This window comes from Streptomyces californicus (assembly GCF_000717645.1).
Classification (GTDB): domain Bacteria; phylum Actinomycetota; class Actinomycetes; order Streptomycetales; family Streptomycetaceae; genus Streptomyces; species Streptomyces californicus.
In genome coordinates this window covers 57,672-115,130 of the sequence record NZ_JNZZ01000014.1, presented here as the reverse complement: position 1 = coordinate 115,130, position 57,459 = coordinate 57,672, and the positions used below count along the sequence as shown (strand labels likewise).

Genomic DNA, 57,459 nt, shown 5'->3' with positions numbered 1-57,459 from the left:
ACATGGCCGAACAGGATGTCGCCGTGTCCGGTCATGCCCTTGGTGTCGCTGGCGACCGAGAAGTCGGCGCCCAGCTCCAGCGGGCGCTGTCCGATCGGGGTCGCCAGGGTGTTGTCGACCGCCACCAGCACGCCCGCCGCGTGCGCGGCCTCCACCAGGCGACGGATGTCGCAGACGTCGAGGCCGGGATTGGACGGGCTCTCGATCCACAGCACCTTCGCGCCCTCCAGCAGGGCGAGCCGCGCGTCACCGCCGGTCGGCGCGGTGCGCACCTCGACCCCGTACGCCTCCAGCTGCTCCCGTACCAGGGGGAGCGCCTGGTAGCCGTCGTCGGGCAGGACGACGGCGTCGCCCGAGCGGACCTGGGAGAGCAGTACGGAGGTGATCGCCGCCATGCCCGAAGCGAACACCGTGGTCTCCACCTCCTCGCCGGGGGCCTCCAGCTCGCCGATGGCCCGCTCCAGGTGGGTCCAGGTCGGGTTGGTGTCCCTGCCGTAGGTGTAGGGGCCCGTCGGGTCGCCGGAGAGGTGGAAGTGGGCCGCGAAGACCGGCCCGGGCAGGGGCGGTTCGAACTGTTCCGGGACCGGAAGTCCGGCCCGTACCGCACGAGTGCCGTCGCCCATGGTGCTCATGCCTGCTCCTTCGCTGTGCACGCCGGTCACGGAGCCGGCGTTCATCCGCACTCTTCCGGGAGCCCCTGGCGGGGGCTCCACCGGTCGCTGTCAGTCGTCTTCGGGCAGCGCGACGTTGAGCGCCCAGGACACGATCGAGATGATCAGGCCGCCGAGCACCGCTGTCCAGAACCCCTCGACGTGGAAGCTGAGGTCGAGCACCCCCGCCAGCCAGGAGGTGAGCAGCAGCATCAGGGCGTTGACGACCAGGGTGATCAGCCCCAGGGTGAGGATGAACAGGGGGAAGGTCAGCAGCTGGACGACCGGCTTCACCACGAAGTTCACCAAGCCGAAGAGCAGCGCGACCAGGATCAGGGTGAGGGCCTTGCGGCCCGTGCTGCCGCCCTCCAGCGTGATGTCACCGATCAGCCAGATGGCGACGGCCAGCGCCCCCGCGTTGGCGATCGTCTTGACTACGAAATTCTTCATGTGTCTGATCGTGGCAGACATGATCGGTGGCGAACACCGGCAGCACAGGGACAGCCGACAGCGCGGGTACAAGGGGCGGGACGGGCCATGAAGGCATTCAGACTGGACGAGCTGGAGGCGGAGCGGGCCGCCAACGACGGCGCGTACCTGCAGTTCCTGCGGGAGCGCAACATGTCCGTCGGCCTCTACGCCCTGGACGCGGGGGAACTCGACCCGCAGCAGCCGCATCAGCAGGACGAGGTCTACTTCGTCGTCAGCGGCCGGGCGTCGATCACGGTGGGGACGGAGACCACCCAGGTCGGCAGGGGCAGCGTCGTCTACGTGCCCGCGGGCGTCGCGCACAAGTTCCACCACATCACCGAGGACCTGCGGGTGATGGTCGTCTTCTCGCCTCCCGAGGGCTGACCACCGCGCCCGGACGCCTAGCCGACCGCCCTCCGGCCGGGGATCGCCGGCCGACCGCCCGACCCGGGATCGGACGCCGCCCGGCCCGGGGGTCCCTAGGGGATCGATCAGGGGTCTTCAAGGGCTGCCCGGCCCCCGTGGGGGCCTCGGACGCCTTTAGCATCGAGGCAAGGACTCAGAGAGACGAGGTAGAGGCGATGGCCGTGCGGGAGATATTCGCGGGAATGCCCTGGTGGGTGAAGTGGATCGCGGTGCCCGTCATTGCGATCTTCGTGTTCGGCGGCCTGATCGCCAGCGTGGTCGGCTTCGTGATCGGCCTGCTCTTCAAGGTGCTGGTCTTCGTCGTCCTGGTCGGCGGTCTGATCTTCGTCATCCGCAAGTTCATGTCGTCATCGTCCTCGCGCGGCGACTGGTAGCGCGCGGACCGTGGGCCGGCGCGGGGGCCGGCCCGTCCCGCCGCGGAGGCCCTCGGCCGTGCCGCGGTCAGCACCGACGGGGTCGTTAGCCCAGCAGAGCTAAGTCCCCGGAGAAAACACCCGTCTGCCACAGGCGGCCGATACAGTGGCGTACCACTGCCGCCATCCGGAATGTGACCTTCCGTCACCACATCGATCACCTGATCGTCCTGGGTACGACAGTCCGGTCGTTGGCCCCCGATCGTCGGCGCCCGGACCGGTCCTCGCCGGTCACGGGCCACCTGTACTCCGGCCCCTCCGGTCCTCGGGATCGCGGCAGGCCCGTGGGGGTGGCCCCCTCGGGAGGGCCGACGGCCCGTCACCATGCCTGGGGGTGACCTGTGACCACGGCATCGAGCACCGCTGTCCCGACGTTGATCGGTTCGGTTCAGCGGGCGTTGAGGCTGCTGGAAGCGGTGGGAAATCATCGGGACGGGGCTCCCGCGAAGCAACTGGCCCGGGAGGCGGGGCTACCGCTGCCGACCGCGTACCACCTGCTGCGCACCCTGACCCACGAGGGCTACCTCCGTCGCGAGAACGGGGTCTTCCATTTCGGCGCCGCCGCCGAGAACCTCACGTCGGCTCCCGGGGTCAGGAGCCGCCTGCGCCGGGCCCCCTCCGTCACCGACTCTCTCGGCCACTGGCGGGACATCATCGGGGCGCCCGTGTACTGCGCCGTCTACTGCGACGGCGAGATCGAACTCATCGCGGTCGCGGACGCGCCCGACACCCCGGCGGTGGAGGAGTGGGCCTCGTTCCGGGAGAACGCCCACGCCCACGCCATCGGGCAGTGCCTGCTCGCCCAGCTCGACGAGCGGGCCCGCGAGGACCACCTCGACCGTTACCCCGTACGGCCCCTCACCCGTTACTCAGTGCGAGATCGCGCCACACTTCTGGAACGGCTGCGCACCCTCCGACGAGGTGAACCGGTCATCGAACGCCAGGAGTACGCACTGGGAACCGTCTGCGCCGCGATTCCGGTCATAACCGGTGCCACCATTGCGGCGATGGCCATTTCTGTACCCCTCGAACGGGAAGACCGGTTGCTGCCCGCAGTCGAACAGTTACGTGGCGAAGTCTCCAGCCTCTTGCGTTCGTTCGTGTTCTCTATCAGTATCTGAAAAATCACTCCTTGTGATCTGCTATCGCGTGCACCACGATGGCGTCAATAGGGCCATGAGGGATCATTCCTGGCCAGTTTCATCTACTGCGGGGTTGAACGATGCGCGAGTCGGTTCAAGCAGAGGTCATGATGAGCTTCCTCGTCTCCGAGGAACTCTCGTTCCGTATTCCGGTGGAGCTCCGGTACGAGGTCGGCGACCCGTACGCGATCCGGATGACGTTCCACCTGCCCGGCGATGCCCCTGTGACCTGGGCTTTCGGCCGTGAACTGCTGCTGGACGGGCTCAACAGCCCGAGCGGCGACGGAGATGTGCACATCGGCCCGACCGAGCCCGAGGGCCTCGGCGACGTCCACATCCGGCTCCAGGTCGGTGAGGACCGTGCGCTGTTCAGAGCGGGAACAGCACCGCTGGTGGCGTTCCTCGACCGGACGGACAAGCTCGTGCCGCTCGGCCAGGAACACACGCTGGGTGACTTCGACGGCAACCTGGAGGAAGCGCTCGGACGCATCCTCGCCGAGGAGCAGAACGCCGGGTGACCGAGCGCACCCGACGCCCCGTCACCCCTTCTTACGACGACGGCCGCGGCCGGTCCGTACGGGCACGGCCGTAGCCGCCGGTGCGCCACCGGTCCCCGGCCGGTCCGCGGAGACGACCAGCGCGGCGAGCGCCGTGGTCACCGGCACCGAGGCCACCAGACCGATCGACCCGACCAGGGTGCGGACGATCTCCTCGGCCACCAGCTCGCTGTTGGCCACCGTCCCCACACTGCTCTGGGCGATGGAGAAGAGCAGCAACAGGGGCAGCGCGGCGCCCGCGTACGCCAGCACCAGGGTGTTGACCACCGAGGCGATGTGGTCCCTTCCGATCCGGATACCTGCCCGGTACAGCCCCTTCCAACCCATGTCCGGGTCGGCCTGGTGCAGTTCCCAGACCGCGGAGGTTTGGGTGACCGTCACGTCGTCGAGCACCCCGAGCGAACCGATGATGACACCGGCCAGCAGCAGACCGCTCATGTCGATGTCCGGATAGAGACCGTGGATGAGGCCGGTGTTGTCGTCGGTGTTGCCGCTCAGGTTCGCCCAGCCGATGAACAGCGAGCCCAGCAGCCCGATCAGCAGCAGGGAGATCAGGGTGCCGATGACCGCGACGGACGTCCGGGCCGTCACCCCGTGGCACATGTAGAGCGCCGCCAGCATGATCGCGCTGGCTCCGATCACCGCCACCACCAGCGGGTTCGAACCCTGCAGGATCGCCGGCAGGATGAACAGGGTGAGCACGGCGAACGACACGACCAGCGCCACCAGGGCCATCACCCCGCGCAGCCGGCCCACCACGACCACCGCCAGGGCGAAGATGCCGGCCAGCAGCGCCATCGGAACCTTCCGGTCCACGTCGGTCACGGAGTACTGGAGGTCGCGCGGCGCGTCGGGAGCGTAGGCCACGACCACGCCCTGGCCCTCCTTCAGCTGGCGGGGGGCGTCCGGTTGGACCACCTCGACGAACCTGCGGCCCTTGTCGTCGCCGCTGGTCACCTCGACGGTCGCCTTCGCGCACTCCCCCTTCTGCTCGTTGACGGCCTCCCGCCCCGAAGGCGTGGAGGTGTCGCCGGTCGGGGGCACCTGCGCGGCGTTGACGTCGGCGCAGTCCACCTTGTCGACCTGGACGACCGTGCCGTCCTGGGTCTGCCGGTCGAAACCGACGCCGGTGCGCTCGTGGTCGGGCACGCCGCCGGGCCAGAACGCGATCAGGCCGACGACGACCGCCGTCGCGAACGGGATCAGCACGGCGGCGATGACCTTGCGCAGATGCCGGGAGACCGGGGCGGCGGGGCCGTGGCGGTGCGTGTGGCCGTGGGAGTGGCCCTGGGGCGGCTGGGAAGCGGAGTCGCTCTGGGGAGAGGTCACCGGGCGATCATCGCAAGAACGCGGGGGCCCTCTGGTCAGCTCGCCGGAAGGGACGCTAGCGTGGAGGCACCTTTGCACACGCGGGAGCTCGGAGCACCGGGCTGAGAGGGCGCTGACCGCCGTACGTCCGTACGTACGCGAAACGCTGCGCCGACCGCCGAACCTGTTACCGGGTAATGCCGGCGTAGGGAGTAGGTCTCATGACCACATCGGACGCACGCACGCCTGCCTCGAAACAGAACGACGAGGCCGGGAAGTCCATCGGTTGGCACAAGGGGTACGTCCAGGGCTCGCGCCCGGACCTCCGGGTGCCGGTCCGACAGGTGCACCTCACCAGCGGCGAGGACGTGACGCTGTACGACACGTCGGGGCCGTACACCGATCCGGGCGTCGAAACCGACGTCCGCCGCGGGCTCGCGCCCCTGCGGGAGAACTGGATCATCGCCCGCGGCGACACCGAGGAGTACGCGGGCCGCCCCGCCCGCCCGGAGGACGACGGGATCAAGCACACCTCGCCACGCGGCGGCCTGCGCAACCTCGACGCGGTCTTCCCCGGCCGTCCGCGCCAGCCGCGTCGCAGCCGCGACGGACGGCCCGTCACCCAGCTCGCGTACGCCCGCCGGGGGGAGATCACCCCGGAGATGGAGTACGTGGCGATCCGGGAGAACGTCGAGCCCGAGGTGGTACGGGAGGAGATCGCGGCGGGCCGGGCGGTGCTGCCGGCCAACGTCAACCACCCCGAGATCGAGCCGATGATCATCGGCAAGCGGTTCCTGGTGAAGGTCAACGCCAACATCGGCAACTCGGCCGTGACGTCCTCCATCGAGGAGGAGGTGGACAAGATGACCTGGGCGACCCAGTGGGGCGCGGACACGGTCATGGACCTGTCCACCGGCCGCAACATCCACACCACCCGCGAGTGGGTGCTGCGCAACTCCCCCGTGCCGATCGGCACCGTCCCGCTCTACCAGGCCCTGGAGAAGGTGGACGGCCGGGCCGAGGAGCTCACCTGGGAGATCTACAAGGACACCGTCATCGAACAGGCCGAACAGGGCGTGGACTACATGACGGTGCACGCCGGAGTGCGCCTGCCGTACGTCCCGCTGACGGCCCGTCGCAAGACCGGGATCGTTTCGCGCGGCGGCTCGATCATGGCGGCCTGGTGCCTCGCGCACCACAAGGAGTCGTTCCTCTACGAGCACTTCGAGGAGCTCTGCGAGATCCTCGCGACCTACGACGTCACCTACTCGCTCGGCGACGGGCTGCGTCCCGGCTCGATCGCGGACGCCAACGACGAGGCGCAGTTCGCCGAGCTGCGCACCCTGGGCGAGCTGAACTCGGTCGCCAAGCGGTATGGCGTCCAGACCATGATCGAAGGCCCGGGGCACGTCCCGATGCACAAGATCAAGGAGAACATCGACCTCCAGCAGGAGATCTGCGAGGAGGCGCCGTTCTACACCCTCGGCCCGCTGACCACGGACGTCGCGCCCGCCTACGACCACATCACCTCGGGCATCGGCGCCGCGATGATCGCCTGGTGGGGCACGGCGATGCTCTGCTACGTCACGCCCAAGGAGCACCTGGGGCTGCCGAACCGGGACGACGTGAAGACCGGGGTGATCACCTACAAGATCGCCGCCCACGCGGCCGACCTCGCCAAGGGCCACCCCGGCGCGCAGGAGTGGGACGACGCGCTCTCCGACGCGCGGTTCGAGTTCCGCTGGGAGGACCAGTTCAACCTGGCCCTCGACCCGGACACGGCCCGCGAGTTCCACGACGAGACGCTGCCCGCCGAACCGGCGAAGACGGCGCACTTCTGCTCGATGTGCGGGCCGAAGTTCTGCTCGATGAAGATCTCCCAGGACATCCGGCGCCAGCACGGCGGTTCGCAGGAGGAGATCGAGGAGGGCATGGCCGAGAAGTCGAAGGAGTTCGCGGCCGCCGGCAACCGGGTCTACCTGCCGATCGCGGACTGATCCGCTCCGGCCGCCGGGGTCTGCCCGGCGGCCGGATTCGCCCCCTCCGCAGTGCGTCCGGGCCCGGCAGCGGCAGAGAGCCGGCCGGTGGCCGGACGGCCCGCAGAAATCAGTCCGGCTGGTGCTCGGGGCCGCCGAAGTCCGGGCTGGAGAAGTCGGGGCTGGTGAACGTCGGACGGGGGCCGGCCGCCGGGCCGTCCTCCGGCCCGGAGAAGTCCGGCCTGCTGTACCCGATCTTCGGGATGCGGTCGGGCGAACGGTGCGGGACGCGCGCGGCCGGCCCCGCGGTGGGGTCGGCCAGGGCGTCCCGGAGGAACGGCAGAATGCCCCGCTCCAGCAGGGCGTGGCGCCACGCCTCCCTGGCCCGGGCGACCTCCTCCGGAAGCTCCTGTTCCTCGTCCTCGGCGGTCCGGGACGTCGCGCCGTTGCGGAGCGCGGTGATCAGCAGCCCCACGGCGGCGACCAGGATCGCCGCTGCGGCGACGCAGGCGAAGAACCATCCGGCCGTGACCAGCGAGCGGCCGAACGTCAGCGACGGGTTGACCGCCCGCAGCAGATAGCCGACGAGCAGGAAGATGACCGCTGCCGCTCCGGCCAGCAGCGGTGTGAGGACGGTGACGACCGCGCCCACTCCGGCGCCGGCCCCCGTCGACCGCGCTCCCTCCAGGACCGCCGTCTCCTCGGCTGCCGCCGCCCGGCGCAGCTCGTCGCGGGCCTTGGTGTAGTGCTCGTACTCGGTGGCGGCGGCCGCGGTGATCAGCGCCGTCGCGCCGAGCGCCATGGTGCGCAGCTGTTCGGTGTTGAGCCGGTCACCGACGCCCTCGAGGTCCGGGCGTTCGTGAGCGTGGCGCAGTGCGTCGCCCAGGATCCGCTCGTACTCGGGTCCGTCCTCGGCCAGCAGGTGCGGAGCGCTTGTCATCTGCATCCCCCGATGCTCCGTCGGTGCCCGGAAGCCCGTGCGGACCGGGCGATCGGGCGGAAACGGAGGAGAGCCTGCCACTGTTAGGCCGATGGTAGAGCGCTCACGGCGAGGGGTGACAGAGGGTTTCCAGAATTGGGTCCGGTGACGGGCCCGGAGATCGGCGGGGTCGGCGCGGGCGGAACCAGAAGCGCCTTCCCCGTCGACGGTCAGTCATGCAGGGGGAGCTGAACCACCAGTAGCTTTCCGGCCATGGTCACTCCGCCGTCCATGGCGATGGCGAGACCGTCCGCGTACACGTGGGGACCGTTGATCACCGGGCCCGAGTCCTCCTCGCCGCCCTCCCCGCCGACCTCGCCGAGCAGGTACGGAATGGGGCTGTGACCATGGACGACGCGCTGTCCGCCGTACGTCGACAGCAGCTCGCGCACCGCCTGGGGACCCCCCTCGTCACGGAAGGCGAACCGCTTGGTGAGCTTGCGGAACAGGTCCCAGCACTCGTCGGCGTCGTTGCGCGTGAGAATGGCCGTGATCGTGTCGTTGACGTCCTCGATGGTGGATCCGTAGTCGAGGTAGGCCGTCGTGTCGGAGTGCAGCAGCAGGTGCCCGTCCTGTTCGACGACGGCGTCGAGTCGGGACATCCACTGGAGGTGGACGTCCTGAAGACGCTCCATGTCGGCCTTCTGGCCGCCGTTGAGCAGCCAGGCGGCCTGGAAGGTGGCGGTGCCGGCCCCCGAGTTGACGGGGGTGTCGGCGAACCGTTTGGCGCCGATCAGCAGCAGCTCGTGGTTGCCCATCAGGGCCTTGCAGTAGCCGCCGGCCGCCGCGGCCTCCGCGGAGAGGCGCATGACGAGGTCGATGACCCCGATGCCGTCCGGTCCGCGGTCGGTGAAGTCGCCGAGGAACCACAGCCGGGCGTTGCCCGCGGCCCACTTCCCGTCGGCGTCGACGAGGCCCTGTTCGGCGAGGGCGGCCAGCAGCTCGTCCAGGTAGCCGTGGACGTCCCCGACGACATAGAGCGGGCCGGGGCTGTCCTCGGAGCCGGGGGCCGGCTCGGTGACCGTCCGGACCTGGACGGTGTCGCCGCGGCGGATGACCGGGAGGTCCCGCTCGGTCGGGGTGTACCCGTCCGGCTGCTCGTCGCCCACGACGGCGTTCCCCGGGTGCGGGGCAGGGGGTGCTGCGGGGGCGGGCGGCGGTACGGCGGCGGGGGGCGCGGCAGCCCCGGCCGGCGGGCCCGGCTCCACCGGTGGCGGCGGCACCGGGGAAGGCGGTGCCGCCTGCGCCTCCGGTGGTACGGGTGTCTGCGCGTACGGCGGAACCCGGAAGTCACGCAACGTCGCCGTCCGCACCACGGGTTCCTGACCGGCCCCCTGAGTCATCGACCCCTCCACCACCGTCGCGCCGCCGTACACCTGACGGGCCCTGCCTGGTAGAGGTGGTCCGCGGTGTCGTGCGCCCATCATAGGAATGCGGATCGATCTGTGTGACGCACCAGGGGTGGTGAATCCGGGCGCACGTACGGTTCACCGGCCGATTGGTCCGGAAAGTGGCGATCAGTCCCGGCTGGGGGAGCGCGGCGCGCTGACCGTGGTACGCGGCGGGCGGCGTTGCGAGGAGGTCCGGACGATCAGTTCCGTGGGTATGACCTGCTCCACCGGTCCGTCGTGCTCGACCCCTTCGATGGCGTCGATGAGGAGCTGGACGACGGCGGTGCCGATGCGGCGGGGCTTCAGCGAGAGCGTGGTGATGGGCGGCTCGGTGGCCGCGTACACGGTCGACTCGCTGCAGCAGACCAGCAGCAGGTCCTCGGGGACGCGCAGCCCGTAGCGGCGTGCCGCTGCGAGGAGGTCGGTCCCGTTGGGGTCGAAGAGCCCGTAGACCGCGTCGGGGCGGTCGGGGCGGGCGAGCAGCCGGTCGGCGGCGACCGCGCCCGCGCACGGGTCGTGGGCCGGGTAGGACTCGTAGACGGGGTCCTGGCCGACCCGCTCGCACCAGTGGAGGTAGGCGGCGGTGGAGAGGCGGGTGTACGTGTCGGTGGTGTTGCCGGTCAGCAGGCCGATGCGGCGGGCGCCGGCGGCGGCGAGGTGGTCGAGGAGGTCGAGCACGGCGGCCCGGTGGTCGTTGTCGACCCAGGCGGTGACGGGGAGCGTCCCGGCCGGCCGGCCGTCCGAGACGACGGGCAGACCCTGGCGGACGAGCTCGGTGACGACCGGGTCCTGGTCGGACGGGTCGATGACGACGGTCCCGTCGAGGGCGACGTTCGACCAGACGTCGTGGCGGGAGGTGGCGGGGAGGATGACGAGGGCGTAGCCGCGGGCGAGCGCGGCCGAGGTCGCGGCTCTCGCCATCTCCGCGAAGTACGCGAATTCGGTGAAGGTGAAAGGTTCATTCCCGTACGTGGTCACGGTCAGGCCGATGAGCCCCGACTTTCCCGTACGGAGGGTTCGGGCCGCGGCGGACGGGCGGTAGCCCAGGCGCTCGGCGACCTCGCGGACATGGCGGCGGGTGGCGTCCGGGAGCCTGCCCTTGCCGTTGAGCGCGTCGGAGACGGTCGTGATGGAGACGCCGGCCGCGGCGGCCACGTCACGGATCCCTGCCCGTCCCGGTCGGCCGCTGCGCCGGGGGGTCTCCGTCCGGCTCACCTGGTGCTTCCCTGCTGCTGTCATGGCGAGCCGATAGTAGGGCTCCGGAGGGTGTCGGGGCCGGTCGCATATGCGCACGTTGACAGGCACGTTTCTGCATGGCGACGGGCCATCAGTTTCCTTGTAAAGCAAGGTGGTTGGGGGTCTGAGCTTATAGGTTTCAGGTTCTGCGGCCTGGTGGCCTGCTGTGTGTTCGATGTTTCGAAGAGGTCTCAACTCACCACTTCGGGGGACGCGCGCCACGGCGCGAGCCACCAGCGCGCGCTGCTGCGGTGCGCGCCCCCTTCGATCGAACCCCGTGGTGGGCCCATGGGCAGGGCCCGTTCCCGGGCCTCACGGCCGATTTCCCGCTCGGCCCATTCGCAGCGCGGCCCAATCCTCATAAGGTGTGCAGTATTGCTGTGAACGGACGGTCGAGGAGGACCTGCGGTGAGCGAGACGAGCCCCAAGCTGCGCGCCGAGCTGGACGGCGTTCCCGCCTATGTACCGGGCAAACCGGCGGCGGCCGGCGGTCCGGTCGCGTACAAGCTGTCCTCCAACGAGAACCCCTACCCGCCGCTGCCGGGCGTCCTGGAGTCCGCGCTCGCCGCCGCGGGGAACTTCAACCGCTACCCGGACATGGCGTGTACCGGTCTGATGAACGAGCTGGCCGAGCGGTTCGGTGTGCCCCTCTCGCACCTCGCCACCGGCACCGGTTCGGTGGGCGTCGCCCAGCAGCTGCTCCAGGCCACCTCCGGCCCCGGTGACGAGGTCATCTACGCCTGGCGGTCCTTCGAGGCGTACCCGATCATCACCCAGGTCAGCGGCGCGACCTCGGTGAAGGTCCCGCTGACCGACGGGGAGGTGCACGACCTCGACGCGATGGCGGAGGCGATCACCGACCGGACCCGGCTGATCTTCGTATGCAACCCCAACAACCCCACCGGCACGGTGGTGCGCCGGGCCGAGCTGGAACGGTTCCTCGACCGGGTGCCGAGCGATGTGCTGGTGGTGCTCGACGAGGCGTACAAGGAGTTCATCCGCGATCCCGAGGTGCCGGACGGCATCGAGATCTACCGGGACCGCCCCAATGTGGCGGTGCTGCGGACCTTCTCCAAGGCGTACGGCCTGGCGGGGCTGCGGGTCGGGTTCGCGGTGGCGCATGAGCCGGTGGCGGCGGCGCTGCGGAAGACGGCGGTCCCCTTCGGCGTGAGCCAGCTCGCCCAGGACGCGGCGGTGGCCTCGCTCCGCGCGGAGGACGAGCTGCTGGGCCGGGTCGGCTCGCTGGTGGCCGAGCGCGCCCGGGTCGGTGCCGAGCTGGGGCGCCAGGGCTGGACGGTGCCGGAGTCGCAGGCGAACTTCGTCTGGCTGCGGCTGGGGGAGCGGACCCTCGACTTCGCCGGGGCGTGCGAGCGGGCCGGGGTGGTCGTGCGGCCGTTCGCCGGGGAGGGCGTACGCGTCACGATCGGCGAGAGCGAGGGCAACGACCTCTTCCTCAAGGCGGCGGAGGCGTTCCGCGCGGAGCTGTAGTCCCCGCTCCCCCGGCCCCCTGGGCCGCGGCGGAGCTCGTACGGGCCCCGGACCTCGTCGATCGAGGTCCGGGGCCCTTCGCGTGGGCGGACGCGGGAGGGACCGGGGCCGGCGGCATCGGGGGCGCTCCGGGGCCGCCTCGGACGCTCGGGACGGCCCCCGGCCGGGCGGTCGGCCGAAAAGGGGTACCCCCGGCGAAGGGTCCGAAAGTGTGTGCGCCATAATTGCTTGTGAATGTGAACGCGTTCACAAGCGTGCCCTGCTTCCTCCCGTAATCGGTGGAATCAAAGGGGCATAGTGCCGGTATGACCACGGCGATGTAAGGAGAATGACGACGTGGACCTCGCTCTGGCGCCGGAGACCCTGGCGCGATGGCAGTTCGGCATCACCACCGTCTACCACTTCCTCTTCGTCCCACTGACGATCTCGCTCGCCGCCCTCACCGCCGGCCTGCAGACCGCCTGGGTGCGGACCGAGAAGGAGAAGTACCTCAGGGCCACCAAGTTCTGGGGCAAGCTGTTCCTGATCAACATCGCCATGGGCGTCGTCACGGGCATCGTCCAGGAGTTCCAGTTCGGCATGAACTGGTCCGACTACTCGCGCTTCGTCGGCGACATCTTCGGCGCTCCGCTCGCCTTCGAGGCGCTGATCGCCTTCTTCTTCGAGTCCACCTTCATCGGGCTGTGGATCTTCGGCTGGGACAAGCTGCCGAAGAAGATCCACCTCGCCTGCATGTGGATGGTCTCCATCGGCACGATCCTCTCCGCCTACTTCATCCTGGCGGCCAACTCCTGGATGCAGCACCCGGTGGGCTACCGGATCAACGAGGAGCGCGGCCGCGCCGAGCTGACCGACTTCTGGCGGGTCCTCACCCAGGACACCGCGGTCACCCAGTTCTTCCACACCATCACGGCGGCGTTCCTGGTCGGCGGCGCCTTCATGGTCGGCATCGCCGCGTTCCACCTGGCCCGCAAGAAGCACATCCCGGTGATGCGGACCTCGCTGCGGCTGGGCCTGGTCACCGTCGTGATCGCCGGACTGCTCACCGCCGTCAGCGGCGACAGCCTCGCCAAGGTCATGTTCCGGCAGCAGCCGATGAAGATGGCCGCCGCCGAGGCCCTGTGGGACGGCCAGGAGCGGGCGCCGTTCTCGATCTTCGCGTACGGGGACGTCAGCAAGGGCCACAACTCCGTGGAGATCTCGCTCCCCGGGATACTGTCCTTCCTCGCCAACAACGACCCGAACTCCTATGTCCCCGGCATCAACGACATCAACAAGGAGTCGCAGGAGAAGTACGGGCCCGGCGACTACCGCCCCAACATCCCGGTCGCGTTCTGGAGCTTCCGGTGGATGATCGGCTTCGGGATGGCCTCCTTCGGACTCGGCCTGCTGGGGCTCTGGCTGACGAGGAAGAAGTTCCTGCTGCCACCCGCGATGCGCACCGGCGAGGACGAGGTGCCGAACCTGGTCCTGTTCCGGAACAAGGCGCTGAGCCCGCGACTCACCAAGCTCTACTGGGTCGTCGCGCTCTGGACCCTGCTCTTCCCGCTGATCGCCAACTCCTGGGGCTGGATCTTCACCGAGATGGGCCGGCAGCCGTGGGTGGTCTATGGGGTGCTGGAGACGAGGTCCGGGGTCTCCCCCGGGGTCTCCCAGGGCGAGGTCCTGACCTCGATGATCCTCTTCACCCTGCTCTACGCGGTGCTCGCCGTGATCGAGGTGAAGCTGCTCGTGAAGTACATCAAGGCCGGGCCCCCGGAACTCACCGAGGACGACCTCAACCCGCCCAAGAAGATCGGCGGGCACGACGAAGAAGACGCCGACCGGCCGATGGCCTTCTCGTACTGAGCACAGGAGCTGAGAGATGGAACTCCACGACGTCTGGTTCGTGCTCATCGCCGTCCTCTGGACCGGCTACTTCTTCCTGGAGGGATTCGACTTCGGCATCGGGGTCCTCACCAAGCTGCTGGCCCGCGACCGCAAGGAGAAGCGGGTCCTGATCAACACGATCGGGCCCGTCTGGGACGGCAACGAGGTCTGGCTGCTCAGCGCGGGCGGCGCGACCTTCGCCGCCTTCCCCGAGTGGTACGCCACCCTCTTCTCCGGCTTCTACCTGCCGCTGCTGATCATCCTGTTCTGCCTGATCGTGCGCGGCGTCGCCTTCGAGTACCGGGCCAAGCGGCCCGAGGAGCGGTGGCAGACGAACTGGGAGACCGCGATCTTCTGGACCTCCCTGATCCCCGCGGTGCTGTGGGGCGTGGCCTTCGGGAACATCGTGCGGGGCGTCAAGATCGACGCCGACATGGAGTACGTCGGAAACTTCTGGGACCTCCTCAACCCGTACGCCATCCTCGGCGGCCTCGTCACGCTCACCCTCTTCACCTTCCACGGGGCGGTGTTCGCCGGTCTCAAGACGGCGGGCGACATCCGGGCCCGGGCCCGTTCCCTGGCGCTCAAGCTGGGGCCGGTCACCGCCGTGCTCGCTCTGGGCTTCCTGCTCTGGACCCAGGCCGACAACGGTGACGGCTGGAGCCTGGGGGCCCTGATCGTGGCGGTGGTGGCGCTGCTGGCCGCGATCGCCGCCATCGCCAAGGGGCGCGAGGGCTGGTCGTTCGCCTTCTCGGGCGTGACGATCGCGGCGGCGGTCGCGATGCTCTTCCTGACGCTGTTCCCGAACGTCATGCCGTCCTCGTTGAACGACGCCTGGAACCTCACCGTCACGAACGCCTCGTCCAGCCCGTACACGCTCAAGATCATGACCTGGTGCGCGGGCATCGCCACGCCCGTCGTGCTGCTCTACCAGAGCTGGACCTACTGGGTTTTCCGCAAGCGCATCGGCACCCAGCACATCGCCGACGCGCACTGATTCCGGTGAGCTGCCGCAGTCCTCGCGAGGACCGCGGCAGCTCTCGATCCCGCAGAGCCCACCGACCCCGCCGGGGGGATGTTTCACGTGAAACCGATCGATCCGCGCCTCCTCCACCACGCACGGGCCACCCGTCTCTTCCTGGCGGCCGTGGTCGCCCTCGGCCTGGTCGGCGCCCTCCTGGTGATCGCCCAGGCGATGCTCATCGCCGAGATCGTGGTGGGCGGATTCGAGGACGGGCTCACGGTCACCGAGCTGCGCACCCCCTTGCTGCTGCTCGCCGCGGTCGCGGTCGGCCGGGCGCTGGTCGCCTGGCTCACCGAGCTGGCGGCCCATCGCGCGAGCGCCGCGGTCAAGTCCGAACTGCGCGGCCGGCTCCTGGAGCGGGCCACGCGGCTGGGTCCCGAATGGCTGAGCGGACTGCGCACCGGTTCGCTGGTCGCCCTGGCGACGCGGGGGATCGACGCGCTCGACGACTACTTCGCGCGCTATCTCCCGCAGCTCGGTCTCGCGGTCGTCGTACCCGTCGCGGTGCTCGCGCGGATCGTCACCGAGGACTGGGTCTCGGCGGCGATCATCGTGGTCACCCTGCCGCTCATCCCGCTCTTCATGATCCTGATCGGCTGGGCCACCCAGTCCCGGATGGACCGCCAGTGGCAGCTGCTGTCCCGGCTCTCCGGGCACTTCCTGGACGTCGTCGCCGGGCTGCCGACCCTCAAGGTCTTCGGGCGGGCCAAGGCGCAGGCCGCCTCGATCCGTGCGATCACCTCCGACTACCGCCGGGCCACCCTGCGTACCCTGCGGATCGCCTTCCTCTCCTCGTTCGCCCTGGAGCTGCTGGCCACCCTGTCGGTGGCCCTGGTCGCCGTGACGATCGGCATGCGGCTGGTCCACGGCGAACTCGACCTGTACACCGGCCTGGTCGTCCTGATCCTGGCCCCGGAGGCGTATCTGCCGATCCGCCAGGTCGGGGCGCAGTACCACGCGGCGGCCGAGGGCCTCTCGGCGGCCGAGGAGATCTTCACGGTCCTGGAGACCGAACCCCGGGCCCCGGGCGGTGAGGACGTCCCGGAATCGCTCCGGCTGGAGCTGGCGGATGTGACCGTACGCTACGCGGGCCGCGCCGAACCGTCGCTGAACGCCGCCTCGCTCACCGTGGAGCCGGGGGAGACCGTCGCGCTGGTCGGCCCGAGCGGCGTCGGCAAGTCCACCCTGCTCAACGTGGTCCTCGGATTCGCCGTACCCGACGAGGGCCGTGTCCGGGTGGGCGGCCGGGACCTCGCGGAGCTGGACACCGAACGCTGGCGGAGCCGTATCGCCTGGGTCCCGCAGCGCCCCCACCTCTTCGCGGGCACCATCGCCGAGAACGTCCGGCTCGCCCGCCCCGACGCCGACGACGAAGCGGTGCTCGCCGCGCTGCGGGACGCCGGCGCCCACGACTTCGTCGCCGCGCTGCCCGACGGGATGCTCACGGTGCTCGGCGAGGACGGCGCCGGGCTCTCCGCCGGCCAGCGGCAGCGCCTCGCCCTGGCCCGCGCGTTCCTCGCCGACCGGCCGGTCCTGCTGCTCGACGAGCCGACCGCGAGCCTGGACGGCGAGAGCGAGGCGGGCATCGTCGACGCGGCACGGAGGCTGTCCGCCGGCCGGACCGTCCTGCTGGTCGTCCACCGCCCGGCGCTGCTGGCGGTCGCCGATCGCGTGGTGACCCTGGAGGCGGGCGGCACCACCGCTGCCGGGGCCGGGGCTACGGTCCAGACCACCGGGCCGGCCGTCCCGCAGCCGCTCGCCGGGGGCGAACTCCTCGACGCCCGGCGGGCCGAGGAACTACGGGCGGCCGACAGCGGCCCGGGGGAGCCGGAGGCCAGCCCCGGGCGGGCGCTCGCCCGCGTCCGGGCGTCGGCCGGGGCGCAGCGCGGACAGCTGACGCTGGCCCTGCTGCTGGGCAGCCTGGCGGTCGGATCGGCCGTGGGGCTCATGGCGGTCTCCGGCTGGCTGATCTCCCGCGCCTCCGAGGAGCCCCCGGTCATGTACTTGATGATGGCGGTCACCGCGACCCGCGCCTTCGGCATCGGACGGGCGGTCTTCCGCTACGCCGAGCGGCTCGTCTCGCACGACGCAGTCCTCAAGCTCCTCGCCGATCTGCGCGTCTCCGTCTACCGGGGTCTCGAACGCATCGCGCCCGCCGGGCTGCGCACCACCCGCCGCGGCGATCTGCTGACCCGGCTCGTCGCCGACGTGGACGCGCTCCAGGACTACTGGCTGCGCTGGCTGCTGCCCGCCGGGACCGCCGTCGTGGTGGGGACCGCGGCCGCCGGATTCACCGGCTGGCTGCTTCCGGAAGCGGGCGTCATCCTCGCGGTCGGCCTGCTGCTGGCCGGGGTGGGCGTCCCGCTCGTCGGCGGCGCCTGCGCCCGCCGTACGGAGCGTCAGCTCGCGCCGGCCCGCGCCGACCTCGCCACCCGCGTCGCCGACCTGCTCGGCGGCACCGCGGAACTGGGCGTCGCCGGGGCGCTGCCCGAGCGGCGGAGGCGGCTGGGCGCGGCCGACGCGCTGCTCACCCGGATTGCCTCGCGCACCGCCGCCGCGACCGCGCTGGGCGGGGGCCTCTCCGCCCTGGTCTGCGGCCTCACCGTGGTGGCCGCCGGGCTCGTCGCCGTGCCCGCCGTGAACGACGGACGGCTGTCCGGGGTCGCGCTCGCCGTGGTGGTGCTGACCCCGCTCGCCGCCTTCGAGGCCGTCGCCGGGCTGCCGCTCGCCCTGCAGTACCGCCGACGTGTCGCCCGGAGCGCGGAGCGGGTGTACGAGGTGCTGGACGCCCCCGTCCCCGTACGCGAGCCGGAGCACCCCGCCGAGGAGCCCGCCGCGCCGTTCCCGCTGGAGGTGCGGGGGCTGAGCGCCCGCTACCCGGGGGCCGGACGGGACGCGCTGACCGCGCTCGACCTGACGCTGACGCCCGGACGGCGCATCGCGGTCGTCGGGCCCTCCGGCTCGGGCAAGACGACGCTCGCCCAGGTCCTCCTGCGCTTCCTGGACGCCTCGTCGGGGACGTACCGGCTCGGCGATGTCCCGGCGTCCGCGCTGGAGTCGGACACCGTCCGGCGCTCGGTCGGGCTCTGCGCCCAGGACGCGCACGTCTTCGACAGCACGATCCGCGAGAACCTGCGCCTGGCCCGCCCCGCGGCGACCGATCCCGAACTGCGCGACGCACTCTCCCGGGCCCGTCTCCTCGACTGGGTGCTGACCCTTCCGCAGGGGCTGGACACCCCGGTGGGCGAGCACGGCGCCCGGCTCTCCGGCGGCCAGCGCCAGCGCCTCGCCCTGGCCCGCGCGCTCCTCGCCGACTTCCCCGTACTCGTCCTGGACGAGCCGGCCGAACACCTCGACCTGCCGACCGCCGACGCGCTCACCGCCGATCTGCTGGACGCGACCCGGGGCTGCGCGACGGTCCTCATCACGCACCGGCTGACCGGCCTGGAGGCGGTCGACGAGGTGCTCGTCCTGGACGGGGGACGGGTCGTGCAGCGTGGTCCGTACGCCGCGCTCGCGGCCGAGGAGGGGCCGCTGCGGCGCATGCTGGAGCGCGAGAGGGAGACGGTCATGGCGGGTGCGTGAGCCGTCGGCCCGCGAGGCGGCCCGGGGCACGGTCGGCGTCTGGGCCGCCGACCGGGGCGGTCTGTCCGTTCGGGCGTGTGAGCCGTCGGCCGCCGCGGCCCCGGAGGTCCCGGCGTGCGTGCGTGTCGCCGACCGCCACCGCCCCGGAGCGATGGTCGATGACCGTCCAGGGCATCACGCGCATTCTCGACTTTCGCCCCCTAACGGCACTAACTAGGCTCGGTCCATGGCAGAGCCCGACCCGAAGGACGCCCTCGACGCCGCCACCCGGGCGGCCCGCAGCCTCCAAGGGCTGTCCACGGAACTGACCGCGCGGGTGCCGCAGCTGCTGGAGGCGATGCGGTCGGTGGGATCGGGGCTGGAACTGCACTCCACGCTGGACCGGATCTGCGAGACGGCCGCCGAACTCGCCCACGCCGAGTACGCCGCGATCGGCGTCGTCGACGAGTCGGGCGAGGGGCTGTCGGACTTCGTCACCCACGGCGTCCCGCAGGAGGTGGCCGAGGAGATCGGGCGGCGGCCCGACGGCCACCGGGGGCTCCTCGGCGCACTGATCCACGACCCGGTCCCGGTGCGCCTGGCCGACCTGACCACCGACCCCCGGTACGCGGGCTTCCCCGCCGGCCACCCCGGGATGCGCACGTTCCTGGGGGTGCCCATCCAGGTCCAGGGGGAGATCTTCGGCAACCTCTATCTCACCGAGAAGCGGAACGGCGCGGAGTTCACCGACTACGACCTCCACATGGTCCGGGTGCTCGCCACCGAGGCCGGGATCGCCATCGGCAACGCCCGGCTGTACGAGGCGGCGCGGCAGCGGGAGCACTGGATCGACGGATCGGTCGCGGTCACCACGGCGCTGCTGTCGGGCGGGGACGCGGACGAGGCGCTCTCCGTGGTCGCCGAGCAGGCTCGGCGGCTCGCCGGCTCCGCCGCCGGGATCGTGCTCCTGCCAACCGAGGAGGGCGGGTTGGAGATCGTCGCCGTGTCGTCCGACGAGCCCTCGTCCTCGCTCGGGGTGACCGTCCCCGCCCGCAGCGCGGTGGCGGCGAAGCTGCTCGCGGGCGAGGCGGTCTTCATCGACGATTCGGCCACCGACAGCCGGATGGTGACCAGCCTGGCGGGCCGGTTCGGCCCGAGCATGATGCTGCCGCTCCACAGTGGCGGGAGGGTGCTCGGGGCGCTCGCCACCCCCCGGTCCCGGGGCGCGCGCCCGTTCACCGAGACCGAGCGGACGCTCGCCACCCAGTTCGCCTCCCAGGCGGCGCTCGCGCTGATGATGGCCGAAGCGCAACGGGACCGGGAGCGGCTGGCGGTGTACGAGGACCGCGACCGGATCGCCCGCGACCTGCACGACCTGGTCATCCAACGGCTGTTCGCCACCGGGATGATGCTGGAGAGTGCCCAGCGCAGAGCTGTCGTGCCCGAGGTGCGGACGGGCGTCGGCCGGGCGGTGGACGAGCTGGACGTGACGATCCAGGAGATCCGGACAGCCATCTTCGCGCTCCAGCAGGAACCGGCCGAGGCGCCGTCACGGTTGCGCACCCGCGTGTTGCGGGAGATCAACATGGCGGCCGTCCCGCTCGGCTTCAAGCCCTCGCACCGCTTCCTGGGCCCCGTGGACTCGCTCGTCGGTGAGCTGACCGGGAAGAACCTGGTCGCCGCGTTGCGCGAGGCCCTGTCCAACGCGTTCCGGCACGCGGGGGCGTCGCTGATCGATGTGGTCGTCGATGCGACAGTGACCCTGCCGGACGGGAGCGGGGCGGTGCGGCTCTCGGTGGCCGACGACGGGGTGGGCATCCCGGAGGGCGGACGCCGCAGCGGACTGCGCAACCTGGCCCGCCGAGCCGAGTCCCTGGGCGGCTCCAGCCGGATCGAGCCGGGCCTCGGGGAGGGCGGCGGCGGGACGACGGTGGTGTGGGAGGCGCCGCTGTGACGGAGCGGGCGGCGCGTGGCCGGGCCTCAGCTCACCCGATGGGGCTGTGCGTCAGAGGGCACGGGCAGCCTCAGGGCGTGTTCGGTGCGGCAGGTCTGCGGCGAGGCGAGGGGTGTGCTGAAAGGTTTCAGCGCTGCTCTGCGCGGGCGGCGAGGATCCGCTCGATGACGACTGCCACGCCGTCCTCCTCATTGGTCGTGGTCCGTCCCGTGGCGGCGGCCACCGCGGCCGGGTGGGCGTTGCCCATGGCGAAGGAGGCGCCGGCCCAGCTGAGCATCTCCACGTCGTTGGGCATGTCGCCGAAGGCGACCACCTCGGCGGCCGCGATACCGCGCTCGGCGCAGCAGGCTTCGAGAGTGGTGGCCTTGGAGACGCCGAGCCCGCTGACCTCCAGGAGCGCGGAGGGGCTGGAGCGGGTGAAGGCGGCCCGGTCCCCGGCTGCCGTACGGGCCAGGGCGAGGAAGGCGTCGGGCGCCAGCTCCGAGTGGTGGGCCAGCAGCTTGAGCACCGGCGCTCCGGAGCCCGGGGCGTCCTCGTGCAGCAGCTTCTCGGCGATCGCGACCGCGGCGCCCGGGTCCAGGTGGAACGGCGGATAGGCGGGTTCGTAGTTGATGCCGGTGGTCAGTTCGACGGCGAAGGAGGTGCCGGGGGCCGCCTCGCGCAGGGTCCGTACGACGTGCAGGGCGGCGTCGCGCTCCAGCGGCCGTACGGAGAGCAGCTCGCCCTCCGTACGCAGATCGGTGACGACGGCTCCGTTGGCGCAGATCGCCGTGCCGTGGCTCTGGACGTGGGCCCGTACGACATCCATCCAGCGGGCCGGCCTGCCGGTCACGAAGAAGACCTCGATACCGGCTTCCTCGGCCGCCGCGAGGGCGGCGACGGTACGCGCGGACAGCGTCTTGTCGTCGCGCAGCAGGGTGCCGTCGAGATCGGTGGCGATCAGCCGGGTCACGGCGGGAAGAGGCGTCTCGGTCGCTGTGGTCACCGGGCCATTCTCGCCCACAGAGGTGCACGTGCGTGCGGAGGTGCGCACATCTGAGTGAATAAACCGCTGACCAGCGCAAATACCTCTGGCATATGTCAAGGCCATGGAGGTGGTTGCTGCGGTCGCGCGCGCCCGTAGGCTCAGGGGCATGAGCGTCCGCCTGAGCACCGTGATCCTGCCCGTCCACCGTTGGAACGAGGGAGGCCGCGCCCGCTGGCAGCGGGCGGAGGAGCTGGGCTTCCACACCGCCTACACCTACGACCACCTGTCCTGGCGGACCTTCCGGGACGGCCCGTGGTTCGGGGCGCTTCCCACCCTCACCGCCGCGGCGGCGGCCACCGATCGGCTGCGGCTGGGGACGCTCGTGACCTCGCCCAACTTCCGCCACCCGGTCACGCTGGCCAAGGAGCTGATCTCCCTGGACGACATCTCGGGCGGCCGGATCACCCTCGGCATCGGCGCGGGCGGCAGCGGCTTCGACGCCACCGCACTGGGGCAGGAGGCGTGGACCCCGCGCGAGCGTGCCGACCGTTTCGCCGAGTTCGTGCCGCTCCTGGACCGGCTGCTCACCGAGGACGCGGTCACCGAGCGCGGGAACTTCTACGCGGCGGAGGAGGCCCGCAACATCCCCGGGTGCGTCCAGCGGCCCCGGCTGCCCTTCGCGGTCGCCGCGACCGGGCCGCGCGGCCTGAAGCTCGCCGCCCGCCACGGACAGGCGTGGGTCACCACCGGCGACCCGAAGCTGTACGAGAACGGCACCCCGGAGGAGTCGCGGGCGGCGCTGCGGGCGCAGAACGAGAGGTTCACGGCGGCCTGCGCGGAGATCGGCCGGGACGCCGCCGATCCGGGCCGGATCCTGCTGACCGGATTCACCCCGGACCGCACGGCCCCGCTGGAGTCGGTCGACGCGTTCGTCGACTTCGCGGGCCGCCACGCGGAGCTGGGCTTCACCGAGATCGTCATCCACGCCCCGATCCCGGACTCGGTCTTCGACGCGGACGAGAAGGTCTTCGAACGCATCGCGACCGAAGCGCCGGCGCAGCTGGCGTAGGGGCTCCGCGCGCGCTCCCGCTGTTGCCGGGCCGATGGACCAGAACAGCTGAGCCTTTGAGTGTGCCCGATGGGGTCCCGGGCCCCTGGAGAGGCCGCGGCGCGTTCGCTCAGGCGCGCAGGCGCAGGAACTCGGGCGGTACGGCGTCGGTGAGCCACACCCCGTTGGCACTGACCCGGAAGACATGGCCGGCGCGGTGCATCGCGCCGGCGTCCACCGCGAGGACGACGGGGCGGCCGCGGCGGGCGCCGACCCGGGTGGCCGTCTCCCGGTCGGGCGAGAGGTGGACGTGGTGACGGGCCATGGGGCGAAGGCCCTCGGTCCGGATCGCGTCCAGGGCGTGGGCGACCGTGCCGTGGTAGAGGTACGCGGGCGGTTCGGCCGGAGGCAGGTCCAGGTCGACGGGGACGGTGTGGCCCTGGTTGGCCCTGATGCGGTCTCCGCCGACGCCGCCCTCGACGGTGAAGCGCTGCTTGTCGTTGACGGCGACGGCGTGGTCGAGCTCGGCGCGGGAGAGCGCGAAGCCGTGCCGGGCCGCGGCGGCGAGCAGCTCGTCCACAGCTACCCAGCCGTTCCGGTCCGGAGTGAGGCCGATGCGCTCGGGCCGGTGCCGCAGATGCTTCGACAGGTATGTGGACACCTTGACCGTGCGACGTTCGTCCATCGCGCCAGCGTGCCCGGAGCGAGCCGGTCGGTGCACTCGTATTTCGGCCCGGGCTTCGTCGCCCCGGGCTCTCGCCGCCATCGGTCGCATGGTCCGACCGGCAGTCCCCGACTACCGCGTGAAGCGGCTCGATCACGCAGTTTCGTCGTCTCGTCGCTTCTTCGTACAGTCAGCCCATCGTTCTTCTGCGATTCCTCAGGTATTTCTCGCTGGCAGGTTTGATCCACAGCCAACTCGACTTATCCACAGGCTATTTGGCAGTTCTGTGGACAACGCACCTTTGTTTTAGGGTATTTAGTCAACTTTGCCTGTTTTGGTGTGAGTTGCGGTGAGCCCGTCCAAGGTCCTCGCCTGCACCTCGCGTTCGGTGGCCGCCGTGACGAACGCGGCCACCGCCTCAGCGCCGACCAGGCTCTCCACGGCCTGTGTTGTCCGCACCGGCAGCAGCACCGGACGCGGCGACTCCTCGTTCAGTGCGCCGCTCTCCGCGCCCAGGTGGCGATGCAGATGCCGCGTGGCGAACGTACGCATAGCGCGGGCCAGTTCGGCCTCGACCGTCTGCTGCGCGAGCGGGCGGAGCCGGCGGACCAGGGACGCCGCCTCGGCCGCGTCGGAGTCGGTGGGCGGCCGATGGCCCAGATAACGCGCGAAGACGTGCTCGGTGGTGAACTCAAGGAAACGGGCGGCGATGTGCTCGACCTGTCCGCGAAGTTCCCGGAGATGACCGGAGATCGCGGGCAGGGGCACCCCTGCCGCATGCAACTCGACGGCCACCGCCAGCTCTTGCGGACTCGGTACGAGGAACTCGTCGTCGCTGTCCGCGACGCGCTCCAGCACGCCGAGCTCCACCGCCTCGGCGATGGCCTCGTCGTCCCGGTGGCCCCCGAACCTCGCTTCCAGCTCGCGGCGGCTGATCCGGTCGGCCTCCTCGTCCGTCCAGGGGCCGTGCACCTCCGCGGCCAGACCGAGCACCCCGCCGAGCCCCCGCCCGGCGTCCCACGCCTCCAGCAACTCCTTGATGCTGGCCAGTGTGTAACCCCGGTCGAGCAGGTCCGCGATCTGCCGCAGCCGGGTCAGATGCGTCTCCCGGTACACGTTGGCCCGGCCGCGCCGCTCGGGCGTCGGCAGCAGCCCCCGGTCCTGGTAGGCGCGGATCGTGCGGACGGTGGCCCCGCTGGCATGGGCCAGGTCCTCGATGCGGTACTCGACGGCCTCCCCGCTCCCGGCCGCCGAGGCACCGGGCCCCGCCGCTCCGCCTTCCGGCCCGTCGGCCCCCGCCCCGGTCACAGCGGCGGCTTCAGGCGGGCGACGGAGCGCAGCGCCCCCGGGCTCAGCCGGGAGAGCAGCCGCGCACCGCGCGCCTCCGGGGTCACCGGCACCACGGCCTGGTTGCGCACGACCGCGCGCAGGATCGCGTCGGCGACCTTCTCCGGCGGGAAGTTCCGCCGTCCGTAGAGCTTGCTCGTCCGCTTGCGCAGCCGGTCCTGCTCCGCCTCGTCGACCCCCGTGAAGCGGGTGGTGCTGGTGATGTTGGTGTTCACGATGCCGGGGCATATCGCGCTCACCCCGATCGACTTCTCCGCCAACTCGGCTCGCAGGCACTCGCTGAGCATCAGCACGGCCGCCTTCGACGTGCTGTACGCCGGAAGCGCGCGCGAGGGCTGGAAGGCCGCGGCCGAGGCGGTGTTGACGATGTGGCCGCCCTGGCCGCGGTCAGCCATCTGCTTGCCGAAGAACCGGCAGCCGTGGATGACGCCCCACAGATTGACGTCGAGGACCTTCTTCCACTCCTCGGCGGAGGTCTCCAGGAAGGAGCCGGAGAGACCGATGCCCGCGTTGTTGACCAGCACGTCGACGATGCCGTACTCGGCGGCGACCCGGGCGGCGAGCTTCTCCATCGCGGCCTCGTCGCTGACGTCGACCGCTTCGCCCCAGGCGGCCGGCGCTCCGATCAGCCGCGCCATCTCCGCCGTCCGGGCGGCCCCGTCCGCATCGCGGTCCACGGCCACGATCCGGGCCCCCGCCTCGGCGAACGCGAACGCCGTGGCCCGCCCGATCCCGGAGGCCGCACCCGTCACCAGGACCAGCCGGCCGCCGAAGCGCTGCGCGTACGGGCCCTGCGGCACCGGCTGCTGGGGGACGCCGTCACCTCCGACGGACTCGTTCGCTTCGACGAAATCGCTGATCCACGAGGACAGTTGGTCCGGCCGGGTGCGCGGCACCCAGTGCTTGGCCGGGAGCGATCGGCGTACCAGCGTGGGAACCCAGCTCTCCAGCCCGTCGTAGAGGCGCTCGGAGAGGAAGGAGTCCCCGGTCGGCGTGATCAGCTGGACCGGCGCGTGGGCGTACGCGTCCGGACGGGGCTTGCTCAGCCGGGCGCGGACGTTGTCGCGGTAGAGCCAGGCCCCGTGCGCCGCGTCGTCGGGCAGGGAGGCGGTGGGGTAGTCGCCCGCGGGCACCTTCTCCAGCCGCTCCAGGATCCGGGGCCAGCGCTTGCCGAGCGGACCGCGCCAGGCGAGCTCCGGGAGGACCGGCGTGTGGAGCATGTACACGTACCAGGACTTGGCGCCCTGCCCGAGCAGCTGGCCCACCCGGCGCGGGGTGGGGCGGGCCATCCGCTGTTTGATCCAGTGCCCGAAGTGGTCCAGGGACGGCCCCGACATCGAGGTGAAGGAGGCGATCCTGCCCTCCGTCCGGCCGACCGTGACGAACTCCCAGGACTGGACGGAGCCCCAGTCGTGGCCGACCACGTGCACCGGACGGTCCGGGCTGACCGTGTCGATCACGGCCAGGAAGTCATCGGTCAGCTTCTCCAGGGTGAAGCCGCCGCGCAGCGGCTTCGGGGCGGTGGACCTGCCGTGCCCCCGTACGTCGTACAGCACCACGTGCCACTGCTCGGCCAGCCGGACGGCCACCTCCGACCAGACCTCCTTGCTGTCCGGGTAGCCGTGGACCAGCACCACGGTCGGCCGGTCCGCGTCGCCCAGCTCCGCGACGCACAGCTCGACGCCTCCCGTGCGGACATACCGTTCACGCGCCTGAGACAGATTCACGCCGCCACCTTCTCCTCGGCCCAGCGCCGCACGTGCGGCAGATCGTCGTCCAGCCAGAAGGCGCTCTGTTCGGGGTCCTTGGAGTCGGTGACGACCAGGATCTCCTCGAACTTCGCGCCCGTACCCCGGAATCCGAGGTGGGGTTCGACCGCCCACAGCCCCGGCTGCGGCGGGTGGTCGGAGAAGCGGTAGGGGCTCCACAGCGGCGACCAGCCGTCCCGGTGGCCGTGCAGGGCGTCGCTGATCAGCCCCTTGAGCGACTGTGTGCCGAAGCCGAACAGCCGGGGGGACCACCGCCGTTCGGCGACGCGGTCGACCTTGTGGGCGATCACGCCGAAGGGGTAGGCCCGGTGTCTGTTCGCGTAGCCCTGGGTGGTCATGAGGCGCTCGACGTCCTCGTAGATCTCGCGCAGCGTCCGGCGTTCGCGCACCTCCCGCAGGATCAGCTCGCGGTGGGCCTCCAGATCGGCCAGCAGCTTGTCGTGCAACGGATTGAGGCCGAGACATCCCGAATAGCCGACATCGGCGGTGAACCCCTTGTAGACCGGGGCCATGTCGAGGATGAACGGCATGCCCGGCTCCAGCCTCCGGTCGGTCGGGAAGAACTGGAGCGGCACCTTGAACCCGGAGAACGCCGTCCGGTCCCCGAACCAGGCGAACGGGAGGTGGAACCAGTCGCGCACCCCGCGCTCGCGCAGCCACACGCGCTGCATCCGGGCCGCCTCGCGCTCGGTCACCCCCGACCGGAGTTGGCCAGCGACCGCCTCCGCGCAGGCGTAGGCCAACTGCTGGACTTCTCTGAACCCCCGGAGCTCCGGGGTGTTTTCGTGCTGCGCTGCCGAGGTCGTGCCGGTCATGCCACCGTCCGTTCCCTGCCGTGTGCGGTACGCGTCCGTAACGTGACACTGATGAATGTGACAATGTCCAGCGGCTACGTCAAGAGGTCTGCGTCCGCTGTGGACAACCCTGCCCGCAGCGAGCGAGGGCCTGTGGACAACTCCGGTCGGCCGCCCCGGTCACGGCCGTCCGGCCCCGGGGTCGCGGCCCGTCTCCCACAGGTCCCCCTACGGGCGCGTACGCCTGGAGTCTGACGCGGATCCAGCCGTCAGGGCTGACGACCGGTGTGGCCCGCGCCACTAACGTCGTCGACGTGACAGCCGTAATCGCTACCGAAGCCCTGAGCATGCGGTTCCCCCGGGTGACCGCGCTTGACCGGCTCACGTTGGACATCGGACCGGGTGTGACCGGTCTGGTGGGGTCCAACGGAGCCGGCAAGTCCACGCTGATCAAGATCCTGCTGGGTCTCTCCCCCGCCACCGAAGGCCGGGCCGCGGTGCTCGGGCTCGACGTCGCGACCAGCGGCGCCGCCATCCGGGAACGGGTGGGGTACATGCCCGAGCACGACTGCCTGCCGCCGGACGTCTCGGCGACCGAGTTCGTCGTGCACATGGCCCGCATGTCGGGGTTGCCGCCCACGGCCGCCCGCGAACGCACGGCCGACACCCTGCGCCACGTCGGCCTCTACGAGGAGCGCTACCGCCCCATCGGCGGCTACTCGACCGGGATGAAGCAGCGGGTGAAGCTGGCCCAGGCCCTCGTCCACGACCCCCAGCTGGTCCTGCTCGACGAGCCGACCAACGGCCTGGACCCGGTCGGCCGGGACGAGATGCTCGGCCTCATCCGCCGCATCCACACCGACTTCGGCATCTCCGTCCTGGTGACCTCGCACCTCCTGGGCGAGCTGGAACGCACCTGCGACCACGTCGTCGTCATCGACGGCGGAACCCTTCTGCGCTCCAGCTCCACCAGCGACTTCACCCAGACCACGGCGACCCTCGCGGTCGAGGTGACCGACAGCGACAACCACCCCGACGGCACAGGCGCCCTGCGCAAGGTGCTCATCGACGCCGGGATCACCCTCGTCGGCCACGACGGGATCGACACGGAGGGGCTGCCGGGCGCGGGCCACATCCTGCTGATCGAGGCGGACGGCGAGGACACCTACGACGTGGTCCGCGACAGCGTCGCCGGTCTCGGGCTCGGCCTGGTCCGCATGGAACAGCGCCGCCACCACATCGCCGAGGTCTTCCGTACCGAACAGGGCGCGGCGCACACCGCCGCGGCCCCGGCCGCCGCCGGAGCCGTCCACCCGGCCGCGCAGCAGGCCGTCCAGCAGAAGGGAAGCGGTCGCGATGAGCGCTGAGACCAGGGCCGCGGCCGGGCGCGACGCCTCCCGGATCCACAACATCGGCTACCGCTCCTACGACGGGCCGCGGCTCGGCCGGGCCTACGCCCGCCGCTCGCTGTTCTCGCAGACCCTGCGGGGCTCCTACGGACTGGGCCGTTCCGCCAAGTCCAAGGTGCTGCCCATGCTGCTGTTCGGCGTGATGGCGCTGGTCGCGGCGATCCTGGTCGCGGTCTCCATGGCCGCGCCGGACGCCAGCAAGCTGGTGGTCAAGTACACCTCGTACGCGATCTACCTCCAGGCAGTCATCGGCCTGTTCATCGCCGCGCAGGCACCCCAGGCGGTCTCCAGGGACCTCCGCTTCAAGACCGTCCCCCTGTACTTCTCGCGGCCGATCGAGCGCACCGACTACGTGCTGGCGAAGCTCGCCGCCACCGCCGCCGCGCTCTTCATCCTCACCGGCACGCCGCTGCTCATCCTCTATGTGGGTTCTCTGCTCGCGAAGTTCGACTTCGCCGACCAGACCAAGTGGTTCGCCCAGGGACTGGTGTCGGTGGCGCTGCTCTCCGTGCTGTTCGCCGGGCTCGGCCTCGTGATGGCCGCCCTCACCCCGCGGCGCGGCTTCGGCGTCGCCGCGGTGATCGCCCTGCTCACCATCACCTACGGCGCCGTCTCCACGGTCCAGGCCATCGCCTGGGAGACCGGGTCGACCGGGGCGGTGCAGTGGCTCGGCCTCTTCTCGCCGATCACGCTGATCGACGGCGTCCAGACCGCGTTCCTGGGCGCCACCTCCGCCTTCCCCGGAGGGGAAGGCCCGGGGGCGGGCGCCGGGGTGGTCTACCTGATCGTTGTTCTCGCGCTCGTCGCCGGCTCGTACGCCGTCCTGATGCGCCGCTACCGGAGGGCCGGGCTGTGACCACCATCGAGATCGACCACACCTCGCGCTGGTTCGGCAATGTGGTCGCCGTCAACGACGTCTCCATGACCGTGGGGCCCGGAGTCACCGGGCTGCTCGGCCCGAACGGAGCCGGGAAGTCCACCCTCATCAACATGATGGGCGGATTCCTCGCACCCTCGACGGGGAAGGTCACGCTCGACGGCCGGCAGATCTGGCGCAACGAGGCCGTCTACAAGGAGATCGGCATCGTCCCCGAGCGGGAGGCGATGTACGACTTCCTCACCGGCAAGGAGTTCGTCGTCGCCAACGCCGAACTCCAGGGTCTGGGCGGGGCGGAGGCGCAGCGGGCGCTCGCCACGGTGCAGATGGAGTACGCGCAGGACCGCAAGATCTCCACGTACAGCAAGGGCATGCGCCAGCGCGTGAAGATGGCGTCCGCCCTGGTCCACGAGCCCTCCGTGCTGCTCCTGGACGAGCCGTTCAACGGGATGGACCCGCGCCAGCGGATGCAGCTCATGGAACTGCTGCGGCGGATGGGGCACGAGGGGCGGACGGTCCTGTTCTCGTCCCACATCCTCGAAGAGGTCGAGCAGTTGGCCTCCCACATCGAGGTGATCGTCGCGGGACGGCACGCCGCGTCCGGCGACTTCCGGAAGATCCGCCGCCTGATGACGGACCGGCCGCACCGCTACCTGGTGCGCTCCAGCGACGACCGGGCCCTGGCGGCCGCGCTCATCGCCGACCCGTCCACGGCGGGCATCGAGGTCGACGTGACCGAGAAGGCGCTGCGCGTCCAGGCCGTCGACTTCGCACGGTTCACCGAACTGCTGCCGAAGGTGGCCCGGGAGCAGGGCATCCGGCTGCTCACCGTCTCCCCCTCCGACGAATCCCTCGAATCGGTCTTTTCCTACCTCGTAGCGGCCTGAGTAGTGGCCTGAAAGGAGCTGTGCACCGTCATGTACGACCCCACAGTCGCCCGGCTCACCTACCGGGCCCTGCTCGGCCGGCGCCGGGCCGCCATCCTGTTCGTCCTGCCCGCGCTGCTGCTGGTCATCGCCGCGGCCGTGCGGATGTTCGCCGGAGCCGACGACCAGATCGCCGCCAACGTTCTCGGCGGTTTCGCCATCGCCACGATGGTGCCGCTGATCGGCGTGATCGCGGGGACCGGGGCGATCGGCCCCGAGATCGACGACGGCTCGATCGTCTACCTGCTCGCCAAGCCGGTGAAGCGGCCCACGATCATCTTCACCAAGCTGATCGTGGCCATCGCGGTGACCATGGTGTTCTCCGCGCTGCCGACGCTCCTCGCGGGCCTGATCCTCAACGGCAACGGCCAGCAGATCGCCGTCGCCTACACGATCGCGGCGCTGGTCGCCTCGATCGCGTACAGCGCCCTGTTCCTGCTGCTCGGCACCGTCAGCCGGCACGCGGTCGTCCTCGGCCTGGTCTACGCGCTGGTCTGGGAGGCCCTGTTCGGCAGCCTGGTGGAGGGCGCGCGCACGCTCAGCGTCCAGCAGTGGGCCTTGGCCGTCGCCCAGAAGGTCGCGGGCGGCGACGCGGTGACCTCGGAGGTCGGTCTGCCGCTCGCCACGGTTCTGCTGGTCGCGGTGACGGCCGCCGCCACCTGGTACGCGGGGCAGAAGCTGCGGACGCTGAAGCTCGCGGGCGAGGAGTGATCCTCCCCGGCGCTGACTGAGACCTCGCTTCGGGGCACGCGTACGACGGCTCCCGCCCTTCCCGGAAGGGCGGGAGCCGTCCGTCGTACGGCGGGGACGCCTCGCACGAGGAGTCGTCCGACGAGGCCGCCCCGCGTGACGTTGTGTTTATCGGGTCGTTGGGCAGGTCGCGTGGAGGCAACTGGAATCCGTGGCGTCGTAGCGATCGTGAAATCGGGGAATGCCGGCACCGGGTGAGGATCAGCCCACCGGACCGGTCATCGAGTGAGTGGCAACCGTGAGCGTCCTCCACCCCTGAAGCCCGGGGTGTGGGCCGTCCTCGTCATTCCCTCGTACGAAAGGCACACCCATGCCCACGGAAGTCGCCCTGCTCGAATCGCGCGCGCTGCGCGGGGAGCAGATGGGGCGCGTCGACGTCCTCGACAAGGTGAAGAGCCTTGTCATGCTCCCGGACGGAATTCACGTTCGCACAGAGGACGTGGCTCGCTACTTCGAAGTATCCACAGGGGCGGTCAGAAGGCTCGCAGACCGGCATCAGCAGGAGTTCGCGGAGAACGGCATGCGTCTGCTGCGCGGCTCTGACCTGCGGTCCTTCCATAGCGACATGATGTCGCTATGGAGCGGCGACGGGCGGGAAAGTTATCCACAGGCCGCCACGCAGCTGCGCCTCTACACCCGTCGCACCGTCCTCAACATCGCCATGCTTCTTCGCGACAGCGACATCGCCCGCTGTGTGCGGACGTACCTCCTCGACGCCGAGGAGTCGCTGCGTGAGCAGTACGCCTCCCTCGATCAGCGCGTCACGCGGATCGAGAGCTGCCTCTCCGGAGTCGGCAGTGCGCTGCAGGAGCTGGGGCCGGTGCTGGTGCGGATGTCGGAGCGGTTCGACAGCCTCGACCGGAAGGTGGAGATGACGCACCAGGTGGTGGGGGCGATGAGTCTGCGGCTGACGGACGTGCAGCAGGACGTCGTACGGCTCGACGGGCGGCTGGACTGCTTCGCCCGGCAGCTGAGGGACCTGCGCCGCCGTACCGGTCCACGGGGGCAGCACGGCCGGAACGGACAGGGTTAGAACAACGGCGGCCCGGCACCGTGGGTACGGTGCCGGGCCGCCGTCGCCCTGCATGCCGGGCTGTACGGAGGGCTACCGCGCGGGTTGCGCGGGCGCCGAGCGGAGCAGCTCCTCCAGCACCACCGCGATGCCGTCGTCCTCGTTGGACGCGGTGATCTCGTGGGCGACGGCCTTCAGGTCGTCGTGGGCGTTGGCCATGGCCACGCCGTGGTGGGCCCAGCCGAACATCGGGATGTCGTTGGGCATGTCGCCGAAGGCGATCGTGTCGGCCGCCTTCACCCCGAGCCGGCGGGCGGCCAGCGAGAGGCCGGTCGCCTTGCTGAGACCCAGCGGGAGGATCTCGACCACGCCGGGCCCGGCCATCACCACGTCGACCAGGCTGCCCACGGCCGCCCTCGCGGCGGTGGCCAGCGCGTCGTCGTCCAGCTCCGGGTGCTGCAGGTAGACCTTGTTGAGCGGGGCCGTCCACATCTCCGCGGAGTCCTCCACGAAGACGTACGGCAGCGGCCCCTCCTGCACCCGGTAGCCGGGGCCCACCAGGACCTCGCCGTCCAGGCCGTCGCGGCCGGCCGCCAGGTACACCGGGCCGACCTCCGCCTCGATCTTGGCCAGCGCGAGGCCGGCGAGCTGGCGGTCCAGCGTCAGCGAGGTCAGCAGCTTGTGCTCGCCCGCGTGGTAGACCTGCGCGCCCTGACCGCAGACGGCGAGGCCGTCATAGCCGAGGTCGTCCAGGATGTGCCGGGTCCAGGGCACCGCCCGTCCGGTGACGACGATGTGCGCGGCGCCGGCCGCCGTGGCGGCGGCCAGGGCCTCGCGGGTGCGCTCGGAGACCGTGTCGTCCCCGCGCAGCAGCGTGCCGTCGAGGTCGGTGGCGACGAGCTTGTAGGGGAAGGTCACTTGGCGACCGGTTCCAGGACCTCGCGCCCGCCCAGGTAGGGGCGGAGCATCTCCGGCACCCGGACCGAACCGTCGGCGAGCTGGTGGTTCTCCAGGATCGCCACGATCGTGCGCGGTACGGCGCAGAGCGTGCCGTTCAGCGTCGCCAGCGGCTGCACCTTCTTGCCCTCGCGCATCCGGACGGAGAGGCGGCGGGCCTGGAAGCCGTCGCAGTTCGACGCGGAGGTCAGCTCGCGGTACTTGCCCTGGGTCGGGATCCACGCCTCGCAGTCGAACTTCCGCGACGCCGAGGCGCCGAGGTCGCCGGTGGCGACGTCGATGACCTGGAAGGGCAGTTCGAGGCCGGTGAGCCACTGCTTCTCCCACTCCAGGAGCCTGCGGTGCTCGGCCTCGGCGTCCGCCGGGTCGACGTACGAGAACATCTCGACCTTGTCGAACTGGTGGACGCGGAAGATGCCGCGGGTGTCCTTGCCGTACGTGCCGGCCTCGCGGCGGAAGCAGGGGGAGAACCCGGCGTACCGCAGGGGCAGCTTGTCGGCCTCGATGATCTCGTCCATGTGGTACGCGGCGAGCGGGACCTCGGAGGTGCCGACCAGGTAGTAGTCGTCCTTCTCCAGGTGGTACACGTTCTCCGCGGCCTGGCCGAGGAAGCCGGTGCCCTCCATGGCGCGGGGGCGGACCAGCGCCGGGGTCAGCATCGGGATGAAGCCGGCCTCGGTGGCCTGGGCGATCGCCGCGTTGACGAGGGCCAGCTCCAGGAGCGCTCCGACGCCGGTGAGGTAGTAGAACCGCGAGCCGGAGACCTTCGCGCCGCGCTCCATGTCGATGGCGCCGAGCGCCTCGCCGAGCTCCAGGTGGTCCTTGGGCTCGAAGCCCTCGGCGCCGAAGTCCCGGATGGTGCCGTGCGTCTCCAGGACGACGAAGTCCTCCTCGCCGCCGACCGGCACGTCCTCGTGGACGACGTTGCCGAGCTGGAGCAGCAGCCGCTTGGCCTCCGCGTCCGCCTCGTCCTGGGCGGCGTCGGCGGCCTTGACGTCGGCCTTGAGCTGTTCGGCCTTCTTGAGGAGTTCGGTGCGCTCCTCGGGGGTGGCCTTGGGGATCAGCTTGCCGAGCGACTTCTGTTCGTTGCGGAGTTCGTCGAAGCGGACGCCGGACGACCTGCGCAGCTCGTCGGCGGAGAGCAGGGCGTCGACGAGGTCGACGTCCTCTCCACGGGCGCGCTGGGAGGCGCGAACACGGTCGGGGTCCTCACGGAGCAGGCGAAGGTCAATCACCCCACCAGGCTACCGGTGCGCGGTTCTCGCGATCGAACCGATAAGGCCGAGCGTGTCTCTATGGGCGAATTGCCTGAATTGATATCTATGAGGGAATTGTGGATGCCGTCGGTTCGGAATCCGGATCCCGCCGATCGCCCCGGCGTGGGGTCCTGTCACGGGGTGGGTCATTAACGGCCGTCAACTCCCCTGAAGCGGGCAGAGGGTGACGGCCGCCTTGACGTACCGGCAGCGCGCGGAGGCAAGTTCGGGGTGCGTCGGGAGTCGTTGTCCACAGAGGAGTCGATGTCGGAATAGTTATCCACAGGCTGTGTGGAAGTTCTGTGGATGCTGGAGGGCTTTGTTCCGGAACTTGGTCGAAGGGGTGCGGAAACCCCGCCAAACCTGTTTTGCGCGCTCGTTCGGGTGGGAATTCGTCGCCTGAAAGGGATGATCGGGCGGATGTGGGCCGTGTGGGCGGCTCGCGCGGACTTAGCTCGCCTCGTGCCTCTGTGGGCGCCTTCGGAGGCGCTGGGGCAATTTGTCGACGTTGTCGCGTTGCGGTGTCGACTTGTCCCCAGGTCGAGAGCCTCACCTGTGGATAAGTTGTTCGCGGGCGTGACTATCTGTAGATCGCACCGCTGCGGAGCGCGCAGGCAGGCCGCCCCGGAGACATCGCTGTGCCCCGGGGCTCCCCGCTCGCGTGTCAGATCCGGCCGTCCTGGCAGCGCGCCAGCCAGTCGGAGGCTTCGGTGAACGCCGCGTCGGATGTGCCCGCCCGGAGCGGTGACACCTCGCCCGGTGAGACGTCGGCCCGCGGGTACGAGCCGAGGAACCGTACGTTGGGGCTGATCCGCTTCAGCCCCATCAGGGCCTCCCCGACCCTCCGGTCCGCGATGTGCCCCTCCGCGTCCACGGCGAAGCAGTAGTTGCCGATGCCCTCGCCGGTCGGGCGCGACTGGATCAGCATCAGGTTGACGCCGCGCACCGAGAACTCCTGCAGCAGCTCCAGCAGGGCGCCGGGGCGGTCGTTCTCCATGCAGATCACCACGGAGGTCTTGTCCGCGCCGGTCGGTGAGGAGGGCCGGGCGGGGCGGCCCACCAGCACGAAGCGGGTCTGCGCGTTCTCCGCGTCGTGGATGTTCGTGACCAGCGGCTCCAGGCCGTAGGTGGCGGCGGCGAACTCACCGGCGAACGCGGCGTCGTACCGTCCCTCCTGCACCAGGCGCGCACCGTCCGCGTTGGACGCGGCCGACTCCCACGCGGCGCTCGGGAGGTTCGCGGCCAGCCAGTTGCGCACCTGCGGCTGGGCGGCGGGGTGGGCGGTGACCGTCTTGATGTCCGACAGTTTCGTGCCGGGCCGCACGAGCAGCGCGAAGGTGATGGAGAGTAGCACTTCGCGGTAGATCATCAGCGGTTCCCCGCCGGCCAGCTCGTCCAGGGTCGCGGTGATGCCGCCCTCGACGGAGTTCTCGATCGGCACGAGCGCCGCCGCCGCCCCGCCGCTGCGTACGGCGTCCAGCGCGGCCGGCACGGACACCATCGGGACGAGTTCCCGGGTGGCGGCCTCCGGGAGCGTGCGGAGAGCGACTTCGGTGAAGGTGCCTTCGGGGCCGAGGTAGGCGTAGCGCGTGGCTGACATGCGTTCAGCCTAGTGCGCCCCGCGGGCCCCACCGTGTGGAAGCGCCCCGAACGCCCCGCCCCTACGAGACCGGAGCCCGCTACGGCACCGGAGCACCTCCGGCACCAGAGCCGCTACGACGCCGGAGCCCTCCGGCGTCAGAGCCGCCACGACGCCGGAGCCTTCGGTTCCGCGGTCTCCAGGGCCACCGGCCCCTACGACTCCAGGAGCCGCTGCCCCACGTACTCCCCCGCCGCCGCCCCGCCCGGCACCGCGAACACGGCGCTCGCCTCGTGACGCAGGAACGGCGACAGCGCGTCGCCCCGGTCGAGCTTCCGCTGCACCGGCACGAAGCCGCGGAACGGGTCGGCCTGCCAGCAGATGAAGAGGAGCCCCGCGTCCGGAGCGCCGTCCTCCGCGATGCCGTCGTGGTACGAGAACGGGCGGCGCAGCATGGCGGCCCCGCCGTTCTTCTCGGGTGAGGAGATCCGGGCGTGCGCGTTGCCGGGGATCACCGGCCTGCCGTCCGGGCCCGCCTTGTCGAGGTCCATCTCCGTGGTCTCAGTCCCCCCGCTCAGGGGCGCCCCGTCCGCCTTCCGCCGTCCGATGACCCGCTCCTGGTGCTCCACCGGCAGCTTCTCCCAGTCGTCCAGGAGCATCCGGATCCGGCGGACGACGGCGTACGAACCGCCCTCCATCCACTCCTGCGGCTTCCCGGGGGAGGCGGGGACGAAGACGCGCCGGTCGAAGTCCTCGTCGGTCGGCTTCGGGTTGCCGGTGCCGTCGATCTGGCCCATCAGGTTGCGGGTGGTCATCGGCCGCGCGGTGGCGCCGGGGGTACGGTTGAAGCCGTTCATCTGCCACCGCACCCTGGCCGTCCCCGCCGCCTCCTTCTGGAGCGCTCGCAGCGCGTGGAAGGCGACCAGCGCGTCGTCCGCGCCGATCTGCGCCCACAGGTCGCCCCCCGAACGCCTGGCGTCGAGGGCGTCGGCGGAGAACACGGGCAGCGGGTCGAGCGCGGCGGGCAGGCGGTCGGCCAGCCCGGTGCGCGCGAAGAACGTACGGCCGAAGCCGAAGGTGACGGTCAGGGACGACGGGCCCGCGTCCAGCGCGATCCCGGTGTCGTGTCCGGGGCCGTCCGCCCCGCCCGCCGCGGCGCGGCCCGCCATCAGCTCCTTCGCCACCGCCGACCAGCGCCGCAGCAGCGCCGCCGCCTCCTTGCGTCCCGCGCCGGCCACCAGGTCGAAGGCGACGAGATGGCCCCGGGCCTGAAGCGGAGTGGTGATCCCCGGCTGATGTTTCCCGTGAAACATCGCCTCGGTCGCCCCGATCGTCGTCAGGGCGGCCGGCTCCTCGGGGCGGGTGGCGGCGTACCCGGCGGCCCCGCCTCCGGCCCCCAGGACCAGCCCCGTGGCTCCCGCCGCACCCGCCGTCCCCAGCAGACGGCGCCGGGAGACGCCCGTGGCGGTGGTACCGCCACCGTTGTCCGGGCGGGCGGTCGCGGCAGTCCGGTCGGGAGCCTGCTTCTCGGTCTTGCTCACCGTGCTCAGCCGATCTTCACGTTCTCGTCGATGGTGACCTGGTCGATGTCCGAGGTCCGTACCGTCACGTCGATCTTCCAGTCCCCGGCCATCGGGATCAGGACCCCGCTCGCCGACCAGTGCCCCTCGGCCACCCGGTCCGGGGCGACCGGCAGCGGGCCGATCTCCTTCGCCTCCAGGGTGAGCGCCAGCTTCAGCTCGGGGACGTCCATCGGCTTGCCGTCGCTGCCGTCGATCCACACGTGCAGACCGTTGGAGCCGGTGCGGCCGGGATCGATGTCGATGCGGACGGTGCCCTTGCCGTTCCGGCCGCCGGTGTCGAACGGCATGCTCAGGTTGACCGCGCCGTCGGCGGCCGGAGCGGCCGCCGCGGGGGAGCCGGCGGCGGCCTCCTCCTCCGTACGGCCCGGCTCGGTGGACGTCAGCATCGTGGTGACGGCCAGCAGGACGACGGCGACGGCGGCCTCGGCCAGCACCGAGCGGCGCAGCCCGGAGCGCTCCGGGTCGGCGTCCCGTATCCGCTTCTTCTTCGTCGCGGTCAGGACGGCCCGCTGGCGGGCCAGTTGGGCGGCACGCTCCGGGTCGGCCTCCGGGTCCTGCGCCGGGGCGGCGGCTTCCTCCGTACCGGTGCCCTCGGCGCCGGTCTCCTCGGCGTCCCGGGAGGCGGAAGCGGTCACGGCCGGGTCCGTCAGCCGGCCCGTCCAGCGCCGGGAGAACCACGCGACCGCGAGCATCACGCCGATCAGCGCAACCTTGACGATCAGCAGCTGCCCGTACCGCGTCCCCGTCAGCGCCGACCAGGAGCCGACCTGTCGCCAGGACTGGTAGATCCCGGTCGCCGCGAGCACCACGACACTGCCGAACGCGACCGCCGAGAAGCGCCGGACCGCCCCGCTCCCGATCTCCGGGGTGCGGTACAGCGCCACCAGCAGCGAGACGAGCCCGCCGAGCCAGGCGGCGACGGCCAGCAGGTGCAGGATGTCGACCGGCACGGCGATGTTCGCCTGGATACCGGTCGAGGCGTGCTCGGACATCGCCCAGGTGGCGGCGATGCCCGTCGCGACCACGCCGCCGCCGACGGCGAGGCCGAAGGTGAGGTCCTTCCGCTCCAGCTCGTCCTCGCGCCGGGCGTACGTGCCGAACAGGACGGCGATGAACAGCGCGGCGGCCCCGAGCAGCAGCAGCCGGGAGACGAGGGCCGCGCCGGGCTTGGTCTCCAGTACGGCCTGGAGCCCGGCGAGGTCGAAGGCGTCGGCGAACTTCCCGCTGCCGGTGTACGGGTTGCGCAGCAGCAGCATGGCCAGTGTCGCGGCGGTCAGCGCGAGCCAGCCGCGGACGACGAGCCGCTGCATCGGCAGGGCGGACGCGCCGCCCCGCCAGCAGACCAGGACGAACGCGCCGCCGCCGACGAGCAGGACGAACCCGCCGTACGCCGCGTACCGCGCGATGTCGTAGGCGACGCCGACCGGTCCGCCGCCCGCCTCCTGCGAGGGCAGGGCGACGGTGGTGTCGGACGGGGCGCCGATGGAGAACGTGAACGCGCCGGAGATCGGGTGGCTGTCGGCGGAGATCGCCTGCCAGGCCACCGTGTAGGTGCCGTCGGGCAGCCCGGAGTGCAGGGCGACGCCGTAGCGGACCGTGGAGCCCTCGGTCAGGTCCTTCGGCCCGGCCTCGGTGTCGGCGCGTTTGCCGCTCGGGTCGAGGACCCGGATGGAGTCGTCGCCCACGGCGATCGCCTCGGAGAAGCTGAGGGTGACCTCCTTGGGCGCGGTGTCGACCACCGCCCCGTCCTGCGGATCGCTCCCGGTGAGGGCGGCGTGCGCGGACGCCGGGCCCGCGCCGGCCAGCAGCAGCCCGAGGACCATGCCGACCAGTGCGGCGAGGAACGCGGCGGCGGCGAGAGGCCGTCGTATCGGGGACGGTCCGGGGTACGGGGCGGTGGCAGACATCGGTTCAGTCCCTCACTGCTTCTTCGGGTTGTGGGTGGTTTCCTTCACCGGCAGGTCGACCGTGATGGGGCCGGCCTTCTCGAAGTGCAGCTCGACGGAGACCTTCTCGCCCTGCTGGGGCTTCTGCTTGAGCTTCATGAACATGATGTGGTTGCCGCCGCGTTCGAGGTCCAGCTCGCCGCCCGCGGGCACGTCGAACGAGGAGACCTTCCGCATCTTCTGGTTCTTCGTCTCGTGGATCGTGACGTCGTCCGAGAGCGGGCTGGTCACCGAGGTGAGCCGGTCCCCCGCGTCGCCCTTGTTCTGAACGACGAGGAACCCGGCGGCCATGTCGCTGACCGGCTGCGGAAGGTAGGCGCCGACGATCTTCAGATCGGGTTGGCCCGACGACGAGCACCCGGCCAGGGCCGTCGCCGCCGTGAGGGCGAGGACACCGGCGAGCGCCGTACGGCGTTTCACGGCTTCTCCCCCTTGATCAGCTTGGGGAGGTCCTTCGCGTACTCCTCGGCGCTGGTGTTCTCGCCGTAGAGCACGTACCCCTCGTCCGTCTTCGGGGAGAAGGCGATCACCTGGGCGCCGTGCATCGAGACGATGGTGCCGTCCTTCTCCTTCTTCGGCGCGTCGATGCCGATGCCGATCTTCCGCGCCCCGGCCTGGATGGCCGGGAAGTCGCCGGTGAGGCCGGTGAAGGAGGGGTCCTGGGCGGAGAGCCACTTGCCCAGCGAGGCGGGGGTGTCGCGCTCGGGGTCGGTGGTGACGAAGACGACCTGGAGCTTGTCCTGGTCGGCCTTGGGCAGCTCCCGCTTGGCGAGGGAGATGTTGCTCATCGTCAGCGGGCAGACGTCGGGGCAGTTGGTGTAGCCGAAGTAGATGAGCGTCGGCTTGCCCTTGGTCGCCTCGCGGAGGTCGTACTCCTTGCCGTGGGTGTCGGTGAGGACGAGGTCCGGCTTGGTGAACGGCTGGTCGAGAACGGTCGCGGCCTTGTCCTTCGGCGGGGCGCTGACGTCGGCGATGGACGAGGAGTCCGCCGTGTCGTCACCGGTGCCGCAGGAGGAGAGGGCCAGTGCGGCCGCGGCGGCGAACGCCACGGCCGTCACTGCTTTTCTGTTGCGCATGGAAGAGGTGTCCTGAACGTGGTGCGGGTGAGGGAACCGGCCGGTCAGGCCGAGCGGCGGCGTCCCGCGAGGACGCCGAACGCGACGCCCGCGATACCGATGACGATGCCGATGATGCCCAGGGTGCGGGCGGTGGTGTCGCTGGAGGAGGACGCGGCGGTGCTGCTCTCCTTGGCCGGGGCGTCGGAGTCGGCGGCCTTGTGGTCGTCGCCCTCCTTGGCGTCGTCGTCGGCCGCGCCGCCGTGGCCGTCCTCGGAGGCGGCGGTCAGCTTCAGGACCGGGGCCGGGCTGTCGGGCTCCTCGCCGCCGGCCTTGGGCTCCTCGATCCAGCGGACGACCTCCTTGTTGTCGTACGTCTGGATCGCCTTGAAGACGAGCTGGTCGGCGTCCTCGGGCAGCGCGCCGACGGAGACCGGGAACTGCTGGAAGTAGCCGGGGGCGATCTCGCTGTCGTCCGCCGTCCAGGTCACCTTGGAGACGGCCTCGGTGATCTTCTTGCCGTGCACTTCCAGCGGCTTGTCGAGCTTGCTCTTGTCGATCGAGATCTTCCAGCCCGGCACGGCCTGCGGGGTGACGGAGGAGAGCGGGTGGTCGGCCGGGAAGTTCACTTCGAGCTTCACGGTCGATGCCTGGTCGCGCTCGTTCGGGACCTTGAAGTTGAGCGTGGCGTATCCGCCCTTGGCGGCCTCGCCCACCGGCTGGACGCTGACGTGGGCGGACGCCGGGCCGGCGACCAGCAGGACGGTGGACGCGGCGACGCCGGCGGCGAGGGCGATACGGGAAAGCTTCATGGCAGGAATCTCCACAGGGGAACGGAACACGGTGGTCCGGCGCGCGGATGCGCGACGGCATCACGACACCTCGCGGTGCGGTTCCGTACGGGAGCACGCGCACGGGTACGTGCACGGGCGCCCGCGGGGCCCGGTGGAGGCGTCGCGTCAGGCTGCGAGGGCGTACGGGGCCGGCGGCCCGCGCCTGATCACCAGGTGCTGCAGAGGGTCCCCGGGCGTCGGCAGGGGGACGTCGTCGAAGGTGCGCGGCACGCGCGGCCCGGCCGTGACCGAACCCCGCTCACCGGCCCGCAGTGCGCGGACGAGGGCGAGCGCGGCCCGCAGGGACCGCAGCCGGGCTCCGGCCGCCAGCGCCTGGGCGCCGTGGGCGGAGAGCCGGGCCAGGGCGAACAGGGCGATCTCGCCGCGCCGCAGCAGCCAGCCGGTGGCGAGCGCCACGAGGACGTGGGCCAGGAGCATCTGCGGGCTCGGCAGCATCGCGGTGACCGCGGCGCAGACCTGCGCGAAACCGGAGGCGCCGTCCCCGCCCGCCGAGGCCGCCTGAGCCGCTCCGGCGCCGCCCGCCGCCAGGTGGCCGTGGGCCCCCGGGAGCGTGGACGGGTCGATGCCCGCGGAGGAGACGATGCGGTGGGCGTCGGCGGCGTTCAGCCCGGCCGGCCCCTCGCCGCACACGAGTCCGGCGGCGAACCGGATGAGCGGGCTGTCGCCGCCGGTGCCCGTGGAGGCGGCCGGGGCGGCGCTGTGGCTGCCGTACGCGAAGAGCCCGTGCAGGAGGACCTGCCCGCCGGCCAGCGCGCCCACGATCGACGGAAGGGTCCGTTCCCGTCCGGCGAGGAACGCGGCGGCGCCGAAGACGCCGAGGAAGGCGACGAGCAGGGTCCACGCGGGAACCGCCGTCCGGGCCGCGAACGCGTGCCCGGCGGCGGACAGCACGACGCAGACCGCGGTGAACACCGCGGCCCTCATGAGCCGCAGACCGGCTCCGGCGCGTGCGAGAGGCGTGGACATGGCGGGGACATCATCGCACTGTGTCCCCCGCGCCCGTACGGCAGGTCCGGAAGATCAGAATCCGTCCGCAACCGTGCTTGTTGCGCCCGTTCGCGGGGGATGTACGGGCCGGGGGCGCACTTCCGGGCACCGGTATGCGCCCCCGATGACCTGCGACTGGCCCGGTTTATACACCGGACGGTCCATTATCCGCATCCGCCGAACGAGGGCTCTCCCGCCCGATTCGTGCTTACGAAGTGCTGAGTGCGGCAATACGTATCGATACGTCGAGCCGCAGCCAGGAGGCTGGAAGATGAGCATCTGGTGGTCTCTCCATTTGCGGCGCGAAGCTGCGAGCGTTCCGCTCGCCCGTCGTTTCCTGCTCGGCACCATGGAAACCGCGGGGGTGGATCCGGACGTCTCCTTCGACCTGTCGGTCGCGCTCAGCGAGGCCTGTGCGAACGCCGTCGAGCACGGTGGTCACCGCGCGGTTCTCGGGGAGCCGGGGGACTCCGGGTACGGACGCCCTGCCGCCGATTCCGGGCAGTACCGGGTCACGGCCTATCTGGACGGCGAGAAGTGCCGTATCGAGGTCAGTGACTCCGGGCCGGGCTTCCCCGCCCGGCGCGCGCTTCGCGCAGCCGCACCGACCCCGTACGCCGAGACCCAGGCCGAGAGCGGCCGGGGCCTCGACCTGATCGAGCAGCTCTCCGACCACGTCCAGTTCGGCAACCGGCCGGGCCGGGGCGCGGTGGTCAGCTTCGACAAGGTCCTGAAGTGGCGCGAGGGCGCGCTGCTCACGGCGTAGTGAGCGGCGCGCCCCGGCGCGTGTCGCACGGGGCGCGCGCCTCCGCACGCAGCGGACGGACGACGCGTGCCGTACGTACCGGACGGACCTCGTGCGGCGTGCGCGCAGGCCCCGCACGTACCCCAAGGCCCCGCACGTACGTAAAGGCCGGCCCCCCTCGTCGTACAGGGAGGCCGGCCTTCTCATGCCGTTCGCGGAGGTCAGCCCTTCAGCTGCGCCATCCACGCCTCGACCTCGTCGGCCTGGCGGGGGAGGGCGGCGGAGAGGTTCCGGTTGCCGTCCTCGGTGACGAGGATGTCGTCCTCGATGCGGACGCCGATGCCCCGGTACTCCTCCGGCACGGTCAGGTCGTCGGCCTGGAAGTAGAGGCCGGGCTCGACCGTGAGGCAGACGCCCGGCTCCAGCGTGCCGTTGACGTACGCCTCGGTGCGCGCGGCGGCGCAGTCGTGGACGTCCATGCCGAGCATGTGACCGGTGCCGTGGAGGGTCCAGCGGCGCTGGAGGCCCAGCTCCAGCACCTTCTCCACGGACAGGTCGCCGAGCAGGCCCCATTCGACGAGCTTCTCGGCGAGCACGCGCTGCGAGGCGTCGTGGAAGTCGCGGAAGTCGGCGCCCGGCTTCACGGCGGCGATGCCCGCCTCCTGGGCCTCGTACACCGCGTCGTAGATCTTGCGCTGGAGCGGCGAGAAGGTCCCGTTGATCGGCAGGGTGCGCGTCACGTCGGCGGTGTAGAGGTCGTTGGTCTCGACCCCGGCGTCCAGGAGCAGCAGTTCGCCCGCGCGGACGGCGCCGTCGTTGCGCACCCAGTGCAGGGTGGTGGCGTGCGGGCCGGCGGCGCAGATCGAGCCGTAGCCGATGTCGTTGCCTTCGATGCGGGCGCGCAGGAAGAACGTGCCCTCGATGAACCGTTCGCTGGTCGCCTCGGCCTTGTCCAGGCTCTTGACGACGTCCTCGAAGCCGCGCGCGGTGGCGTCGCACGCCTTCTGCAGTTCGGCGATCTCGAAGGCGTCCTTCACCAGCCGGGCCTCGGAGAGGTGGACGCGCAGCTCCTCGTCGCGCTCCGCGGTGACCTTGTCGGTGAGGGCGGCCTCGATGGCGGCGTCGTGGCCGCGGACGGCGCGGACCGGGCCGGTGGCCTCGGTCAGTGCGGCGGGCAGCTCGCGGACGTCCTTCGCGGGGATGCCCAGCAGCTGCTCGGCCTCGGCGAGGGAGTTGCGGCGGCCGACCCACAGCTCGCCCTGGCCGTCGAGCCAGAACTCGCCGTTCTCCCGGTTGGAGCGGGGCAGCAGGTAGACGGTGGCCTCGTGGCCGCGCTCACCCGTCGGCTCCAGGACGAGCACGCCGTCCTGCGTCTGGTCGCCGGTGAGGTACGCGTACTCGGTGGAGGCGCGGAAGGCGTACTCGGTGTCGTTGGAGCGGGTCTTCAGGTTGCCCGCGGGGATGACCAGGCGCTCGCCGGGGAAGCGGGCGGAGAGCGCGGCGCGCCGGGCGGCGGTGTGCTCGGCCTGGGCGATCGGCTGGAGGTCGTGCAGTTCGGTGTCGGCCCAGCCCGACTTCATGTTGGCGGCGAGCTCGTCGGAGACGCCCGGGTACAGGCCGTTCTTCCGCTGCTTGACCTTTTCGGCTTCGTTCTCCTCGGTCTCCTGCTCCGGGTTCTCCGGGATGAGCTCCTCAGGCACGATTTGTCTCTCCTTGATACGACACTGGACCATCACCCATCGTACGGGCGTACGGAAGGGGGCCCAGGGTCGAAGGACCCCTGACCGGGGAGAGCGCCGCCGGAGGGGGCGAGGGTCATGCGAAAGCGGGCGGCGGGGGTCACGCGGAACGGGCTGCGGGGGTCATGCGAAATGGGCGGCGAGGATCACGACGTCCTCGGCGGAGTCGCTCCGGTCGAGGCCGTCGGGGAGCATCGTGCGCAGGACGTGGTCGGCGACGGCGTTCGGATCGCCCCGCTCGGACCGCGGTACGGAGGCGGCGGCGGAGTGCAGCCGGGCGAAGGCGCGGTCCATCGGGTCGCCGGTGCGGCGCAGCAGCCCGTCCGTGCAGAGAAGCACCGTTTCTCCGGGTGCCGGGCTGAACTCCACGCTCGGCGCCTCCCAGCAGGTGAGCATCCCCAGCGGGGCGGAGAGCGCCGTCTCGACGAACTCGCAGCGCCGGTCGCCGAGCACCAGCGGCGGGGTGTGCCCGGCCCCGGCCAGAACGATTCTGCGGGCGGCGGGCTCGCAATGGGCGAAGAGCGCGGTCGCGGTCCGCGCGGGTTCGGTGAGCCGCAGCAGCAATTCCAGGTCGGAGAGGACGGCGACGGGGTCCTCCCCCTCCATCACGGCGTACGCCCGCAGGCCGGCGCGCAGCCGTCCCATCGCGGCGACGGCGCTCGGCCCGGAGCCGCCGACGGAGCCGACGGCGAGACCGAGCGCCCGGTCGGGCAGGGGCAGCGCGTCGTACCAGTCGCCACCGCCCCGGGAGCCGGTGCGGTGCCGGACGGCGAGTTGTACGCCGGGGACCCGGGGCAGCCGGCTGGGGAGCAGCTCCTCGGTGACGGCGGCGAGATCCGCGCGGGCGCGCTCCAGTTCGATCAGGCGGGCCAGGTGCTCAGTGGCGTGGCGGGCGTAGAGACCGGCGAGGTGGCGCTGCTTCTGCGTGGGTTCGGCCGGTTCGTCGTAGAGCCAGAGCGCCGCGCCGAGGCGGCCGGCCGCCTCCGAGGCGAGCGGGAGGGCGTAGCTCGCGGCGTAGCCGAGCCGGAGGGCGACCGCGCGGTGGCGCGGATCCAGGTCCCTCTCCCCGAGCAGGTCGGGGCTGGCGATCCCGTCGGCGGTCCCCGCCGACCCGTCCAGGACCCGGCCGAGCGCGGTGGCCGCGCGCGGCACGGTTTCGAGGTGACCGAGATCGGCGGGGCCGAGACCGAGGGCCCGGGTGGTGGCGGGCCCGTCGCCGTTCGCCGGTTCCAGAACGAGAAGCCCGCGGCGGGCGCCGACGAGGGCGGCTCCGGCGTGCAGCAGCTCGTTCAGGGCGTTGTCGAGCGTGCGCGTCCCGATCAGCCGCTCGGTGAGTTCGTGCAGGGTCGTGAGGTCCGAGACCCAACCCGCCAGCCGGTCCTGGAGGAACGCTCCGGCCGGGCTCGGCACCTCGGCCGACGGAGGAGGAGTGTGCGTTGAAACCGGAACTTCTGGATCGATTCCAGCCACTTTCGGCTGATGCGGGGCGCTCATGGCAGCCAGCTTTCCGACCGGTGTGATTCGTCGAATAGCATCGCAAACCCCCAGGTGATTCTGCGCCGCTATCAATGCATCCACATGTACACGCACAAGTAACCTGATGTCCAGCATTGTCCGTTCGGACGGTCAGGCGATTCGCGCCCTCCCAGTGTCGGATAACTTGGCTGAAAAGTGCACCCTCTGAACGTGCTTTGCGATCGACTGGGGCTGCTCAACAGGGGTACCTCCGGGCGCACGACACCGGAGGAGCGTCATTCCGGGGATGCTGGGTACGTAAACGGTGTCGCCCGGGTGCGGTGGTGTCCGACCAGGAACCCGGCGGCGGGTTCAGGCGTCCTCACCGGTGACGACGACGCCCCTTCGCTCCGGACGGCGGGGTTCGCACCAGGAACGGCAAGGCGACGCCCGGACCACTTCCGTCGGGCGCGCGCCGACCCGGCCCGACCCGCACGTTCGACCCGCACGACACGCCGGGGCAGCACGACTCCGCTCGATCTGCTCGACCGGTCCGGCTCCGTCCGGTCCGCCTCAGCTCGGCCAGTTCGACCACGTTCGGTTCGACTTCGCTCGACTCTGCTCGGTTCGCCTCGGTATTCGGTTCGTCCGTGCAGTGGTTCTGCCCCGCTCCACCCCAGATCGGTTCACTTCGGATCGGTTCCACTCGGCTCGGCGCGGCTCGCGCACGGTGAAGACGGCACGCCCGTACCGCGAAACCGATGAGTACGCACGCACAGCGAAGAGATACGCGCGCGGTGACACCTCCGCGCGCGGTCATGTGGATTCGGCGTTCAACGGAAAGGAACGAGCGCTCATGCGCGAGATCCCCGGAAGGCGACGCAGGCTCCGGCGCACGGAGGAGGGCGCCCGGCTCGACACGGCCCTGACCTGTGCCACCGCATGGCAGTGGCCCGTCCTGCCCGGCGTGGGGACGGTTCAGGCCGGCCCGGACGGAGGGAGCGGCGACCTCGCCTGCGCCTGCCCCGAACCCGACTGCGCCGTACCGGGCGCGCACCCGCTCGATCCCGGACTGCTGGCGGCCACCACGGACGAGCGCATGGTGCGCTGGTGGTGGACGCAGCGCCCCACCGCCCCCGTGCTGCTGGCGACCGGTGACCGGGCGCCCTGCGCGGTGAGCCTGCCCGCCGAGGCCGGAGCCGCGGCGCTGAGCGTGCTCGACGCCCTCGGGATGCGGCTCGGCCCGGTCGTGGCGACGCCCACGCGGTGGTCGCTGCTGGTGGCCCCGTACACCCTCGAACGGCTCGGGGAACTGCTGTACGCGAAGGACTGGGTGCCCAGCTCGCTCCGGTTCCACGGTGAGGGCGGCTACCTCGTCCTGCCGCCGTCCCGGACCAACACGGGCCGGGTCCGCTGGGAGCGGCCGCCCGCCTCGCCCGGCACCGCCGCGGCCGGCCCGGTGCTCCGGAGCCGGACGAACGACGTGGCGCCCGCGGCCCCCTGGCTGCCGGACGTCGAAGCGGTCCTCGACGCTCTGGTCGAGGCGAGTACGGGGGCTCCGGGAGGGGGCAGCCGGCTCGCGTACTGATACGCGCCGCCGCCCGGGGCGGGGAGCGGCGGATCGCCCTCGGCGGAGCGTTTCTGATGAGGCGTCCGGGATGGGCGGCCGCCGCGCCCGGACGTATCACGGGGGCGGTCCGCAGCCGGACATGAGGACGCCCGATCGCTGGCGACGGGGGATGCACCAGCGACCGGGCTTTTAGAACCGTAACAAGAGATCTGCTGTTCGCAAATTCGATCTCGCCTGTAGGGACGCCGATTTACCTACGAGTACGGGGAGTTGTGACGCGGGTCACCGCCGGCGGCGTCCGGCCGGCGTCCTCAGCTGAGGGTGATCTGGCGGTTGGTGAGGCCGCCGCGGGCACGGCGCTCCTCGGCGGTGAGCGGCGCGTCGGAGGCGAGGGCGTCCGCCAGCCGTCCGGCGAACTCGGCGGCGGGCTTCTCACACGCCTCGGCCCCCATCGAGCTCGGCAGGTCCCAGACGGGGACCACGAGTCCGTGCGCCCGGAACGACCCGACCAGGCGGGTGTCGTCGCCGAGCGACGAGGCGCCGGAGGCGTGCAGCCGGGCGAGGGCGTCGAGGAGCTGCTCCTCGGGGTGCGGCATGACCCAGCGCAGGTGGTTCTTCTCCGGGGTCTCGCACCAGTACGCGGCATCGACGCCGGACAGCCGGACCGTCGGGAGCGCGGCGGCGTTCGCGCGCTCCAGCGAGGCGGCCACCTCGGGCGTGGCGTTCTCCGCGTCCGGCACCCAGAACTCGAAGCCGGTGTGGACCTCCGGTTCGAAGGCGGCGTCCGGGGCGAGGAGGTCCTGGAGGCGCGGACCGTCGGCCGGTACGCGGCGGGCGGCGACCGGCGAGCCCGGCTCGGCCTCCAGAGCGCGCTGCAGGGTGTCCGCGAGGTCGCGGCTGAGGTCGCCGGACGAGGTGTCGTTCTGCAGGGCGAGCAGGACGGAGCCGTCGTCGCGGCGCAGCGCGGGCCAGGCCATCGGCAGGACCGTCGCGAGCGTCACCGACGGAACCCCTTCAGGCAGGCCGTCCTTGAGGGTCAGCCCGACCGTGGCGGCGGGGACCAGTTCGCGCAGTGCGACCCAGTCGCACTCGCCCGCGAGACCCTCGAACGGGCGGTGGACGAGTTCGGTCACCGCTTGGGCGGCGGCGCGTCCGTGACACGCCTTGTAACGGCGGCCCGATCCGCACGGGCAGGGCTCGCGGGCCCCGACGACCGGGATCTCACCGTCCTTGAGCTGCGGCTTCCCGGCCTTGGACTGAGGGCGCTTCTTGGCCATGGTGGGCGTTCTCCCGATTGCGACAGTGCGGACTCGGCGCGAGCCTAGCCGCCCAGGGGGCCTGCCCGTTCCCGTACGCCCACCGGTGCCGGGTCGTTCCGGACGCGGTACGGGCGCGGCGGTTCGGGCTCGCCGTGGCGGTGCCGTGGGCGCGGCCGTTCGTGTGCGCGGTGGCGGTGTCAGGGGCGCGGCGGTTCACGCACGCCGAGGCGGCGCCGTGGGCGCGGCCGTTCGGGAGGCCGTTGGGGTACACCGTGGCGGCGTCCGACCGCTCGGGATCAACTCGCGTCGTCGAACGCGTCGGAGAAGTCCAGGCCCTCGAAGCCGGTGAGCCCGCCGACGCGGTGGGCCGCGACGCCGTTCCTGCCGGAGCCGGTCGCGCGGACGCCCTTCTTGACCGTGCCGACCGCGCCGCCGCTGCCGATGCCGGGGGCGTCGGAGCCGTCGTTTTCGTCGCCGGGCGGCTTCTCCGCGGCGACCAGGGCCCAGACGGTGACCTCGCCGGGTGCGTCGTCCCGTACGCCCCACTCCTGGGCCAGCGCGCTGATGATGTTGAGCCCCCGGCCGCCGCGCGCCGTCACCGACGGGGTGGCCGGAGCCGGGCGGGTCGGGCCGCCGCCGTCCGTGACCTCGACGGTGAGAGCCCCGGCGGTGTCCACCCGCCAGGCGGCGCGGATGTCCCCGTCGCCGGCCTCGTCGTGCCGCCCCAGGGGCCTGCCGTGCCGGCAGGCGTTGCTGAGGAGTTCGGAAAGGATCAGAACAGCGTCGTCGACGACCGCGTCCGACACCCCGTTGCCGCGCAACTGCTCACGCATGCGGTGTCGTGCCTGGCCCACGCCGGCAGGACCATGAGGAATGGCCATGCTCGACGACGCGGGCACCTCTTGTGCCACCACCAACGCCACCCCCGAAACCTCCTTCGTCCACGCCACGGGTTGGATGCCCCACTGAGCTGTACCGGAAACCGGCCAATCCGTCGTCGGTGACGCACTCGTGACGCACGGCCGCGCAGTGAGTGCGCCGGGGCACAACCCGTAACGGCCGAGGTCGGGAGTGTGAGGGAGGTTTCGGGCGCGGCTCTTCGTACTAAACGCGACCCAGTTGGGACAGAACCTGCTTCGGGCGATTGGTGATGATCGCCTCGACGCCGAGCTCGGCGCACAGATCGACATCGGCCGGTTCGTTCACGGTCCACACGTGGACCCGGTGGCCCGCGCGGTGCAGTCGTTCGATGTACCCGGGGTGGCTGCGCACGATCCGCATCCCCGGCCCCGCGATCCGGGAGCCGGCGGGCAGCCGTCCGTCGCGCATCCGGGGCGAGACGAACTGCATCAGGTAGACGGTGGGCAGGGCGGGGGCGGCGGCCTGGACGCGGTGGAGGGAGCGGGCGGAGAAGCTCATGACGCGGACGGGCGAGGGCTCGTCCGCAGTCGGGGCGTCCAGGCCGAACCGCCTCAGCGTCCGCAGCAGCCGGTCCTCGACCTGCCCGGCCCAGCGCGTGGGGTGCTTCGTCTCGATGGCCAGTTGCAGCGGCCGCCCGGTCGCCCGTACCTCGGTGAACAGTTCCAGGAGCCGTTCCAGGGTGAGTACGGAGGTGAGCTCGCCCGGCACCGGATCCCAGTCGGGCGACTCCTCGCGGTCCTTCCAGGAGCCGAAGTCGAGGGCGGCGAGGTCGGCGAGCTCCAGGGCCGACACGGCGCCGCGTCCGTTGGACGTACGGTTCACCCGGCGGTCGTGGACGCAGACGAGATGGCCGTCGGCGGTGAGCCGGACATCGCATTCCAGGGCGTCGGCACCGTCCTCGATCGCCTTGCGGTAGGCGGCCAGGGTGTGCTCGGGGGCGTCGTCGGAGGCCCCGCGGTGGGCGATGACCTGGATGGAGGTGCGCGCGCTGCGCTGCCGTGCGTGGGTCACCCGGGTCATGGTGTCACCGCCGCGAGTCCGGCTGAGCACATGTCACCCTGGAGGTCTGTTTTGTCTGATGTAAAGATTGGTGTGCGGATGCACAGGTCCTGCTTACAGTGGCCCGACGGGTTGTGGGAAAAGCTGACCGCAGACACGTGCACAGCGGATTTCTTGCCGAACGCCGACTGGATGCCGAGTGGAACCGAGGAGTAGAGAGCTGTGAGCACCGAGAACGAGGGCAACGAGGGCAACGCGGCGCCGAACGTGCCGTCCGTTCCGCCGTCCGCACCTCCCGTGCCGGCCGACGCTCCCGCGCGGACCGACTCGTCCGGGCCGGCGGCCGACTCCTCCGGACAGGCGGCCGAGGGCGTCGCGCCGCCCCCGCCCCCGGCCGACCCCGTCCGGGACGCGGCTCCCGAACCGCCCGCGTCGTCGCACGAAGGGGCGCACGACACCGCGCGCCTCCCCGTGCACGACGGCGACGCGCCCGACACCGCCCCGCCCGCCCCCGGCGCGGGAACCCCGGCGCCGGCCGCTCCGGCGTACGCCGAAGCACCGCGCCACGACCCCACGCACCAGGGCGCGCCGACGTACCAGGGATCGCCGACGCACCCGGGCGGCCCGGGGCAGGGCGCGCCGACCGGCCCGCCCGCGTACGCCCACCCGAACCCGGCCCAGCCGCAGCAGCCGCCCCACGGCTCCCCGTACGGAGCGGCGCCCGACCTCCCCGCGGGCGCCGCCTCCTGGCCTCCGCCGCCGCCCGCCGTGCCGTCGTACGCCGGCGGGAACGCGGGGCACAACGCGGGGCACCCGGCCGGCGGTATCGGCAACGGCGGCGGCCACGGTCCGGTCTGGGGCGCTCCGGTCCCGACCGGCCCCGACTCCCCGGAGCGCAAGGCGGGCAAGAGCCGCGCGGGCGGTCTGGTGGCGGCCGTCGCCGTGGCGGCGCTCGTCGCGGGCGGCATCGGCGGAGCCCTCGGCTTCTGGGCGGCCGACCGCAACGGCGGCTCCTCCGGCAGCTCGACCACGGTCTCGGCGTCGGACACCCCGAAGGATCTGAAGCGTCCGGCGGGCACGGTGGCCGGAGTCGCGGCGAAGGCGCTCCCCAGCGTGGTCACCATCGACGCGCAGGGCGGCGACGGCGAGGGCGGCACGGGCACCGGCTTCGTGTACGACAAGGAAGGCCACATCCTCACCAACAACCACGTGGTGGCCTCCGCGGCGGAGTCCGGCGAACTCTCCGCCACCTTCTCCGACGGCAAGAAGTACGCGGCCGAGGTGGTCGGCCGGGCCCAGGGCTACGACGTGGCCGTCCTGAAGCTCAAGAACCCGCCGTCCGGCCTGACGCCCCTTCCGCTGGGCAACTCGGAGGGCGTCGCGGTCGGCGACTCGACGATCGCGATCGGCGCGCCCTTCGGCCTCTCCAACACGGTCACCACGGGCATCATCAGCGCGAAGAACCGCCCGGTGGCGTCCGGGGACGGCCAGAGCAACAAGAACTCGTACATGAGCGCCCTGCAGACCGACGCCTCGATCAACCCGGGCAACTCCGGCGGCCCGCTGTTGGACGCGACGGGCGCGGTCATCGGCATCAACTCCGCGATCCAGTCGACCGGCGGCGGCCTCGGCCAGTCCCAGGCCGGCTCGATCGGCCTCGGTTTCGCGATCCCGATCAACCAGGCCAAGAACGTCGCGGAGCAGCTGATCAAGACCGGCAAGCCGGTCTACCCGGTGATCGGCGCGACGGTGTCGATGGAGGAGAAGACGGGCGGCGCGGCCATCTCCGCCGAGGGCACGGGCGGCACCCCGGCCGTCACCCCGAACGGCCCGGCGGCCAAGGCGGGCCTCAAGGGAGGCGACGTGATCACCAAGTTCAACGACACGGTGATCGACAGCGGCCCGACCCTGATCGGCGAGATCTGGACCCGCAAGCCGGGCGAGAAGGTGACCCTGACGTACGAGCGCGACGGCAAGGAGGCCACGGCCGAAGTCACCCTGGGCCAGCGTCAGGGCGACAGCTGACCGGCTAGGCTGTCCCACGCGTCGACCGGCCCTCACGGGCCTGACGGCCCATCGGCTTGCACAGCGACGGACCCGCCGACGCGGGGTGGGTTGCCCGAGCGGCCTAAGGGAACGGTCTTGAAAACCGTCGTGGCAGCGATGTCACCGTGGGTTCAAATCCCACACCCACCGCAGATGAACGGCCCCTGACCAGGTCATCGGTCAGGGGCCGTCGTGCTGCTCGCTGTCCGCGGGTGACCGTCGTCCCCCGGCGCTCCCCGTTCTGCCGGGCACGGCTGGGCCCGGCTGCTCGCACGGCAGCTCGGAGGCCATCAGCCCCGCCAGTGTCAGTGGCTGGTGGAAGACTCCGTCGGCATGAGTGATCACGTGCGTTTGAGAGACGTCGAACCGGTCGATCTGGAGGAGTTCTTCGCGCAGGAGCACGATCCTGAGGCCGTGGAACGGTCGAATTTCGTGCCTCGGGAGCGCGAGGCATTCATGACCCACTGGACGACGAAGGTTCTCGGGGATCCCGCCAACTTCGTGCAGGCCATCACCGTCGATGGAGAACTGGCGGGCAACGCGGTGGCGTGGTGGGACGAGGGGCGGCGCTTCATCGGGTACTGGCTCGGCAGGCGGTACTGGGGCCGGGGAATCGGCACGCGGGCACTGGCGCTGTTCCTGGAGCGAGAGAAGGTCCGTCCCCTGCACGCCGATCCCTTCGTCGGGAACACCGGCTCGGTGCGACTGCTGGAGAAGCACGGTTTCCGGCGTACCGGGACAGTCCGGTACGGCGGAAATGAGCACGTCATGTTGGTGCTCGACGAGAACCGGGCGCAAGAGGGCGTCTGATCTACGTCGTTGGTTTGGGGTGATTTCGTGGCTGCCGGGGTGGGCGGTCGTCGGACGAGGTGTGAACGTTCGTCGCCCATACCGCAGTGATGTCTCCGATGCCCGCTGGGCTCTGATCGAGGCTGCCTTCACCAACCATGGCGTCCGACCGGGCGTCGATGTGGAAGTCGTGCAGCGACCGCGGACGAGGCGATTCGAGCCGCTTCCGGAGAGGTGAGTGTTCGAGCGGGCCCTTGGCCGGCTGATGCGGTACCGCCGTCCGGCACGGGACTACGCAGCCCTGTCGCGGAGATCCCGGACGATGATCCACTGCGCCATGGCCAGCAGAATGAACCGCGAGCTGACGGGAGAATCCGCACCGACCTGGCGAATCGAAGCGGACATGCCCGTCACACCGGCGTGAACGTTGATCGGATGCCCTCTCTGCCGTGTCGGCGGTGGTCAGAAGGCCGTGTGCCACCAGCGGTGGGGGGCGGGGCCGAACGGCATGGCGTCGGGGCGTTGGAGGATCCTCAGGTCCAGCGGGTGTACGAGGGCGCGGAGCTCGCGTGCGCTCTTCCTGGGCAGTGCGTGGATCGCCAGTTCCAGGAGGTCCCGGTCCTCCGCCGGTTCGGGGCAGCATTCCGGGACTCCGCACCGGTCGGTGAACGGCGAGGGGAGCCGGTCCTTCGGGGCGCGTGCGATGGAGGCCCAGCGCACGAGGGCCTGTTCGATGACGCCGGGGCGGAGCCGGGTTCGTTCCAGGCGGATGATCTGGGCCTGGGCGGGGCCGGAGAGCCGGCCGATCGTCGAGTAGCGGTGGGGCGCGGCGAAGCGCCTGAGGTCGGCCCGGAGGGCGCAGGGGCGCCTACGCGGCACGGCCCTTTCGGTGGTGAGTCATGAGCGGGAGTGTGGCATGCGCGGGGAGGGGCGCGCAGGTCGTTTCGGTGGTTGGGTCGGGCTTCCGTTCCCCGTAGGGCGGGATAGAGGACTTTGGCGAATGTGCGGTTCGGCTTCCGGGTGCGCCCGTGTTGCCGCGTGCCGCGTGCCGCGTGCCGCGTGCCGCGTGCCGCGTGCCGTGGTCACGGGGCGGGGCCGTCCGCCCCGCCGTGCTCGTGTGCTGTCAGGCCGCGTCGTTCGTCTCGCCGTTCCGGCCCGTGGTCAGGCGGGCCGCCGAGGCGATCGTGGCGCGGGCCTCGTGTTCCGGGAGGCCGGTGCGCACGGCGGCGGCGGTGAGGGCGTCGGCCAGGGCGTTGCCGAAGCCGTGCTCGTAGGCGCGGCAGGCCGCCCAGAACAGGCGGGTGTTGCGCTGGCCCTCGTGCGCGGCCAGCACGAACTGGATCAGGCCCTCGCCCCGGCGGTCCGGGGCGGGTCCCGTGCTTCGGGTGGCGGTGGGCGGGCGGCGGGGCTGGGTGAGGAGGCGGAGCAGGGCGCGGGGGCAGGGTGCCGGGGCGAGGTGGGCGGTGCCGGGGGCCAGGCGGTAGCGGCCGTGGGCGGTGACCGAGCCGGGGCCGACCAGGTAGCCGCCGTAGCCGCGGATGTCGATGCCGGGGGCGAGACGGCCCGCGGAGTTGGGGACCGTGGCGTCGGCGGGGCCGGTCAGCCAGAGGTGGCGGCCGCCGCTCGGGGTGAGGACGGTGACCGTCGGCGGGATGGTGAACAGGTGCTGGAGGGCCAGTTGCCGCAGCGAGCCGGCCGCGTCGCTGCCGTACGCGGGGTCGACGTCCAGGTCGATGCCGATGAGGCGGTGCGGGGCGCGTCCGCAGGCGATGCCGTAGCCGGAGGCCCGGGGCGCGGCGGCGAAGAGGGCCCGTACGGCCGCGGGGTCCGTGGTGGCGTCGTGCACCCCGTGCCCCGGCAGCCCGCACTCGCCCCGGCAGTGCGTCGCGGTCCGCTCGCCCCGGTGCGGGGAGCGCAGGGCGGGGAGCTTGGTGGCGGACAGGGGGAAGACGGGGAGGCCGCGCCCGGCGGCGGCGAGGGCGTGGGCGAGGGCCAGGGTGGGGGTCTGCCGGTCGGTGGGGGCCATGGAACCATTTTCGTACACGCGTTCGAAGATGGGAAGAGGGGTGGGGTGGTGCGGAAGGCGCGGCGGCGGGGAAGGGGCGTGGAAACGTCCGGGGTGGGGCGGTGCTGGAACGCTTCTTCCCCGGCGCGCCAACGGTTCCTGTGTGCTCGGCCCTGGGCTGGGCTTTTGTGCGGCGCGGGAGGTTTATCCGCCCTTCGTCATACGTGAGGGGGAACCGGGGGCGGGGGAGGAGTTCGCCCGGTGCGCCCTGGGCAACTCTGGTCCGCGAGGTTCTCCGGTGAGCCGCCGCCGGTGAGTCGCCTCGTCCGGCCGGTCTCCCCGGGGGCGGTGTCGGGCCTTCCGGGGGGTGGGTCCCGATCCGTCGAACGGCAGCCCGCGCGGCGGCTCTCCGGAGCTTTCGCGTGGGCTGTCGGCGCCTTGACAGTCGCCGCTATCTGACGGACAGTCAGGAACGTTCGTGCGCGGGGCTGTCGATCGCCGGGACGTCGGCGGGGAGCGCGCCGACGTGTCCCGTCCGCAGCTCTGGAGGCATCTTTCGTGCATCTCGCCCCGACGGAACGCCAGCAGCGGCTCAGGGCTGAACTCCGTTCCTACTTCCGTGCGTTGATGAGCGAGGGGTCGGGGGGAGGTGACGGCCGGCCCCAGGACGGGAAGAGCGCGGTCGCGCGGGGACCGGCGGCCGATCAGCGACGGCTCCTCCGCCGGATCGGCGGCGACGGCCTGCTCGGGCTCGGGTGGCCGCAGGAGTACGGCGGCCAAGGCCGCGGGCCAGACGAGCAGTTCGTCTTCTTCGACGAGGCGTACCGGGCGGGCGCCCCCGTCTCCATGGTCACCCTGAACACGGTCGGCCCGACCCTGATGGCGTACGGGACCGAGGAGCAGAAGACGTACTTCCTGCCCCGCATCCTCAGCGGCGACCTCGTCTTCGCGATCGGCTACAGCGAGCCCGAGGCCGGGACGGACCTGGCGTCGCTGCGGACCCGCGCCGTACGGGACGGCGACCACTGGGTCATCGACGGCCAGAAGATCTTCACCAGCAACGCCCAGCAGGCCGACTGGATCTGGCTCGCCTGCCGCACGGACGCCGACGCCCCCAAGCACCGCGGCATATCGATCATCCTGGTGCCCACGGACGCCCCCGGCTTCTCCTGGACGCCGATCCGGACCGTGGGCGGCATCACCACGGCCGCCACCTACTACGACGGCGTACGCGTCCCGGCCGCGAACCTCGTGGGCGCGGAGAACGGCGGCTGGAAGCTCATCACCAGCCAGCTCAACCACGAACGCGTCGCCCTCGCCGCGATCGGCATGCAGGCCGAGGACTTCTACGAGGAGGCCCTCGCCCACGCCCGTACGCCCGATCCCGCCACCGGACGCCGCCGGATCGACGAGCCGTGGGTACGCGCCCGGCTCGCGGAGGCGTACGCCCGGCTCGCGGCGACCCGCCTGCTGAACTGGCGGCTGGTCGGCGCGGTCGGTGCGGGCGCACCGGCCCCCGGCGAGGCGAGCGGCGTGAAGTTCGCGAGCACCGAGAGCGCGGTCGAGGTGTACCGGATGTGCCAGGAGGCCGTCGGGGACGCGGCCCTGCTCCGGGGCGGGTCGCCCGGCTGCTTCGGGACCGGTGGCGAGTTGGAGCGGATGAACCGCGCGGCGCAGATCAACACCTTCGGCGGCGGCGTCAG

The 57,459-nt window shown here is 71.5% G+C and carries 48 protein-coding genes and 1 tRNA gene (2 of these 49 running past the window's edge); 22 read left to right on the top strand and 27 right to left on the bottom strand.

The features are described from left to right. On the bottom strand, positions 1 to 632 hold the 5' portion of the coding sequence (locus IF19_RS0119345; RefSeq protein WP_030115084.1) for a cystathionine gamma-lyase. The gene continues 493 nt to the left of window position 1, outside the view; 632 of the gene's 1,125 nt are visible here — the first part of the coding sequence; it begins with the start codon at positions 630 to 632; its stop codon lies off the left edge, out of view. Positions 633 to 722: 90 nt separating this feature from the next. Then, positions 723 to 1,100 (bottom strand): phage holin family protein, encoded by a 378-nt coding sequence (locus tag IF19_RS0119340; RefSeq protein WP_030115083.1) that lies wholly within the window; start codon positions 1,098 to 1,100, stop codon positions 723 to 725. A gap of 87 nt (positions 1,101 to 1,187) precedes the next feature. Here IF19_RS0119340 and IF19_RS0119335 point away from each other — a divergent pair, with 87 nt between their 5' ends. The 4 genes from IF19_RS0119335 to IF19_RS0119320 all read left to right on the top strand — a co-directional run bounded on the left by IF19_RS0119335 (position 1,188) and on the right by IF19_RS0119320 (position 3,620). Continuing rightward, a complete protein-coding gene (locus tag IF19_RS0119335; protein WP_030115082.1) occupies positions 1,188 to 1,505 on the top strand; it encodes a cupin domain-containing protein in 318 nt (105 codons plus the stop codon). 203 nt (positions 1,506 to 1,708) lie between these two features. Continuing rightward, on the top strand, positions 1,709 to 1,921 hold the full coding sequence (locus tag IF19_RS0119330) for a DUF5326 family protein (protein ID WP_030115081.1): 213 nt from the start codon (positions 1,709 to 1,711) through the stop codon (positions 1,919 to 1,921). Positions 1,922 to 2,301: 380 nt separating this feature from the next. Further along, positions 2,302 to 3,081 (top strand): IclR family transcriptional regulator, encoded by a 780-nt coding sequence (locus tag IF19_RS0119325; RefSeq protein ID WP_279382234.1) that lies wholly within the window; start codon positions 2,302 to 2,304, stop codon positions 3,079 to 3,081. A 101-nt stretch (positions 3,082 to 3,182) separates the two neighbouring features. Continuing rightward, a complete protein-coding gene (locus IF19_RS0119320; RefSeq protein WP_030115079.1) occupies positions 3,183 to 3,620 on the top strand; it encodes an SsgA family sporulation/cell division regulator in 438 nt (145 codons plus the stop codon). A 21-nt stretch (positions 3,621 to 3,641) separates the two neighbouring features. Here the strand turns inward: IF19_RS0119320 and IF19_RS0119315 are convergent, their stop codons facing one another. Further along, entirely contained in the window at positions 3,642 to 4,988 is a 1,347-nt protein-coding gene (locus tag IF19_RS0119315; RefSeq protein WP_030115078.1) for a YibE/F family protein, read from the bottom strand. Between the two features lie 200 nt (positions 4,989 to 5,188). On the opposite strand from IF19_RS0119315, the gene thiC reads away from it, so the two are divergent. Next, entirely contained in the window at positions 5,189 to 6,964 is a 1,776-nt protein-coding gene (thiC, locus tag IF19_RS0119310) for a phosphomethylpyrimidine synthase ThiC (RefSeq protein WP_030115077.1), read from the top strand. A 109-nt stretch (positions 6,965 to 7,073) separates the two neighbouring features. Here the strand turns inward: thiC and IF19_RS0119305 are convergent, their stop codons facing one another. The 3 genes from IF19_RS0119305 to IF19_RS0119295 form a co-directional block, all read right to left on the bottom strand. Next, positions 7,074 to 7,889, bottom strand: a complete 816-nt coding sequence (locus tag IF19_RS0119305; protein WP_030115076.1) for a hypothetical protein — start codon at positions 7,887 to 7,889, stop codon at positions 7,074 to 7,076. 203 nt (positions 7,890 to 8,092) lie between these two features. Then, complete coding sequence (locus tag IF19_RS0119300; RefSeq protein ID WP_243460355.1) at positions 8,093 to 9,280, bottom strand: metallophosphoesterase; 1,188 nt, start codon at positions 9,278 to 9,280, stop codon at positions 8,093 to 8,095. Positions 9,281 to 9,439: 159 nt separating this feature from the next. Next, positions 9,440 to 10,552, bottom strand: coding sequence for a LacI family DNA-binding transcriptional regulator (locus IF19_RS0119295; protein WP_030725112.1), 1,113 nt, complete (start codon positions 10,550 to 10,552; stop codon positions 9,440 to 9,442). A 405-nt stretch (positions 10,553 to 10,957) separates the two neighbouring features. Between IF19_RS0119295 and hisC the strand changes: the two genes are divergently transcribed. The 5 genes from hisC to IF19_RS0119270 all read left to right on the top strand — a co-directional run bounded on the left by hisC (position 10,958) and on the right by IF19_RS0119270 (position 20,448). Next, positions 10,958 to 12,037, top strand: coding sequence for a histidinol-phosphate transaminase (hisC, locus tag IF19_RS0119290; protein ID WP_030115073.1), 1,080 nt, complete (start codon positions 10,958 to 10,960; stop codon positions 12,035 to 12,037). 336 nt (positions 12,038 to 12,373) lie between these two features. Continuing rightward, on the top strand, positions 12,374 to 13,885 hold the full coding sequence (locus tag IF19_RS0119285; RefSeq protein WP_030115072.1) for a cytochrome ubiquinol oxidase subunit I: 1,512 nt from the start codon (positions 12,374 to 12,376) through the stop codon (positions 13,883 to 13,885). Between the two features lie 16 nt (positions 13,886 to 13,901). Beyond that, on the top strand, positions 13,902 to 14,903 hold the full coding sequence (gene cydB, locus IF19_RS0119280; RefSeq protein WP_030115071.1) for a cytochrome d ubiquinol oxidase subunit II: 1,002 nt from the start codon (positions 13,902 to 13,904) through the stop codon (positions 14,901 to 14,903). Positions 14,904 to 14,990: 87 nt separating this feature from the next. After that, positions 14,991 to 18,515, top strand: a complete 3,525-nt coding sequence (gene cydD, locus IF19_RS0119275) for a thiol reductant ABC exporter subunit CydD (protein WP_030276508.1) — start codon at positions 14,991 to 14,993, stop codon at positions 18,513 to 18,515. A 226-nt stretch (positions 18,516 to 18,741) separates the two neighbouring features. Continuing rightward, positions 18,742 to 20,448, top strand: a complete 1,707-nt coding sequence (locus IF19_RS0119270; RefSeq protein WP_030115069.1) for a sensor histidine kinase — start codon at positions 18,742 to 18,744, stop codon at positions 20,446 to 20,448. A 127-nt stretch (positions 20,449 to 20,575) separates the two neighbouring features. On the opposite strand, the gene IF19_RS0119265 is transcribed toward IF19_RS0119270, so the two are convergent. Continuing rightward, positions 20,576 to 21,433, bottom strand: coding sequence for a Cof-type HAD-IIB family hydrolase (locus IF19_RS0119265; RefSeq protein WP_030115068.1), 858 nt, complete (start codon positions 21,431 to 21,433; stop codon positions 20,576 to 20,578). Between the two features lie 148 nt (positions 21,434 to 21,581). Between IF19_RS0119265 and IF19_RS0119260 the strand changes: the two genes are divergently transcribed. Beyond that, positions 21,582 to 22,484: an LLM class flavin-dependent oxidoreductase gene (locus tag IF19_RS0119260; protein ID WP_030115067.1), complete on the top strand. Its 903-nt coding sequence runs from the start codon at positions 21,582 to 21,584 to the stop codon at positions 22,482 to 22,484. Between the two features lie 109 nt (positions 22,485 to 22,593). Here IF19_RS0119260 and IF19_RS0119255 read toward each other — a convergent pair whose 3' ends face one another. The 4 genes from IF19_RS0119255 to IF19_RS0119240 all read right to left on the bottom strand — a co-directional run bounded on the left by IF19_RS0119255 (position 22,594) and on the right by IF19_RS0119240 (position 27,058). Beyond that, positions 22,594 to 23,148 (bottom strand): RNA 2'-phosphotransferase, encoded by a 555-nt coding sequence (locus tag IF19_RS0119255; protein ID WP_030115066.1) that lies wholly within the window; start codon positions 23,146 to 23,148, stop codon positions 22,594 to 22,596. Between the two features lie 294 nt (positions 23,149 to 23,442). Beyond that, positions 23,443 to 24,345 carry a MerR family transcriptional regulator gene (locus tag IF19_RS0119250; protein WP_030115065.1) on the bottom strand — a complete coding sequence of 301 codons (903 nt, stop codon included), beginning with the start codon at positions 24,343 to 24,345 and terminating at the stop codon, positions 23,443 to 23,445. 86 nt (positions 24,346 to 24,431) lie between these two features. Then, the gene (locus IF19_RS0119245; protein ID WP_030115064.1) at positions 24,432 to 26,201 is read right to left on the bottom strand and encodes an SDR family oxidoreductase; all 1,770 of its coding nucleotides are present in this window, start codon (positions 26,199 to 26,201) and stop codon (positions 24,432 to 24,434) included. After that, positions 26,198 to 27,058: a M24 family metallopeptidase gene (locus IF19_RS0119240; protein WP_030115063.1), complete on the bottom strand. Its 861-nt coding sequence runs from the start codon at positions 27,056 to 27,058 to the stop codon at positions 26,198 to 26,200. The genes IF19_RS0119245 and IF19_RS0119240 overlap by 4 nt, the downstream gene beginning before the upstream one ends. Positions 27,059 to 27,384: 326 nt before the next feature. On the opposite strand from IF19_RS0119240, the gene IF19_RS0119235 reads away from it, so the two are divergent. The 5 genes from IF19_RS0119235 (at position 27,385) to IF19_RS0119215 (ending at position 32,032) form a co-directional block, all read left to right on the top strand. Continuing rightward, positions 27,385 to 28,404: an ABC transporter ATP-binding protein gene (locus IF19_RS0119235; RefSeq protein WP_030115062.1), complete on the top strand. Its 1,020-nt coding sequence runs from the start codon at positions 27,385 to 27,387 to the stop codon at positions 28,402 to 28,404. Continuing rightward, a complete protein-coding gene (locus IF19_RS0119230; RefSeq protein ID WP_030115061.1) occupies positions 28,394 to 29,302 on the top strand; it encodes an ABC transporter permease subunit in 909 nt (302 codons plus the stop codon). The genes IF19_RS0119235 and IF19_RS0119230 overlap by 11 nt, the downstream gene beginning before the upstream one ends. Continuing rightward, positions 29,299 to 30,210, top strand: coding sequence for an ABC transporter ATP-binding protein (locus IF19_RS0119225; protein WP_030115060.1), 912 nt, complete (start codon positions 29,299 to 29,301; stop codon positions 30,208 to 30,210). The genes IF19_RS0119230 and IF19_RS0119225 overlap by 4 nt, the downstream gene beginning before the upstream one ends. A gap of 30 nt (positions 30,211 to 30,240) precedes the next feature. Continuing rightward, the gene (locus IF19_RS0119220) at positions 30,241 to 30,960 is read left to right on the top strand and encodes an ABC transporter permease (RefSeq protein WP_030115059.1); all 720 of its coding nucleotides are present in this window, start codon (positions 30,241 to 30,243) and stop codon (positions 30,958 to 30,960) included. Between the two features lie 349 nt (positions 30,961 to 31,309). After that, positions 31,310 to 32,032, top strand: coding sequence for a hypothetical protein (locus IF19_RS0119215; protein WP_030115058.1), 723 nt, complete (start codon positions 31,310 to 31,312; stop codon positions 32,030 to 32,032). Positions 32,033 to 32,104: 72 nt separating this feature from the next. On the opposite strand, the gene IF19_RS0119210 is transcribed toward IF19_RS0119215, so the two are convergent. The 9 genes from IF19_RS0119210 to IF19_RS0119170 form a co-directional block, all read right to left on the bottom strand. Beyond that, positions 32,105 to 32,929, bottom strand: coding sequence for an HAD family hydrolase (locus IF19_RS0119210; RefSeq protein WP_030120449.1), 825 nt, complete (start codon positions 32,927 to 32,929; stop codon positions 32,105 to 32,107). Further along, positions 32,926 to 34,203, bottom strand: coding sequence for a serine--tRNA ligase (gene serS / locus IF19_RS0119205; RefSeq protein ID WP_030115056.1), 1,278 nt, complete (start codon positions 34,201 to 34,203; stop codon positions 32,926 to 32,928). Before serS ends, IF19_RS0119210 begins: the two co-directional genes overlap by 4 nt. A 685-nt stretch (positions 34,204 to 34,888) precedes the next feature. Beyond that, on the bottom strand, positions 34,889 to 35,824 hold the full coding sequence (gene pheA, locus IF19_RS0119200) for a prephenate dehydratase (RefSeq protein ID WP_030115055.1): 936 nt from the start codon (positions 35,822 to 35,824) through the stop codon (positions 34,889 to 34,891). 194 nt (positions 35,825 to 36,018) lie between these two features. Beyond that, positions 36,019 to 37,344 (bottom strand): iron uptake transporter deferrochelatase/peroxidase subunit, encoded by a 1,326-nt coding sequence (efeB, locus tag IF19_RS0119195; RefSeq protein ID WP_030115054.1) that lies wholly within the window; start codon positions 37,342 to 37,344, stop codon positions 36,019 to 36,021. A 5-nt stretch (positions 37,345 to 37,349) separates the two neighbouring features. Beyond that, positions 37,350 to 39,293: a copper resistance CopC/CopD family protein gene (locus IF19_RS0119190; RefSeq protein WP_030276506.1), complete on the bottom strand. Its 1,944-nt coding sequence runs from the start codon at positions 39,291 to 39,293 to the stop codon at positions 37,350 to 37,352. A 12-nt stretch (positions 39,294 to 39,305) separates the two neighbouring features. After that, positions 39,306 to 39,752: a copper chaperone PCu(A)C gene (locus tag IF19_RS0119185; RefSeq protein WP_030115051.1), complete on the bottom strand. Its 447-nt coding sequence runs from the start codon at positions 39,750 to 39,752 to the stop codon at positions 39,306 to 39,308. Next, complete coding sequence (locus tag IF19_RS0119180) at positions 39,749 to 40,408, bottom strand: SCO family protein (RefSeq protein ID WP_030115050.1); 660 nt, start codon at positions 40,406 to 40,408, stop codon at positions 39,749 to 39,751. The genes IF19_RS0119185 and IF19_RS0119180 overlap by 4 nt, the downstream gene beginning before the upstream one ends. A 44-nt stretch (positions 40,409 to 40,452) precedes the next feature. Then, positions 40,453 to 41,199, bottom strand: coding sequence for a YcnI family copper-binding membrane protein (locus tag IF19_RS0119175; RefSeq protein ID WP_030115049.1), 747 nt, complete (start codon positions 41,197 to 41,199; stop codon positions 40,453 to 40,455). Between the two features lie 147 nt (positions 41,200 to 41,346). Continuing rightward, positions 41,347 to 42,207, bottom strand: a complete 861-nt coding sequence (locus IF19_RS0119170) for a hypothetical protein (RefSeq protein ID WP_030188981.1) — start codon at positions 42,205 to 42,207, stop codon at positions 41,347 to 41,349. 292 nt (positions 42,208 to 42,499) lie between these two features. Between IF19_RS0119170 and IF19_RS0119165 the strand changes: the two genes are divergently transcribed. Continuing rightward, positions 42,500 to 42,994 (top strand): ATP-binding protein, encoded by a 495-nt coding sequence (locus tag IF19_RS0119165; protein ID WP_030115046.1) that lies wholly within the window; start codon positions 42,500 to 42,502, stop codon positions 42,992 to 42,994. A gap of 200 nt (positions 42,995 to 43,194) precedes the next feature. Here the strand turns inward: IF19_RS0119165 and IF19_RS0119160 are convergent, their stop codons facing one another. Together IF19_RS0119160 and IF19_RS0119155 are read right to left on the bottom strand one after the other, a co-directional pair. Next, a complete protein-coding gene (locus IF19_RS0119160) occupies positions 43,195 to 44,673 on the bottom strand; it encodes an aminopeptidase P family protein (protein WP_030115045.1) in 1,479 nt (492 codons plus the stop codon). A gap of 162 nt (positions 44,674 to 44,835) precedes the next feature. Beyond that, positions 44,836 to 46,323, bottom strand: coding sequence for a PP2C family protein-serine/threonine phosphatase (locus IF19_RS0119155; RefSeq protein ID WP_078580932.1), 1,488 nt, complete (start codon positions 46,321 to 46,323; stop codon positions 44,836 to 44,838). A 700-nt stretch (positions 46,324 to 47,023) separates the two neighbouring features. Between IF19_RS0119155 and IF19_RS0119150 the strand changes: the two genes are divergently transcribed. Beyond that, on the top strand, positions 47,024 to 47,755 hold the full coding sequence (locus IF19_RS0119150; RefSeq protein WP_030120456.1) for a bifunctional DNA primase/polymerase: 732 nt from the start codon (positions 47,024 to 47,026) through the stop codon (positions 47,753 to 47,755). A gap of 293 nt (positions 47,756 to 48,048) precedes the next feature. Here IF19_RS0119150 and IF19_RS0119145 read toward each other — a convergent pair whose 3' ends face one another. From IF19_RS0119145 to IF19_RS0119130, 3 genes are all read right to left on the bottom strand, one after another. Further along, complete coding sequence (locus IF19_RS0119145) at positions 48,049 to 49,014, bottom strand: DUF5926 family protein (RefSeq protein WP_030115042.1); 966 nt, start codon at positions 49,012 to 49,014, stop codon at positions 48,049 to 48,051. A gap of 278 nt (positions 49,015 to 49,292) precedes the next feature. Beyond that, entirely contained in the window at positions 49,293 to 49,829 is a 537-nt protein-coding gene (locus tag IF19_RS0119140; protein ID WP_030276504.1) for an ATP-binding protein, read from the bottom strand. Between the two features lie 271 nt (positions 49,830 to 50,100). After that, complete coding sequence (locus tag IF19_RS0119130) at positions 50,101 to 50,937, bottom strand: glycerophosphodiester phosphodiesterase (protein WP_030115040.1); 837 nt, start codon at positions 50,935 to 50,937, stop codon at positions 50,101 to 50,103. A 201-nt stretch (positions 50,938 to 51,138) separates the two neighbouring features. On the opposite strand from IF19_RS0119130, the gene IF19_RS0119125 reads away from it, so the two are divergent. From IF19_RS0119125 to IF19_RS0119115, 3 genes are all read left to right on the top strand, one after another. After that, positions 51,139 to 52,941 (top strand): S1C family serine protease, encoded by a 1,803-nt coding sequence (locus tag IF19_RS0119125; protein WP_030276502.1) that lies wholly within the window; start codon positions 51,139 to 51,141, stop codon positions 52,939 to 52,941. Between the two features lie 84 nt (positions 52,942 to 53,025). Beyond that, positions 53,026 to 53,112, top strand: a tRNA-Ser gene (locus IF19_RS0119120). Between the two features lie 183 nt (positions 53,113 to 53,295). Then, positions 53,296 to 53,772 carry a GNAT family N-acetyltransferase gene (locus IF19_RS0119115; RefSeq protein WP_053623788.1) on the top strand — a complete coding sequence of 159 codons (477 nt, stop codon included), beginning with the start codon at positions 53,296 to 53,298 and terminating at the stop codon, positions 53,770 to 53,772. Positions 53,773 to 54,213: 441 nt separating this feature from the next. Here IF19_RS0119115 and IF19_RS1000000135445 read toward each other — a convergent pair whose 3' ends face one another. Both IF19_RS1000000135445 and IF19_RS0119100 read right to left on the bottom strand, forming a co-directional pair. Continuing rightward, positions 54,214 to 54,630 (bottom strand): hypothetical protein, encoded by a 417-nt coding sequence (locus IF19_RS1000000135445; RefSeq protein ID WP_050493840.1) that lies wholly within the window; start codon positions 54,628 to 54,630, stop codon positions 54,214 to 54,216. A gap of 244 nt (positions 54,631 to 54,874) precedes the next feature. Continuing rightward, the gene (locus IF19_RS0119100) at positions 54,875 to 55,777 is read right to left on the bottom strand and encodes a bifunctional DNA primase/polymerase (protein ID WP_030276499.1); all 903 of its coding nucleotides are present in this window, start codon (positions 55,775 to 55,777) and stop codon (positions 54,875 to 54,877) included. 537 nt (positions 55,778 to 56,314) lie between these two features. Between IF19_RS0119100 and IF19_RS0119095 the strand changes: the two genes are divergently transcribed. After that, a protein-coding gene (locus IF19_RS0119095) for an acyl-CoA dehydrogenase family protein (RefSeq protein ID WP_030276498.1) crosses the window boundary here: on the top strand, positions 56,315 to 57,459 show its 5' portion. 61 nt of this gene lie beyond the right edge of the window; only the first 1,145 of its 1,206 coding nucleotides appear in the window; the start codon lies at positions 56,315 to 56,317; its stop codon lies beyond the right edge, outside the window.

Coding starts and splice junctions, on each gene's coding strand:
- IF19_RS0119340 (WP_030115083.1), bottom strand. CDS start 1,100: ATGAAGAATTTCGTAGTCAAGACGATCGCCAACGCGGGGGCGCTGGCC.
- IF19_RS0119335 (WP_030115082.1), top strand. CDS start 1,188: ATGAAGGCATTCAGACTGGACGAGCTGGAGGCGGAGCGGGCCGCCAAC.
- IF19_RS0119320 (WP_030115079.1), top strand. CDS start 3,183: ATGCGCGAGTCGGTTCAAGCAGAGGTCATGATGAGCTTCCTCGTCTCC.
- thiC (WP_030115077.1), top strand. CDS start 5,189: ATGACCACATCGGACGCACGCACGCCTGCCTCGAAACAGAACGACGAG.
- IF19_RS0119305 (WP_030115076.1), bottom strand. CDS start 7,889: ATGCAGATGACAAGCGCTCCGCACCTGCTGGCCGAGGACGGACCCGAG.
- IF19_RS0119295 (WP_030725112.1), bottom strand. CDS start 10,552: ATGACAGCAGCAGGGAAGCACCAGGTGAGCCGGACGGAGACCCCCCGG.
- cydB (WP_030115071.1), top strand. CDS start 13,902: ATGGAACTCCACGACGTCTGGTTCGTGCTCATCGCCGTCCTCTGGACC.
- IF19_RS0119270 (WP_030115069.1), top strand. CDS start 18,742: ATGGCAGAGCCCGACCCGAAGGACGCCCTCGACGCCGCCACCCGGGCG.
- IF19_RS0119260 (WP_030115067.1), top strand. CDS start 21,582: ATGAGCGTCCGCCTGAGCACCGTGATCCTGCCCGTCCACCGTTGGAAC.
- IF19_RS0119255 (WP_030115066.1), bottom strand. CDS start 23,148: ATGGACGAACGTCGCACGGTCAAGGTGTCCACATACCTGTCGAAGCAT.
- IF19_RS0119240 (WP_030115063.1), bottom strand. CDS start 27,058: ATGACCGGCACGACCTCGGCAGCGCAGCACGAAAACACCCCGGAGCTC.
- IF19_RS0119235 (WP_030115062.1), top strand. CDS start 27,385: ATGCGGTTCCCCCGGGTGACCGCGCTTGACCGGCTCACGTTGGACATC.
- IF19_RS0119230 (WP_030115061.1), top strand. CDS start 28,394: ATGAGCGCTGAGACCAGGGCCGCGGCCGGGCGCGACGCCTCCCGGATC.
- IF19_RS0119220 (WP_030115059.1), top strand. CDS start 30,241: ATGTACGACCCCACAGTCGCCCGGCTCACCTACCGGGCCCTGCTCGGC.
- IF19_RS0119215 (WP_030115058.1), top strand. CDS start 31,310: ATGCCCACGGAAGTCGCCCTGCTCGAATCGCGCGCGCTGCGCGGGGAG.
- pheA (WP_030115055.1), bottom strand. CDS start 35,824: ATGTCAGCCACGCGCTACGCCTACCTCGGCCCCGAAGGCACCTTCACC.
- IF19_RS0119190 (WP_030276506.1), bottom strand. CDS start 39,293: ATGTCTGCCACCGCCCCGTACCCCGGACCGTCCCCGATACGACGGCCT.
- IF19_RS0119180 (WP_030115050.1), bottom strand. CDS start 40,408: ATGCGCAACAGAAAAGCAGTGACGGCCGTGGCGTTCGCCGCCGCGGCC.
- IF19_RS0119175 (WP_030115049.1), bottom strand. CDS start 41,199: ATGAAGCTTTCCCGTATCGCCCTCGCCGCCGGCGTCGCCGCGTCCACC.
- IF19_RS0119170 (WP_030188981.1), bottom strand. CDS start 42,207: ATGTCCACGCCTCTCGCACGCGCCGGAGCCGGTCTGCGGCTCATGAGG.
- IF19_RS0119165 (WP_030115046.1), top strand. CDS start 42,500: ATGAGCATCTGGTGGTCTCTCCATTTGCGGCGCGAAGCTGCGAGCGTT.
- IF19_RS0119155 (WP_078580932.1), bottom strand. CDS start 46,323: ATGCTGGACATCAGGTTACTTGTGCGTGTACATGTGGATGCATTGATA.
- IF19_RS0119150 (WP_030120456.1), top strand. CDS start 47,024: ATGCGCGAGATCCCCGGAAGGCGACGCAGGCTCCGGCGCACGGAGGAG.
- IF19_RS0119145 (WP_030115042.1), bottom strand. CDS start 49,014: ATGGCCAAGAAGCGCCCTCAGTCCAAGGCCGGGAAGCCGCAGCTCAAG.
- IF19_RS0119140 (WP_030276504.1), bottom strand. CDS start 49,829: ATGCGTGAGCAGTTGCGCGGCAACGGGGTGTCGGACGCGGTCGTCGAC.
- IF19_RS0119130 (WP_030115040.1), bottom strand. CDS start 50,937: ATGACCCGGGTGACCCACGCACGGCAGCGCAGCGCGCGCACCTCCATC.
- IF19_RS0119115 (WP_053623788.1), top strand. CDS start 53,296: ATGAGTGATCACGTGCGTTTGAGAGACGTCGAACCGGTCGATCTGGAG.
- IF19_RS0119100 (WP_030276499.1), bottom strand. CDS start 55,777: ATGGCCCCCACCGACCGGCAGACCCCCACCCTGGCCCTCGCCCACGCC.